This window comes from Cyclobacterium plantarum, assembly GCF_011290685.1.
Taxonomy (GTDB): Bacteria; Bacteroidota; Bacteroidia; order Cytophagales; family Cyclobacteriaceae; genus Cyclobacterium; species Cyclobacterium plantarum.
Genome location: NZ_JAANYN010000005.1, coordinates 1 through 57,671, shown reverse-complemented (window position 1 = coordinate 57,671; position 57,671 = coordinate 1). Strand labels below are relative to the sequence as shown.

Annotated in this window: 50 protein-coding genes (1 of these 50 running past the window's edge); 40 read left to right on the top strand and 10 right to left on the bottom strand. The window is 41.2% G+C overall.

What is annotated here, in order from left to right; translation table 11 throughout:
• Positions 1–329, top strand: the 3' portion of a protein-coding gene (locus tag G9Q97_RS12565; RefSeq protein ID WP_166147374.1) for a DUF5320 domain-containing protein. The gene continues 1,063 nt to the left of window position 1, outside the view; the window shows 329 of its 1,392 coding nt (coding positions 1,064–1,392); its start codon lies off the left edge, out of view; its stop codon occupies positions 327–329.
• A 245-nt stretch (positions 330–574) separates the two neighbouring features.
• Positions 575–2,044, top strand: coding sequence for an OmpP1/FadL family transporter (locus G9Q97_RS12560; protein ID WP_166147373.1), 1,470 nt, complete (start codon positions 575–577; stop codon positions 2,042–2,044).
• Here the strand turns inward: G9Q97_RS12560 and G9Q97_RS12555 are convergent.
• Genes G9Q97_RS12555 through G9Q97_RS12545 form a run of 3 tightly spaced genes read right to left on the bottom strand, consistent with a single transcriptional unit; the run spans position 2,027 to position 4,204 of the window.
• Complete coding sequence (locus tag G9Q97_RS12555; protein WP_166147372.1) at positions 2,027–2,563, bottom strand: shikimate kinase; 537 nt, start codon at positions 2,561–2,563, stop codon at positions 2,027–2,029. The genes G9Q97_RS12560 and G9Q97_RS12555 overlap by 18 nt on opposite strands.
• The gene (locus tag G9Q97_RS12550) at positions 2,560–3,666 is read right to left on the bottom strand and encodes a BT_3928 family protein (RefSeq protein WP_166147371.1); all 1,107 of its coding nucleotides are present in this window, start codon (positions 3,664–3,666) and stop codon (positions 2,560–2,562) included. Before G9Q97_RS12550 ends, G9Q97_RS12555 begins: the two co-directional genes overlap by 4 nt.
• A complete protein-coding gene (locus tag G9Q97_RS12545; RefSeq protein WP_166147369.1) occupies positions 3,656–4,204 on the bottom strand; it encodes a DUF1599 domain-containing protein in 549 nt (182 codons plus the stop codon). The genes G9Q97_RS12550 and G9Q97_RS12545 overlap by 11 nt, the downstream gene beginning before the upstream one ends.
• A 14-nt stretch (positions 4,205–4,218) precedes the next feature.
• On the opposite strand from G9Q97_RS12545, the gene folP reads away from it, so the two are divergent.
• Together folP and cdaA are read left to right on the top strand one after the other, a co-directional pair.
• Positions 4,219–5,103 (top strand): dihydropteroate synthase, encoded by an 885-nt coding sequence (gene folP / locus G9Q97_RS12540; RefSeq protein ID WP_166147367.1) that lies wholly within the window; start codon positions 4,219–4,221, stop codon positions 5,101–5,103.
• Positions 5,100–5,966, top strand: coding sequence for a diadenylate cyclase CdaA (gene cdaA, locus G9Q97_RS12535; protein WP_166147366.1), 867 nt, complete (start codon positions 5,100–5,102; stop codon positions 5,964–5,966). Before folP ends, cdaA begins: the two co-directional genes overlap by 4 nt.
• Before the next feature lie 198 nt (positions 5,967–6,164).
• Here the strand turns inward: cdaA and kbl are convergent, their stop codons facing one another.
• Positions 6,165–7,361 (bottom strand): glycine C-acetyltransferase, encoded by a 1,197-nt coding sequence (gene kbl, locus G9Q97_RS12530; protein ID WP_166147364.1) that lies wholly within the window; start codon positions 7,359–7,361, stop codon positions 6,165–6,167.
• A gap of 132 nt (positions 7,362–7,493) precedes the next feature.
• Between kbl and G9Q97_RS12525 the strand changes: the two genes are divergently transcribed.
• From G9Q97_RS12525 to G9Q97_RS12515, 3 genes are all read left to right on the top strand, one after another.
• Positions 7,494–8,447 carry an NAD-dependent epimerase/dehydratase family protein gene (locus G9Q97_RS12525; protein ID WP_166147362.1) on the top strand — a complete coding sequence of 318 codons (954 nt, stop codon included), beginning with the start codon at positions 7,494–7,496 and terminating at the stop codon, positions 8,445–8,447.
• Positions 8,448–8,597: 150 nt separating this feature from the next.
• Positions 8,598–9,080, top strand: a complete 483-nt coding sequence (locus tag G9Q97_RS12520) for a copper resistance protein NlpE N-terminal domain-containing protein (RefSeq protein WP_166147360.1) — start codon at positions 8,598–8,600, stop codon at positions 9,078–9,080.
• Positions 9,081–9,282: 202 nt separating this feature from the next.
• Positions 9,283–10,911, top strand: coding sequence for a fascin domain-containing protein (locus tag G9Q97_RS12515; protein WP_166147359.1), 1,629 nt, complete (start codon positions 9,283–9,285; stop codon positions 10,909–10,911).
• 220 nt (positions 10,912–11,131) lie between these two features.
• Here G9Q97_RS12515 and G9Q97_RS12510 read toward each other — a convergent pair whose 3' ends face one another.
• A complete protein-coding gene (locus G9Q97_RS12510) occupies positions 11,132–12,355 on the bottom strand; it encodes an agmatine deiminase family protein (RefSeq protein ID WP_166147357.1) in 1,224 nt (407 codons plus the stop codon).
• 387 nt (positions 12,356–12,742) lie between these two features.
• On the opposite strand from G9Q97_RS12510, the gene xerA reads away from it, so the two are divergent.
• The 20 genes from xerA to G9Q97_RS12410 all read left to right on the top strand — a co-directional run bounded on the left by xerA (position 12,743) and on the right by G9Q97_RS12410 (position 32,232).
• Complete coding sequence (gene xerA / locus G9Q97_RS12505) at positions 12,743–13,849, top strand: site-specific tyrosine recombinase/integron integrase (RefSeq protein WP_166147355.1); 1,107 nt, start codon at positions 12,743–12,745, stop codon at positions 13,847–13,849.
• A gap of 105 nt (positions 13,850–13,954) precedes the next feature.
• A complete protein-coding gene (locus tag G9Q97_RS12500; protein WP_166147354.1) occupies positions 13,955–14,650 on the top strand; it encodes a hypothetical protein in 696 nt (231 codons plus the stop codon).
• 253 nt (positions 14,651–14,903) lie between these two features.
• A complete protein-coding gene (locus G9Q97_RS12495; protein ID WP_166147352.1) occupies positions 14,904–15,365 on the top strand; it encodes a GbsR/MarR family transcriptional regulator in 462 nt (153 codons plus the stop codon).
• Positions 15,366–15,375: 10 nt separating this feature from the next.
• A complete protein-coding gene (locus G9Q97_RS12490) occupies positions 15,376–15,885 on the top strand; it encodes a DUF6653 family protein (protein WP_166147350.1) in 510 nt (169 codons plus the stop codon).
• 95 nt (positions 15,886–15,980) lie between these two features.
• Positions 15,981–16,775 carry a cation transporter gene (locus G9Q97_RS12485; RefSeq protein ID WP_166147349.1) on the top strand — a complete coding sequence of 265 codons (795 nt, stop codon included), beginning with the start codon at positions 15,981–15,983 and terminating at the stop codon, positions 16,773–16,775.
• A 171-nt stretch (positions 16,776–16,946) separates the two neighbouring features.
• Complete coding sequence (locus G9Q97_RS12480; protein ID WP_166147347.1) at positions 16,947–18,683, top strand: DUF262 domain-containing protein; 1,737 nt, start codon at positions 16,947–16,949, stop codon at positions 18,681–18,683.
• A 186-nt stretch (positions 18,684–18,869) separates the two neighbouring features.
• The gene (locus G9Q97_RS12475; RefSeq protein ID WP_166147345.1) at positions 18,870–19,436 is read left to right on the top strand and encodes a Crp/Fnr family transcriptional regulator; all 567 of its coding nucleotides are present in this window, start codon (positions 18,870–18,872) and stop codon (positions 19,434–19,436) included.
• Between the two features lie 59 nt (positions 19,437–19,495).
• Positions 19,496–19,948 (top strand): DoxX family protein, encoded by a 453-nt coding sequence (locus tag G9Q97_RS12470; RefSeq protein ID WP_166147343.1) that lies wholly within the window; start codon positions 19,496–19,498, stop codon positions 19,946–19,948.
• A 134-nt stretch (positions 19,949–20,082) separates the two neighbouring features.
• The gene (locus G9Q97_RS12465; protein WP_166147342.1) at positions 20,083–20,616 is read left to right on the top strand and encodes a dihydrofolate reductase family protein; all 534 of its coding nucleotides are present in this window, start codon (positions 20,083–20,085) and stop codon (positions 20,614–20,616) included.
• A gap of 280 nt (positions 20,617–20,896) precedes the next feature.
• Complete coding sequence (locus G9Q97_RS12460) at positions 20,897–21,469, top strand: Crp/Fnr family transcriptional regulator (protein ID WP_166147340.1); 573 nt, start codon at positions 20,897–20,899, stop codon at positions 21,467–21,469.
• A 78-nt stretch (positions 21,470–21,547) separates the two neighbouring features.
• Positions 21,548–22,231 (top strand): DUF4386 domain-containing protein, encoded by a 684-nt coding sequence (locus G9Q97_RS12455; protein WP_166147338.1) that lies wholly within the window; start codon positions 21,548–21,550, stop codon positions 22,229–22,231.
• Positions 22,232–22,680: 449 nt separating this feature from the next.
• Positions 22,681–23,802 (top strand): sensor histidine kinase, encoded by a 1,122-nt coding sequence (locus tag G9Q97_RS12450; RefSeq protein WP_166147336.1) that lies wholly within the window; start codon positions 22,681–22,683, stop codon positions 23,800–23,802.
• Positions 23,803–23,910: 108 nt separating this feature from the next.
• A complete protein-coding gene (locus G9Q97_RS12445; RefSeq protein ID WP_166147335.1) occupies positions 23,911–24,519 on the top strand; it encodes an outer membrane beta-barrel protein in 609 nt (202 codons plus the stop codon).
• Positions 24,520–24,629: 110 nt separating this feature from the next.
• On the top strand, positions 24,630–25,274 hold the full coding sequence (locus G9Q97_RS12440) for a hypothetical protein (RefSeq protein WP_166147333.1): 645 nt from the start codon (positions 24,630–24,632) through the stop codon (positions 25,272–25,274).
• A 179-nt stretch (positions 25,275–25,453) separates the two neighbouring features.
• On the top strand, positions 25,454–26,092 hold the full coding sequence (locus G9Q97_RS12435) for a SatD family protein (RefSeq protein WP_166147331.1): 639 nt from the start codon (positions 25,454–25,456) through the stop codon (positions 26,090–26,092).
• On the top strand, positions 26,067–26,771 hold the full coding sequence (locus tag G9Q97_RS12430; protein WP_166147329.1) for a hypothetical protein: 705 nt from the start codon (positions 26,067–26,069) through the stop codon (positions 26,769–26,771). The genes G9Q97_RS12435 and G9Q97_RS12430 overlap by 26 nt, the downstream gene beginning before the upstream one ends.
• Positions 26,772–27,294: 523 nt before the next feature.
• Positions 27,295–27,699 carry a hypothetical protein gene (locus G9Q97_RS12425; protein WP_166147328.1) on the top strand — a complete coding sequence of 135 codons (405 nt, stop codon included), beginning with the start codon at positions 27,295–27,297 and terminating at the stop codon, positions 27,697–27,699.
• A gap of 216 nt (positions 27,700–27,915) precedes the next feature.
• A complete protein-coding gene (locus G9Q97_RS12420; RefSeq protein ID WP_166147326.1) occupies positions 27,916–29,301 on the top strand; it encodes an SGNH/GDSL hydrolase family protein in 1,386 nt (461 codons plus the stop codon).
• Between the two features lie 89 nt (positions 29,302–29,390).
• Positions 29,391–30,656 (top strand): alpha/beta hydrolase, encoded by a 1,266-nt coding sequence (locus G9Q97_RS12415; RefSeq protein ID WP_166147324.1) that lies wholly within the window; start codon positions 29,391–29,393, stop codon positions 30,654–30,656.
• Positions 30,657–30,675: 19 nt separating this feature from the next.
• Positions 30,676–32,232, top strand: a complete 1,557-nt coding sequence (locus tag G9Q97_RS12410) for a sulfatase (protein WP_166147322.1) — start codon at positions 30,676–30,678, stop codon at positions 32,230–32,232.
• A 95-nt stretch (positions 32,233–32,327) separates the two neighbouring features.
• Here G9Q97_RS12410 and G9Q97_RS12405 read toward each other — a convergent pair whose 3' ends face one another.
• From G9Q97_RS12405 to G9Q97_RS12395, 3 genes are read right to left on the bottom strand one after another with little or no spacing between them, the layout of a single operon-like run.
• Entirely contained in the window at positions 32,328–32,882 is a 555-nt protein-coding gene (locus tag G9Q97_RS12405) for a hypothetical protein (protein ID WP_187357724.1), read from the bottom strand.
• 11 nt (positions 32,883–32,893) lie between these two features.
• A complete protein-coding gene (locus tag G9Q97_RS12400; RefSeq protein ID WP_166147321.1) occupies positions 32,894–33,712 on the bottom strand; it encodes a universal stress protein in 819 nt (272 codons plus the stop codon).
• Between the two features lie 4 nt (positions 33,713–33,716).
• Complete coding sequence (locus G9Q97_RS12395; RefSeq protein WP_166147319.1) at positions 33,717–35,198, bottom strand: potassium/proton antiporter; 1,482 nt, start codon at positions 35,196–35,198, stop codon at positions 33,717–33,719.
• Between the two features lie 669 nt (positions 35,199–35,867).
• Here G9Q97_RS12395 and G9Q97_RS25225 point away from each other — a divergent pair.
• Complete coding sequence (locus G9Q97_RS25225; RefSeq protein ID WP_262889475.1) at positions 35,868–35,990, top strand: hypothetical protein; 123 nt, start codon at positions 35,868–35,870, stop codon at positions 35,988–35,990.
• 410 nt (positions 35,991–36,400) lie between these two features.
• On the opposite strand, the gene G9Q97_RS12390 is transcribed toward G9Q97_RS25225, so the two are convergent.
• Together G9Q97_RS12390 and G9Q97_RS12385 are read right to left on the bottom strand one after the other, a co-directional pair.
• Positions 36,401–37,015, bottom strand: a complete 615-nt coding sequence (locus G9Q97_RS12390; protein ID WP_166147317.1) for a DUF2911 domain-containing protein — start codon at positions 37,013–37,015, stop codon at positions 36,401–36,403.
• A 286-nt stretch (positions 37,016–37,301) separates the two neighbouring features.
• The gene (locus G9Q97_RS12385; protein WP_166147316.1) at positions 37,302–37,544 is read right to left on the bottom strand and encodes an RNA recognition motif domain-containing protein; all 243 of its coding nucleotides are present in this window, start codon (positions 37,542–37,544) and stop codon (positions 37,302–37,304) included.
• Between the two features lie 220 nt (positions 37,545–37,764).
• Between G9Q97_RS12385 and G9Q97_RS12380 the strand changes: the two genes are divergently transcribed.
• The 12 genes from G9Q97_RS12380 to G9Q97_RS12325 all read left to right on the top strand — a co-directional run bounded on the left by G9Q97_RS12380 (position 37,765) and on the right by G9Q97_RS12325 (position 57,304).
• Complete coding sequence (locus G9Q97_RS12380; protein ID WP_166147314.1) at positions 37,765–38,766, top strand: 3-keto-disaccharide hydrolase; 1,002 nt, start codon at positions 37,765–37,767, stop codon at positions 38,764–38,766.
• An 85-nt stretch (positions 38,767–38,851) separates the two neighbouring features.
• Positions 38,852–39,952, top strand: coding sequence for a PepSY-associated TM helix domain-containing protein (locus G9Q97_RS12375; RefSeq protein ID WP_166147312.1), 1,101 nt, complete (start codon positions 38,852–38,854; stop codon positions 39,950–39,952).
• Positions 39,953–40,129: 177 nt separating this feature from the next.
• The gene (locus G9Q97_RS12370; protein ID WP_166147311.1) at positions 40,130–40,570 is read left to right on the top strand and encodes a DUF5362 family protein; all 441 of its coding nucleotides are present in this window, start codon (positions 40,130–40,132) and stop codon (positions 40,568–40,570) included.
• Positions 40,571–40,632: 62 nt separating this feature from the next.
• Positions 40,633–45,111, top strand: a complete 4,479-nt coding sequence (locus G9Q97_RS12365) for a PAS domain S-box protein (protein ID WP_166147309.1) — start codon at positions 40,633–40,635, stop codon at positions 45,109–45,111.
• Between the two features lie 118 nt (positions 45,112–45,229).
• On the top strand, positions 45,230–49,243 hold the full coding sequence (locus G9Q97_RS12360; RefSeq protein ID WP_166147307.1) for a CheR family methyltransferase: 4,014 nt from the start codon (positions 45,230–45,232) through the stop codon (positions 49,241–49,243).
• A gap of 754 nt (positions 49,244–49,997) precedes the next feature.
• Positions 49,998–50,516, top strand: a complete 519-nt coding sequence (locus G9Q97_RS12355) for a nuclear transport factor 2-like protein (protein WP_166147305.1) — start codon at positions 49,998–50,000, stop codon at positions 50,514–50,516.
• Positions 50,517–50,666: 150 nt separating this feature from the next.
• Positions 50,667–53,084, top strand: coding sequence for a TonB-dependent receptor domain-containing protein (locus tag G9Q97_RS12350; protein ID WP_166147303.1), 2,418 nt, complete (start codon positions 50,667–50,669; stop codon positions 53,082–53,084).
• Between the two features lie 357 nt (positions 53,085–53,441).
• The gene (locus G9Q97_RS12345) at positions 53,442–53,870 is read left to right on the top strand and encodes a nuclear transport factor 2 family protein (protein ID WP_166147301.1); all 429 of its coding nucleotides are present in this window, start codon (positions 53,442–53,444) and stop codon (positions 53,868–53,870) included.
• An 85-nt stretch (positions 53,871–53,955) separates the two neighbouring features.
• On the top strand, positions 53,956–54,960 hold the full coding sequence (ahr, locus tag G9Q97_RS12340) for an NADPH-dependent aldehyde reductase Ahr (RefSeq protein WP_166147300.1): 1,005 nt from the start codon (positions 53,956–53,958) through the stop codon (positions 54,958–54,960).
• A 94-nt stretch (positions 54,961–55,054) separates the two neighbouring features.
• On the top strand, positions 55,055–55,690 hold the full coding sequence (locus tag G9Q97_RS12335; RefSeq protein WP_166147298.1) for a sulfotransferase family protein: 636 nt from the start codon (positions 55,055–55,057) through the stop codon (positions 55,688–55,690).
• 348 nt (positions 55,691–56,038) lie between these two features.
• Positions 56,039–56,977: an NAD-dependent epimerase/dehydratase family protein gene (locus G9Q97_RS12330; protein ID WP_166147296.1), complete on the top strand. Its 939-nt coding sequence runs from the start codon at positions 56,039–56,041 to the stop codon at positions 56,975–56,977.
• 165 nt (positions 56,978–57,142) lie between these two features.
• The gene (locus tag G9Q97_RS12325) at positions 57,143–57,304 is read left to right on the top strand and encodes a hypothetical protein (RefSeq protein ID WP_166147294.1); all 162 of its coding nucleotides are present in this window, start codon (positions 57,143–57,145) and stop codon (positions 57,302–57,304) included.
• The last annotated feature ends 367 nt before the right edge of the window (positions 57,305–57,671 follow it).

Genomic DNA, 57,671 nt, shown 5'->3' with positions numbered 1-57,671 from the left:
ATGCGCCAAGCAGGACCAGTTCATATAGTAGAACACAAGCTCCCGCGAGCAGTAATTCCAGGTACAATACCAACCGAAGCAGTAACAGGTCATCTTATACTGCTCCAAGGTCAAATAGTAGAAGTTCTTCTCCTTCCTATAACAGAAGCAGAACCAACAGGACTTCTACCCCAAGTTATCAGCAACGATCTACCACACCAAGCAGAAGTAGTTATTCTGCTCCCTCAAGGTCTTCATCCTCTTACAGTGCGCCAAGCAGAGGCAGCTACAGTGGAGGAGGAGCTTCCCGAGGAGGAGGTAGCGTAGGAGGAAGTAGAAGAGGGAATTAATTCCCTCTTTTTTTACCTCATTATCAAGTTATTTTATTTTTTAACCTTCCCTTTAATTATCCAATCAGCCATTACCAAAACCTAAGTATTTGAACGCTATTTTTACTTCAACTTAAGTTTCTTGTTTTCGTTCAAAATTAAGCGATCAAATCTTGTCGGCTTTAAGGTTGCCTTTTTAAAGCAAATTCGGCAATTATTCAAGCCGCTTGGAATTCAAAACCAACTCAGTATTTAATTCAGATGATATGAAAGGATTAAAATTGATTTTGTCTTTAGCAGTGTTGTCCATCATTCATGTGCAGCATTCAACAGCTCAAAGTGGCTATGTAGAAGATGCCCTCAGATTCAGCCAGTTTGGATCTACAGGTTCAGCAAGAATATCCGCTTTGGGTGGTACCCAAAATGCATTGGGAGGAGATATCAGCAATGTTCATGGCAATCCTGCCGGACTTGGCTTTTTCCAGCAATCCGAGTTCAGTCTTACGGCTGCCTACAGTGACTGGAATGCAGAAACGTTTCTCCTAAACCAATCAAGGGGGTACAATGCCACGAATTTCTCCATTCCAAATCTGGGAGCGGTTATCAGCAGGGCCAAAGCCCCATTGGAAGTTGGAGATTGGAGGGGAGGATCTTTCGGGATCAGCATTAACAGACAGGCCAGCTACAACAATAATTTCGGTTATTTCTCCAATCAGCTGGATCAGGGATCCATTTTGGATTACTATGTTGACCTATACAATGAGCAAGGGGTGCCCAACGGTACAGATGGACTGTATTTTGAAGCCTTTTTGATCAATCCCGAAGATGGCGGATACAATTATGTACCCAATGCCACACTGGCCCTGGAAAAATCAGAAATGATAGAAAACGAGGGCAGCATGAGCCAGATTGGTTTCTCATATGGAGGGAACTATAAAAACAAACTCTTTATCGGAGCCTCTCTTGGCATTAATTCGGTTAATTTCCGCTCTACCAAAACCTACAACGAAGAATTTTTGGACGACAACGACGCAAGTACCTTGTTCAGTTCCTTGCAGGAAAACCTGTTTCTGGAAGGTTCCGGAATAAATCTGGGACTGGGAATCATCTACAAACCTGTAGACCGGCTCAATCTGGGGCTCAATTTCAAGTCCCCTACCTGGAACCGGTTTAATGAGGAGTATGATGCGGATATATTTGCAAACTTTACACCTCCTTACGAGGACCCGGAATTTGGAACCATTTCGGAGTCTGATGCAGAAACGGATATTTTTCTCAGCAGTTACAACCTGAGAACACCAATGAAAGTGGGGGCTGGCTTCACTTATTTCTTCGGAAAGAACGGATTTATTTCCGCTGATGCGGACTTCCTGGATTACAGTACAGCCAACCTGAGATCGAACGTATTCAACACAGGAGAGGATAATGTGGCCATCAGTGATATTTACGGACAAGCCATCAACTACAGTGTAGGCGGCGAATACAGGGTAAAAATGATCCGCATCCGGGCAGGCTACGCTTTTTACGGTGATCCATTCGCAGAGCCAGGCAATCTGGACAGAAGCAACACACAGCTCTCAGGTGGTATTGGGGTGAAATTACCTGGTTTCAGTGTGGATTTTGGCCTGGTCAACAGTATGTTTAATAGTTATTACAATTCTTATCCAGGTTCAAATCTGGCCACCACAGAAAACAACATCCTTTCCGGAATGCTGACTTTAGGGTTTAGTTTTTAAAAAAGGCATCCATTCGGCAATCAATAACTCAGGGGAGATGTCTTCTCCACTGAGTTTTATTTTGGCTTTTTCGTAATACCTGTTGCGCTCTACATACATGTTTTTTAACTTAAGTATGATTTCAGCAGTCTCCAAACCAGAAAATAAAGGTCTGACCTCAATTTGGGTCTGATTAAGTCTGTCCAGAATATGGTTGAGCGGTACGTCCAAATAAACGGAAACAGCATGGGAATTGACCAAGTTCATGTTATCATTATAGCAGGGAGCACCACCCCCGGTAGCCAAAATAAAGGCCTGCTCAAGCAGAAGGGTTTCTCCCAGAACTGAAGTTTCCAGATTCCGGAAATAACCCTCTCCTTTTTCGGAAAAGATTTCGGCAATACTTTTTCCTTCCTTTTCTTCTATCAGGTCGTCAAGGTCATAGAAAGGGCTATTAAGCTTTGCTGCCAATTCCTTACCCAGGGTGGACTTGCCACTTCCCGGCATACCGACCAACACGATTTTTCTGGGATCTGTCATTGTCCAAACAAGCTTTGAGCCGTCTCCGGATCTGGAGTGTTTCTAAAATGAAATTTCCCCAGCACTGTTCCCTCCTCCAAAAATACAAGGCCCGGATTGGAACGGACGATGGTTTTTACCACTGTGGCATCCGCCATGTAATACCCGATCTGTATGCCGTTGTCTTTTAAAAATTGCTCCATCTCAGCCTCTGAGGATGCGGCTACCAGGGCTACCTGCACATCCGATCCCTGAAAAGCATTGATCAGGCCGCTGATTTTCTCCATCTGCTCCAGGGAAAGATCCATCTTTTGAATGCTGTGGGAAAAAATCAATAGCTTTTTGCCGCTTAGCATTTGTTGGGTATGATCACCATTATCGTTCCAAATGGCAAAGTCAGATATTTTAGGGAGTGCTTCCGGGTTCTTTAAATTCATCTCCACAAATTCATAGCTTTCATCCGAAGGATACTGGTCAAATTCCACCGTTTTGCCATCCTTTCGCATCAGGTAGCTGTATTCCAAATTGGCAGAAGGTTCCATAGCACGGGGAATGTTCACTCCCTCCTTAAAAGCCCGGAAATCAATGAAAGGAAGGTTTCTTATGGCATATACCGCAAGCACCAGGGAAAGGACAAAAGAGCCAACAGTCAGCCATTTTCCAATAGCCGTTTTGCCTTCGGGCAGTTGTTTTCTGAATACAACCATAAAGACAATCAGCACCAGAAGCACGATGTCTTTGTAAAAGGATTCCCAGGGTGTTAGTTTGATTGCGTCTCCGAAACAACCACAGTCGGTCACTTTGTTATAATAGGCGGAATAAAAGGTGAGAAAGGTAAAAAACAGGATCATCAATAGCAATAGATAAATCCCGGTCCTCACTTTCCAGCCTACCAGGACCATAATCCCCAATGCCACCTCCAGGATTACCAAAATCACTGCAATGGGAAGTGCTATGGCTTTCAGTGGCTCAAATATGGGGGATATATCCGTGGAAAATACATCAAAATACTCCTGCATCTTGATGGATGTTCCTACCGGATCATTCACTTTGATCAGCCCGGAAAAAACAAACAGTCCCCCGACAAGGAGCCTGGCAATGAACAATATGGTTTTAATGATCATTTTCATTTAATTTAATCATACAAAAAACGGCATAGTTAAGCATGTCCTGATAATTGGCAACCACCCCCTCGGATACCAGGGTTTTTCCCCTGTTGTCCTCAATTTGTTTCACCCTGTACAGCTTCATCAAAATGATATCCGTCATGGATGGGATCCGCATACTCCTCCAGGCTTCTCCGTAATCATGGTTTTTATTGGCCAGCAATTCTCTGGTAGCGTTTACCCATTTGTCATACAGTGGCTCCAGTTCTTCAAAACTAATTTCCTTTCTATTGTCGTCTTTCAAATCCAGCTGAAGCAAAGCGATGATACAATAATTGATAATGCCGATAAATTCATCCCTGATGCTGTCTGTGACCTTTTGCTGTCCTTTTTCCTGAATGGAACGGATGCGCTGGGCCTTGATAAAAATCTGGTCTGTAAGGGAAGGCAGCCTTAAAATCCTCCAAGAGGTACCATAATCCTGAGTCTTCTTCTTGAAAAGTTCTTTACAAAGGCCAATAACTTCATTATATTCGCTTGCGGTTTGTGTTTCCAAAGCAATGGAATTTTATGTTTGACGATTTACGTTCGGTTTCTAATGCCGAAGATACTTTATTTCCCCCAAAAATAACACTTCAGATCAAAGGAAAGCTATTCGCTTTGGACCAGCCCTGGATCATGGGCATCATCAACAGTACACCGGATTCCTTTTATGGAGGCAGCAGAATCGCCGGAGAAAAAAAAGCCGCATTGGAAAAAGCGGAAACCATGATATCCCAGGGAGCCCATATTTTAGATATCGGGGGGTACAGCAGCAGACCCGGTGCGGACTTTGTTCCCGAAGAAACAGAACTAAAAAGGGTAATTTCCGTTATCAGTGGTATAAAGGAAAGGTTTCCCGACATCCTGATTTCTATTGATACTTTTAGACACAGGGTAGCGAAAGAAGCTGTTGCTGCAGGTGCAGACCTGATCAATGACATTTCAGGAGGTAGCCTGGATGCACAAATGCATGCTACTGCAGGTAGTTTGGGCGTACCTTATGTTTGCATGCACATGATAGGGCAGCCCCAAAACATGCAGGCTTTTACAGCTTACGATCATTTGGAAAAAGAAATGTTGTATTTTTTTTCAGAAAAACTAAGAAACTGTTATAAAGCTGGCATAAAAGATGTAATAGTGGACATAGGGTTGGGATTTTCAAAAAAACTGGAACAGAATTACAGGCTTATACGGCATCTGCCCTATTTTAAAACCCTGCAATTGCCCATTTTGGTGGGACTGTCACGTAAATCAATGATTTACAGATTATTGAAAACCAATCCGGAGGAAGCCCTCAATGGAACCACCGCCCTTCATATGGCTGCACTGATGAATGGGGCCAGTATTTTAAGGGTGCACGATGTAAAAGAAGCAAATGAAACTTTAAAATTATATAAACAACTCTACACTTGAAATTACTCTTTAAAATAGGCTTTTTGGACGTTTCCCTTGTCAACCTGATAGACATTGCTCTGGTAAGTATTTTGATCTATCAGGTTTACAAACTCATGCGCGGGAGTGTGGCCATAAAGATATTTTTAGGGTTTCTTTCCATATACCTGATTTACCTGGTAGTGAGTGCCGCCCAGATGGAGCTGCTGACCATCATCCTGGGACAGTTTATGGGAGTAGGTGTATTGGCGGCCATTATCCTTTTTCAGCAGGAAATCAGGAAATTCCTTCTCATTGTGGGGAAATCTTCCATATTTTCCAATGAAAATCTCTGGCAGGAATTGCTATTCTGGAGAAAAAGAGAAAGTCTGGCTTTCAATGTCACCCCAATCATAGAGGCCTCCAAAACGCTGTCAGGTAGTAGCACGGGTGCCCTGATCGTGCTTTCCCGAAACTCTGAATTGAAGTTTTATGCCGAAAGCGGAGACCTGATAGACGCCCTGGTCTCCAAAAGACTTTTGGTTTCTATATTCAACAAATACTCCCCCCTCCACGATGGCGGGGTCATCATTTTTAATGGGCGGGTAAAAGCCGCCAGATGTATCCTTCCGGTCACCGAGCGCGACGTACCTGCCCAATTCGGGCTGAGACACCGGGCAGCGATAGGCATGTCCGAAGCCACCGATTCATTGGTATTGATTGTATCCGAAGAAACCGGACAGGTTTCCCTGGCAAAAAATGGCAAAATCCTGCATAACCTTTCCTTTCAGGAAGTGCGGGAAATCATCAATAACTACCTGACGGGAGAAGAGATTGACGAAAAATTTGAGCCGGTCAGCCGATCAGGAAAACCTCAGGATTTCAAAAAACCTACCGAGGTGTAGTGCTTAAATTTTCCAATTTAACTTTTCCAAGTTTCTAAACTTTGTAGTTACCGGTGATTTTCAGTATTGCGTAAAAAATCCCCCTTTTTCCCCCTTTATAAAGGGGGATTTTGGTTGCGATCGATTTGAAAATCTAGGCTTAACTTTTCCAAAGTTCTAAACTTTGGAAAAGTTTAAAGTTGCCAATTCGAAAACCAATCAACTGATCACACCCAATTCCTTGCCCACTTCGGTAAAGGCATTGATGGCTTTTTGCAGGTGTTCTTTTTCGTGGGCCGCCGAGAGTTGTACCCGGATCCTCGCCTCCCCTTTCGGGACCACCGGATAATAAAAACCAATGACGTAAATGCCTTTTTCCAGTAATTTCTCAGCCATTTGCTGTGCCAGGGGAGCCTCGTACAGCATGATGGGCACAATCGGGTGGGTACCCTCCTTGATATCAAAGCCAGCGTCCCGGATTCCTTCCCTGAAAAAACGCGTGTTTTCTTCCAGCCGATCCCGAAGTTCCGTAGTCTCCGACAGCAAATCAAACACGGCTATGGATGCGCCTGTTATGGCTGGTGCCAGGGTATTGGAAAACAGGTAAGGCCGGGATTTTTGTCGCAGGAGCTCCACAATTTCCTTTCTTCCTGATGTAAAGCCACCAGAGGCTCCTCCCAGGGCCTTTCCAAGTGTACCGGTAATGATGTCCATCTTGCCCATCACGCCCTTCAGTTCGTGTACACCCCTTCCGGTTTTACCCATAAATCCTGTGGAATGGCATTCATCCGACATCACCAGGGCCTGGTATTTTTCGCCCAATTCCACTATTTTATCCAGTTGAGCGATGGTGCCGTCCATGGAAAACACCCCATCCGTCACGATCAGTTTGTGCCGCGCGCCTTTTTCATCTGCAGCCCTGAGCTGTGCTTCCAGGTCTTGCATATCGTTGTGGCGGTACCGGAAACGCATGGCTTTGCAAAGCCTGACCCCGTCAATGATGGAGGCATGGTTTAGCGCATCAGAAATAATGGCATCTTCGGGTCCGAGAATCGGTTCGAACACTCCCCCATTCGCATCAAATGCAGCAGCATACAAAATGGTATCCTCCGTACCTAAAAATGCGGAAATTTTCTCCTCCAGTATTTTGTGTATGTCCTGCGTGCCACAAATAAACCTTACCGAGGAGAGGCCGAAACCGTGGCTGTCGATTGCAGCTTTGGCCGCTTCGATAACTTTGGGATGGCTGGATAGCCCCAGGTAGTTGTTGGCGCAAAAATTCAAAACAGGCCTGCCATCTTTCAACAGGATTTCGGCATCTTGAGGGGAATGGATGATGCGTTCTGTCTTGTAAAGCCCTGCGGCTTTAAGATTTTTGATTTCTTCCTGCAATTGCGCCTGAATGCTGCCAAACATGGATTTTAAAGTTTTGTTTTGAAGATGGAGGTTCTAAGCGATGAATTTACAATTTTTAAAGAAAAATGACACAGGATTGTCATAAAATTCTGAAATTGGACCTCAAAATAGCGCAGATCAAAATAAACCCGCATGGATAAACTATTGGTAACCGGTGCCGCCGGTCAGTTGGGCACAGAATTGACCCAGAAACTTTGTGAAGTGTATGGCCCGGATGCTGTATTGGCAACCGATATCAACCCGGAAGCAGCCGGCAAATTTCCCTACTGCCGCTTTGCGGTACTGGATGTATTGAACAGGGAGCAGGTCAGGCAGTTTCTCAAAAAGGAAAAAACCACCCAGGTATACCATCTGGCTGCCACTCTTTCTGCCACAGCTGAGCAAAAGCCCCTTTTTGCCTGGAAATTGAACATGGACAGTTTGCTGCAACTGTTGGAATTGGGCAGGGAATTTAAGCTGGACAAAATATTCTGGCCTTCTTCCATTGCTGTCTTTGGGCCCCGCAGCCCAAAGAAAAATACTTCTCAGTATGCCGTAAAAGAACCCAACACCGTTTATGGCATTTCTAAGCTGGCGGGAGAACGCTGGTGTGAGTATTACTACAAGCATTTTGGTGTGGATGTGCGGAGCCTGAGGTATCCGGGATTGATCGGATACAAGTCTCCTCCAGGAGGGGGAACCACCGATTATGCAGTGGATATCTTTCACCAGGCACTGGCAGGCAAATCTTTTTGTTCCTACCTGGAAAAGGATACCCGCCTGCCCATGATGTACATGCCGGATGCCATCAAAGCCACAATGGCCCTGATGCAAGCGCCGAAGGAAAAGCTGGGTGTCAGGTCCAGTTACAATCTTGCTGCACTGAGTTTTACCCCTGAAGAATTATACCAGGGTATCCTGCAGCATGTACCCGGTTTCAGCATCAGTTATGCACCGGATTACCGACAGGAAATAGCGGCAGGATGGCCCCAAAGCATCAATGACCGGCAGGCAAGAGAGGATTGGCATTGGGAGCCGGATTACGACTTACCGGCCATGATTGAAAATATGCTGGAGGAATTGCCTAAATTACTGGAAAATAAATAAACCGATTATGAAATCGAGCCTGCCTGAGGCAGACAGGCATGACGATAACATCACACAGTGGGATGATTATAAACCATGCCATGCGAGATTCCCCGTCCGACTGGCGTCATACGGGCGGACATGTGGCCACTTAAAAACAATTAAAAGCATATGAAATACTGGATACCCATTATCCTATTGGTCTTTTCCTGCGATGCCCCTACAGAGGAGAGCCGGTACAGCGGAGAAGACATGGAAGAGGCAGACAGCAGGGAAGAAATTGTATTGGAAAGCAGTGCTTCTACCTGGATGTATTACGAAGGCCTGCTCCCTTGTGCGGACTGTGAAGGAATTCGCACGCAACTCAAACTGGAAAACAGCCCGGAAAAAAGGGAAAGGTCCTATGAACTGACCGAAACTTATCTGGGCACTGAAGAAGGCGACCGGGAATTTGTAAGTTCGGGACTATACGAAGTGGTATATGGCCTGGAAGGTGAACCAGGCGCTATGGCCATCCGCCTGCTGGATGACAGCAGCAAGGCAATAAAAAGTTTCCGGCAGGACAAGGAAGGCAAACTGCATTTGCTGGATAGGGAAGAAAAAGCTATTGCTTCGGAATTGAATTATACCCTGGAGGTGGTGGAGCCTAAGTAATAGGCCAAATCCCTGGAAAGGGTTGGGCTGAAAAGAAAAGGGCTGAATGCCAAAACAAGAAATTGGAGGCAGGGGATTTGAATTTTTCGAAAAATTCAATTTGGTTTTTTTCCTCCTATTCAAAATATTTTTTTAATTCAGGTGAATTGGTTAGATTAGAATATGTTTTTTCCCCTACAATCTAACTTGAAAACCAATTGTCATGAATTCACCACAAAATGCGGATGCCAGACTCATTTTTAACAAAAGATTTCAATGGAAACTCGCTGCCGCGGATGCTGGAACTGCTCAGCAACAAGCCTTTCCGCTTCAACTTGAAGGAAGCGCCGGGCCTGAGGAAAACCAGAAATTTAAATTGGAAATTGTGGACCAGACCGGATCCTTTGCGCTGAAAACGGCAGGCAACTTTTATGTGGGAGTAAGCAGCAATTCCCGGCCCGGAGAGATCGGTCGTGTAGGCAAGCTGACAGAAGAGGTGACTTTAGTTGAAGACCCGGGTGAAACCCATATCAGTATTCATTTTTTAGAAAGAAATGTAATTTGCTTAAGGAGTAAGGACGGCAGGTACATTTCGGTTACAAATAGCGGGGGGATGCCAGCTCCGGCAGGAGCAGAGAAATGGACTTTTACCACAGATGCCAGAGAAATTGGTGAAAACAATATTTTCAGATTTCTGATCCCTGTACATGAACGGCGCAGACGATCTTACATGCTCAATACGGATGGGGTAAAGCAAACACACGATTTGTTGCAGCCATTACTTTCCTCCCCTATCGTCCGTGAATTGGGCGCAGCAATGGCCGGAAAGAATTTTATAAATGCTAAAAATGCCCAATTACTTACAGAAATCGTAAACAGACCCGAGATAAAAGCGCTCAAGGACGAAAGGAACCCGGTATATCCAAGACCGGTTCCTGCGCAGGGAAGTAACAGGCGCACCCGTTCTGAAGAAATACCTCCTCCGACCTCTATTTCACTAAATTTTGGTGGAGGTGGCGGATTGATCCTTGCAGGTAGTTTTGTCCAAAGCATAACTTTTGACCTGAACGAAAACAAGCCAAACGCCGGAGTAGCCATATACACTGGATCTTCAAGTTTGGGAGCATCTGTAGGCATGGACCTGGGCGGATCTTCAGGTGCTTCAGTGTCCATAAACTGGTTCGAAGCCAAGGATGCCGGAGGCTGGTTCTGGGGAGGAGAATTAGATGTAGTCGGAATAGTTGGGATAAATGTGTCCTTCGTATTTACATTTTCAGGCCCCTCCTTTACGGTTGGTGTAGCGGGCGGCTACGATCTTGGATTATCGATCTCAGGTGGATACACATTTCTGGAGGGTTCTGGCCTCTATTCATTGAGTGGCGTACCCACCATAAGTGCGCCTGTTGATCGAAGGAAAGCCGTACGCATACTCAACAATAGCCAGAAGGCAACTTATCTAAGCCATCAGGAGGAAACGATTTTTCAAATCGGTGTCCCCTACCCGACGGGACTTTGGGGATCGTTTTATGTCTTCAAATTTGCGGAAACAGGTACCGTACCCGTCTACGAATACATTATGGACACCCGGGATATCCACGGACAGACCGTACCCATTTATTACTATTCGACCAGCAAAACGACTCCTCAAAATTTCAAAACACCTGACAAACCAAAATTCTACGTATTCCCAAATGAAATTCCGGGAAAGACCCGACCGATCCATTTGTTTACGAAAAGACTGGGCAACGGGCTTCTCCTGTACTGGTACACTCCCATAAGTTTTCCCAACAGGGATGGTGACATGCCTCCCGGTTTTGAATATAATCATGTTGCCTTTCACGCTTACATTTAAAGCTTTACAATTGCCTTCTAAACCATTAACACGGAAAAATGCTTGTGCATGCTTTGATCGGTGCTCAGGTGGACGTCGCCCATAAAGGAAGAATCAAACATACCCTTGCTTTTTAGGAAGGACGATGTACAAGCAAGTCACAAAAGAAACAATTTGGATGATGCTGCGTAATTCAAAATACCGGTTTAACCCAAAAATCTTTTGAGACCATTATAAATCTTTAGCCTGAATTTGGTTTTTTTTTGACTTTGGGTTGATGCATGGTGATACAGTGCAGCCCACCTCCACTGTAGTTCAGTTCGGTGGCTTGCATCATCACCACTCTTCTGCTTTTAAAAACTTCCTGAAAAGCCTTTCTGGCCTGTTCATCTTTTTGCCGGATTAAATCAGGATCTCCCGCATTGTAATAGGCGGGAATCACCACTAAATTATTGGTTAATACAAAATTCAAATAGCTGGTAACGGGGGTATAATAAATCGGCTGGCCCTTGTATTGTCCCTGATCAAAAATGATAGGTGCCTGGGGTATCCTGATGATCTTAAAAGGCTTTCCATCCTGATCCCTGGCATCCTTGAGGATTTGATAGCTTTCTTCCAACCTTTCATGCACCACCCGGTAGAAAGGATCCAACGAAAGATCTGCCGGGTCTACCTGCGCCAGCAGGATGGTTTGAGCATCGGCAAACCGGCAGAATTCATCCACATGCCAATGAACGCCATTGCCATAAATATTGTCGATCACGGGTCCATGATCAAACAAATCGTCCTGCGGAATACCCCTTTTGAGCCAGATGACATTTTTTTGGTTCAGCCGTTGCTTGTATTCTTTCTCAATCTCTTCCAGGCTAAGACCCGGGTTGATGTATTTTTCATGCCCTTCGATCAAAATGATGGTTCCCCGCCCATTGATCTCCCGACCTCCACCGGCGCTGAACAAGCTACTTTTCAAAAAAGGGATCTGCATTTTTGTAGCATACTGTTCGCTGAAAAGATTGTATTCCAGGTTTTCTTCATGGGGATAATGAAACGTCACCATTTCCTGCTGTCCCTGCTCATCCTGCAGGAGTATGGGTCCATAATCCCTGATCCAGATATTGTCGTTCTCCAAGTCAAAGGAGGTAAAAGTAAGGTTGTCTGTATTGATTTGCCGCTGTTGAAATAAATCTTGCAGTGATTCTACATCGTGATTGCGCTGATTGTAGAATAAAGTGACATGATCGTTCCTGGATATTTCCTCAATAAGTCTGAGGGAAATTTCCTGGAATTGTGGGCTCCAGCAGATGTAGGTACTCTCCTGCGGGTCAAATTCCGCAGCAGGACCAGCCGAGCGAGTTTTTTCAGCATCCTGCTGGCAAGCATTGACAAATAAAAAGATGCAGGACAAGCCTACAAACAGACAGGTGCGCAAACCTTGCGTCGCTGTCAATCCGGCCGTGATTTTCATTTTCAGGCCAGGGATAGAAATTTAATCATACACATATCCAAAACCGATCTATTAAAGCACTAGTAAGTTACAATAAGATTCTGATAAAAATCTGAATTTTATGAAAGCCCCGGAGAAAAAACCTATGTTCCGGATAAAAAATGATCAGATAATGCTCTTTGTAGGCAGGCAGCCTTTCTCCTAAGGGACATGATTTGGCAAGGTCATGTTTCGAATAGTGCCTGGGCAGGAGGCTGTGTCAGGTTAGCGTGGCCCCGCTTGTACAACCATCGAGGGAATTGTTGCCAGTGGACGTATGCTTCCAGGTACTGCTTGCCTGCATTTCAACTGATTTTTATTTTATAGTTTAATATATTCCACTATCTTGTTTTTAAATTTTTTAAACAAATGAAAACCATAGTGTTAAAAAACGCTGTTTTTGAGGGATTGCCGGTCATCTGCCTGGAATTTCCCTATGATTTTGCTTTAAAGGAGCTGGTAAAGACCTACCCGGAATGCCAGTGGTCCAGAAAGCACAAGGCCTGGTGGGTGCCTTACAGGGATGAGCAATTGGACGAGCTGGTTCAATTTTTCCGGGGTAAGGTCTGGCTGGATTATTCCCAACTTAAAAAAATCGACATTGCGAGGGAATTTCCTAATACCATCAAACTGGATGTTAAAACAGAAACAGAAATACAAATTTTTATAGAATGGATGAGGAATAAGCGCTATGCAGAAAGCACCATCAAAACCTATTCAGGAGCATTGATATTATTTTTTAGTTTTTTAGACAACAAAGAGATAAGCGAAATAGAGAATGAAGATCTCGCCTATTTCACCACCCACTACATTATCCGGAAGGGTTTTTCTGCGAGTTATCAAAGTCAGTTCATCAATGCTGTCAAGCTGTATTTCAGCATCAGGCAACATAAGAAACTAAATCTTGAGATTATAGACAGGCCTAAGAAACCTAAATTGTTGCCAAATGTATTGGCTAAGGAAGAAATAAAAAGGATTTTGCGTGCTCACAAAAACCTGAAGCACCGAACCATGCTGTCGCTGATTTATGCCTGTGGACTAAGGAGAAGTGAATTATTGAATTTAAAAATCACTGATGTGGATTCCAACAGAGGCTTACTCATCGTTCGACAGTCCAAGGGTAAAAAGGACCGGGTGGTACCTTTATCGGCAAAAACCGTAGATTTGTTGAGAGAGTATTACAAATTTGAGCAACCAATGGTTTATTTATTTGAAGGAAAAAAGTCAGGCTCCAGGTACAGTGAGGGAAGCTTGCAAAAAGTATTAAAGTCTGCAATAGCAAAAATTGGGATTAAAAAACCGGTTACCTTACATTGGCTTAGACATAGTTATGCTACTCACTTGCTGGAAAACGGCACCGATCTTCGGTATATCCAAGAGATTCTCGGCCACAGGAGTAGCAGGACGACCGAAATCTATACACACGTAACCGACAACAGTATCAGGAGAATCAAATCCCCCTTCGATGACCTATAATAAAAGTAAATAAAGGTATACAGATCTAACAAGGGATTGTTAGATATATACACCTTTGGTAAACAGATATACAAGTTAGGTGCAAGCTAAAATGAAAACCCATCTATGAAGCACATTCTTTTCCTGATGATAACATTATGCGCGATAATGGTCTGTTCATGTCAGACCAAGAGCAATCAGAGTAGACAAGAATGTACCGTTTACGATTTTGGAGAAAAGAAGTACTTATGTTGCGATTCCTTCGACAAATCAGGAAATCTGATTTCAACCGGTTCGTTTACTACAAAAGAGTTTGAGTTTGACAAAGACTCACTTGTTAAAGACACCTTACCAATTCACCAACATAACTTTTACGATAGCACAGGAAGGTTAAAGGAAATCTTGAAATATGGGTTTGTACGCAAAAAGAGTGATGGTAAAATTGGCAGTTGGGACACCGAACCTCAACAAAGAATTATCTTTACAGAAACTGGTGACACAAACTACACTTCCAGCTTCTATTATCGATATACAATAGACACCGTGGGAGATTCAATTAACCATTCCATTTACGTTCACGCCAAGGAAAACAACGCTTATTTTCTTGACTACTACTTCACTGAAGCGCAGGACAGCTTAATCACCCTCCTAGACACAACAAAGGGTCTGTTTACGATCACGCGTGGTATCAACGAACAACAACCGTTTATAGGCAGATTAAGCACTAGCAAGATTGTAAATGGAAAACTTCAACATAAGTATGACCTCTCGATGTTCATTCTTGGGTCTGAAAGAACAAAAAAGAAAAAAGCCTGCACCTAACATAGCCTAAGAAAACATGCTCCGTGAACGGTAAACATTCACATATTATCTTTCAAACCAAATTCATCTTGGCGATGAAGTTTACGGTTTGAAAGCCGCACGTTTCTTAGCCAGAACCGTTGTGTGTCATAACCATACTACAAACATTCTACGATTAGTCTCACGCATCATTTCAATATACTTTGAAAAATATATTCATTTAGTTCACTAATTACTGAACTTTATATACTTTTGTCATATTAATAATAGTTAAATGACAGAGAAAGAGAATTATATTGAACAAGTAGGATTGTTTTACGAACAATATGGACTTCCTAAAATGGCTGGACGTATTTTAGGCTATCTAATTTCATCAGACTCCGACAATAATTCATTTGAAGACATACAAAAGTCATTAAAGGCCAGTAAAGGGTCGATCAGCGGAAACATAAACCTATTACTTAAACAAGGAATGATTGTGAAACATATGATATCCGGAGATAGAAAATCCTATTACAAGATGTCATTAAATAGTCTTGAAAGTATTTTAGACTCAAAAGTGAACTCGGTGACTCAATTCAAAATGATCCTTGAAACAGGACTTTCATTCGACTTGAATGATAACAGTCTAAAGAAAAAAAACCTAACTAAGATTTTGAATTATTATGAATTTTTAGAAAATGAAATTCCATTGTTGAGAAATAAATGGGAAGAAAAAGCAAACAATCAAATGTAACAATAAGATTATGACATTAGAAAGAAAAGTGGCTAAGGCCTTTAATTTGACACATGAAAACTGGATGAAACATTCAAATCCTTGGAGCGTATGGACTAGATACTCCGTTTTGCCACTAATAGTTTTCGCATTTTGGAGCAGAATTTGGATTGGATGGTGGTGTTTAATTCCAGGTTTGTTATCGCTTCTTTGGATGTTTTTCAATCCTGTATTTTTCAATCCTCCAAGATCTACGAAAAATTGGGCGTCAAAGTCTGTTATGGGGGAAAGGGTCTTCTTAAATAGAGATAATATCCCTATTCCTGAAATTCATGACAAGCCTATCCACAAAATATTAAATCTTGTCTCTTCATCAGGGATGGCATTATCTATTTGGGCAACAGTTGAATATTCAATATGGGGAGCGTGCTTTGGAATCGCATTGGCTTATTTAGGAAAAAGCTGGTATTTAGACAGAATGGTTTGGCTCTATGAAGATATGAAAAACAAAAATGAAGAATATAAAAGTTGGAACTATTGATAAAAACGACACACAACAAAAGCTATAGTGCATGCCCTGCGGGACACGCACCATAGCCAAACCGTTGTAGCCAATGCAAAAAAACGAAAACGTGAATGGAAAAAACAACATTTGAAATTACCAAGATGGACTGTCCTTCGGAAGAAAACCTAATCCGAATGAAATTGGATGGAATTTCAAGTATCAAAAATTTAGACTTTGACATTTCCAACAGAAGACTAACCATTTTCCACAGCGGACAAATTGACCAAATCGAAAAATCAATTCTCGAACTGAATTTAGGCGGACAAAAACTAACAACTGAGAAAACTGACCAAACAGAGTTTAAAGAGAATTCAAATCAGAAAAAACTTCTTTGGACAGTTCTTGTCATCAACTTTGCTTTTTTCGTAATCGAAATGACGACTGGACTTATTTCCAAATCAATGGGACTGGTTGCCGACAGCTTGGATATGCTTGCCGACTCGTTCGTTTATGGAATTAGTCTTTTTGCAGTTGGAGGAACCCTAGTAAGAAAAAAACGGATTGCAAAAATTGCAGGATATTTTCAGATTACTCTTGCGGTTATTGGATTTGCAGAAGTATTAAGACGATTTTTCGGAGCGGAAAGACTTCCCGATTTTACAACAATGATTTTCGTTTCAATTTTAGCATTAATTGCAAACGGAATTTGCTTGTATTTACTTCAAAAATCAAAAAGCAAAGAAGAGGCTCATATGAAAGCAAGTATGATTTTCACCTCAAATGACGTAATTATCAATTTAGGGGTTATTACAGCTGGACTTTTGGTCAATTGGCTAAATTCAAATAAACCTGACCTGATTATTGGAACAATAGTTTTCGTTTTGGTAATTCAAGGAGCAGTACGAATATTAAAACTTGGAAAATAAAGAAAGCACTGGCTACAACATCGGCTAAGAAAACATACGGGCTGACGAGTTAAAATGAAAAGCAATGCATAAAATAAACTTGGTTCTCGGTTGACAGATACGTGTTCCAAAACCCGCACGTTTCTTAGCCATAACCGTTGGCATTCATTATAAAAACGACACGAATAAAATATGGACTTTTACAGGAAAACAACTTTAGGACTTTTTGATAGCTCACAAAAATCATTTGAAATACCAGTATATCAAAGAGCTTACTCTTGGGAGAAAGACCAGTGGCAAACTTTTCTTAACGACTTGTTGGAACAAATTGAAGGAGAGAATAACTACTTCTATGGAAATATCCTTTTAGAAACTGTCAAGAAAGATGTTAAGTATGAAATTATTGACGGACAACAGAGATTAACCACTTTGACCATTTTCATACGCTCAATTCTGAACGTATTGAAAAAGCGAGAAAAAGAGCTCGAAGATTTCGACTTTCAAACTAAAGAAAACATATTCCTTAAAAACGGTGGGAATATAAAATTGCGCCCAGTCGAATATGATAGGGCTTGCTTTGATTCATTAATTATTGACAATCAAAAGAAATTTGAAACAAATACTCCTTCGCAAGTAAGAATAAAAGAGGCAAAAACCTTTTTTGTCACGGAATTGGAAAGGTTGAACACAGATATTTTGCTACGAGTTCTTACAAAAATTGAAACGACTGACCTAACAATTATCGAACTAGAGGGAAAAAAGGATTCTGCGTTAATGTTTGAATTGGAGAATAACAGAGGTAAAGATTTGACAAATATGGAAAAAATCAAATCTTACTTTATGTATCAAATGTACGTTTACAGCGACCCTGAACAAACAGAATCAAATATTGAAAATGTATCAAATATTTTCAAGCTGATTTATTTAATAATCAATGATTTTAAAAAACTTAACGAAGATAGTGTACTAATCTATCACAATAACGCTTATATCAAAGGCTATAATTACAGGACATTAGAAGATGTTAAAGAAGTTTTTAAGAAATCAGAAGACAAGATAGATTGGATTAAAAAATACATTTCTGAGCTTCATACTTCCTTCTCAAATATGAAAAAGTTTGAAAACTCAGATAATTTTTATGCAAAAAAACTTTCTAAAATAAATGCCCCTGCCTTTATCTCCCCTTTTGTAATTAGAGGATATAAATACTTTGGAGATGATAGCACGAAACTGAATACACTGTTTAACATACTTGAAGTTTTAACCTTTCGTGCAAGATTGATAAATAGCAGAGCCAATATTCAAGAGCGTTTAAATTCAATTCTTCTCAATTTTAAAGGGGATTTAATAAACCTAAAACAAGAGATTAAAAGCAAATTGAATGAATCTTGGTATTGGAGCGACACAAACACAAAAAACTATCTGAATGGTGGAATGTATGGAAACAAGGTTTTGAACTATTTGCTTTGGGAGTATGAAAATTCAATTCAGAATAAAGGGTATAGTATTAAAAACTTTAGCCTAGAGAATGAACAAATAGAGCATATTTCACCGCAAACACCAACAGATGGAGAGCCAATAGCAACAGGATACGACCTGAACGAAGACCGTGAGTATTCTGAAGATTTCGTATCAAAGTACTTAAACAGCTTGGGGAATTTAATGTTAATATCAGGCTCACATAATGCTTCAATTGGAAATAAGGCATTTAAAGATAAACTTGACTCATACAAAGCAAATCCTCTTTTAAATCAACAAGCGGAGGTTAAAGATTTTGCAACTTCTGAAAATGAAGCAGTTTTTTGGAAAACAGAGTCAATCGAAAAACGACATAAGAGAATAGTAGATTTTGCAATCCAAAAATGGAGTTTTGATAAAGTCGAAACAACATATTTAGAAACGGAATTAATTGAGGGCGAAAAAAAATAACGAAATGCCAACAATGTATATAAAAAATAGGCGAAACAGTAATGAAACCAAGGGGTTGGGTTTGCATTTGCATCAAACTTGGTACTTAACCGAAAGTTCTGTGCTTCGAAATCGCCTACTTTTCATATACAAACCGTTGGCGATCATTATTCTGAATCTTTGGTTTTAATGGCATCTACATGTTAAATGGAACAAATCAGAAAACATTTTGATAAAATAGTTAGGCAAACCGATAAAGACTGGGAGGTATTCTCTTCCAGACTTACCCGAAGGGCGTTTCCCAAGAAAACCACATTGTTGAAAGTGGGCGAAAAGGAAAACCACCTCTCGTTCATTCAAGAAGGAGCAATTCGATTTTGCATTCCAAAAGAATTTGACGACCTGACTTTCGGTTTTGTTTTTGCTGATAATTTTGTGAGCGCATATGATTCTTTTTTGACGCAAACCCCATCAACTTACCAATTAGAAACCCTAACCGATACGATACTTTGGAGTTTGACGTATCAGGATTTACAAAAAATTTATGATGAAACTGAGGTGGGAGATAAAATTGGGCGGTTTGCAAGTGAAAACCTCTATCTGAAAAAGGCAAAACGTGAATTGTCATTGCTAAATGAAACAGCCGAACAGCGTTACCTCAAATTATTTACGGAACAACCCCATTTGATACAACAAATTCCACTCAAATATATTGCTTCCTATATTGGCATTACACCTCAAGCGCTAAGTAGAATTCGGAAGCGGATTTCTTAACCCAGGTTCATTGCATGACACTCGTATTTGCCTGAGTTTTGTAAAAAAACAAAAAGGCTATGAAACCATTATTTATCCTACTGATCGTTTTTACGATTACTGTTTTCGTTATAAAGTTCTTGACACATCATTACAATCTACCATTAGCTGGCCGAATTGCCATGTGTGTAATGCTCATTTTTACAGCTATTGGACATTTTGCATTTACTAAAGGCATGGAAATGATGATCCCTGATTTTATCCCATTCAAAACTGAAGTGGTATACCTAACCGGCCTTATGGAAATTATTTTAGGAATTGGATTACTCTTTCCCAGTACAAGAGTCTACTCAGCATGGATTTTGATAATTTTCTTTATGCTCATACTTCCGGCTAACATAAAGGCTGCCATTGAGAATATTGACATTCAAAAAGCAAGTTTTGATGGCCCTGGTCTAAGTTATCTTTGGTTTAGAATTCCTATGCAAATACTCTTAATTATCTGGGTCTATATTTCAACCATCCGAATTTGAAAATGGCTGATCTAAAATATTTTTTAAAGTACAATTAATTACTGTCTAAAATGAAAAATGATTCTTAAGAACCTATTGTAAAAAGGCAATTTAACCAATTTTTTAACCTTGTAGAAACATTAAAATTAAAACAAATGCGAAAAATATCACTCTTCATTGCATCAAGTTTGGACGGCTACATTGCAAAGCCTAATAACGACCTCAATTTCTTGAAACTTGTAGAAAAGGAAGGTGAAGACTATGGTTATGCAAAATTTACAGACACAATAGACACCTTGATTATTGGTAGAAAAACCTATGACTACGTGCTTAAAGAAATCGGTTCATCTCATTACGACAATGGACAAAGGGACGTTTATGTCGTTACTAGAACTCAAAGACCGCAAGTTGGCAGGACAACCTTTTATACTGGAAGCTTAAACGATTTGGTTAAACAATTAAAATCAGAAAACGGAAAAAATATTTATTGTGACGGTGGTGCGGAAATAATAAACGAACTTTTAAAAAATGACTTGGTTGATGAGTTTATTATTTCTATCGTTCCTATATTATTAGGTAATGGAACAAGTCTATTTAAAGATGGACGACCTGAACTACTACTTGAATTTGTGACTGCAAAAACATTTGATACAGGATTAATACAGTTGCATTACAAACGAAAAAAATAAACAACGAATCGCCAACATTGTATAAACGTAAATGCGGGCAAAAATGCTTAATTCAAACAAATCTTATTAATTAACATATTGGCAAACTGAAAGCAAAGTGATTCTAATCCCGCACTACGCTTATACTTGACCGTTCCAACACAAATGGCTCATAAAATATCCGTTCAGGACAGGGAGCGTACGGCTCCCTAAGTCCCCGCCGGATCCAAGCTGAATCCAGTTACCAAACCTTGTCGGAAGATAAGAAAAGAGCTACCTAAAAGACAGAAAAATGCAAATCATGAAAGACAAAATTTTACAATACCTTTCAAAATATACTGTGATTACCAAAGAATTGGAGAAGGCTATTGCTGAAAGCACCTTTATCCAATGTTTCACAAAAGGGGACATTCTGCTCAAGGAAGGAAGTACTTCCAATGAGTGCTACTTTATCATTAAAGGATGCATAAGAAGTTACTACCTTAAAGATGGTGACGAAAAAACCATTGAGTTCTACACAGAAGATGAGGCTGTTATTCCTTTAAACTATGATACGATTATCCCATCAGGTCATTATCTGGAATGTGTAGAAGAAACAATCGTAAGTGTTGGCAACCCTGAGCTGGAAAGTGAAACATTTCAAAAATTCCCGGAATTAGGGATGCTATCCAGGATTATTGGTCAGAAAATAATGGCTCAGCAACAAGAATCATTTGCTGATTATAAAATGTCCACTCCGGAAGAACGATATTTAAACCTGGTAAAACGAAGGCCAGATTTAATCCAAAGAGTTCCACAACACCAAATAGCCAGTTACTTAAGTGTTAAACCAGAGTCACTTAGCCGAATTAAAAGAAGGCTTATGAACAAATAATTTATTTCTTAACTAAAGTCAATGCGTTGAAAATTAGACCATTCTATTTTTGTGATATATATAATAAACAAAAACGGCATGGATCTAATCAGAAAAAAATCAATTATTGTTGGTGTATTATTAATGCTTAACATAGCTGCAGGCATCCTTAGTATAGATCCGGTAATTGATGATCCAGGTAATCTTGGAAATATTTCTATCAATGCAAAACCAATATTAATAAGAGCTTTCCTGCAGTTTATATTAGCGCTCATTTATGCAGGTATCCCTATTATTTTATACTCATTATTTAAAAAATTCAACAATGGTCTGACGATTGGCTTTCTGCTTTTTAGAATAATTTCTGTCGTATTCATTTTTATTGGCTGGTTGAGCATACTTTTGCTATTGGAATTAGGTCAGGAATTTGTAAAAGCAGGTAGCCCCGACATATCGCATTTTCAAACTTTAGATAATTTAATACGATCAGGCCGTGATTTAATAAACCATGTGGCCATGCCCTTAATTCTGAGCGTTGGCAACATAATGTTTTATTCTATTTTGTATCAATCAAAACTTGTCCCCAGGTGGTTGTCTATATGGGGACTTTTCGCCACTGTGTTGAGCGGTATTTTTGCAAGCATTCTGCTTATGTTTGGTATCATAGACATTATTACTCCTACCTATATTGCATTAGCCTTCCCCACGGCCTTATTGGAAATAGTATTAGCAATTTGGCTATTGGTAAAAGGATTTAAGCCAAATCAAATATCCATAAAATGATGCCCTTTCCATAATAAGAAACAAAGCAGAAAAAACCCGGCAAAGCAAAGACGATTCTCGCATTCATTTTAACGATCATTATTGGCTATGCTCTTTTCATTATTCCAGATGTATTCTTTGGAGTTACTAAAATTGATGGTGGAAAGATTGAAATTAACTTATTATTCATTGCTTTAATTCAATTTTTTTCAAATATCGCCTTGATATGTGCTTTTTTAAAAATATTAAAGAAAGACTTTGGCTATATCGGTCTTCGGTTGGTGAATGTGAAAAAGGACATTTTAACAGGCCTCCTATTCGGTGCCTCATGGACTATTTTTCAATTTGCATTCCTCATACCAGGCCCCGGAGGAATAAACCGTTCAGATATCAACGCCACTGCCGGAATTCTGATATGGCTTGCATTTTATTGATAATTAATTATTTTACATTAAAAGAAGTAATGTAATATGACTATATCGGAAGCAATTCGGAGGCACAAGGATCTAATTCTAAAGCGCTGGAAAGAACGGCTATATGAGGAAATACCGGAGGTAAAACGTCACGACAAGGCGGCTATTGAGAACAGTGTTCCTGACTGGCTTGAGGCCTTGATAGACTTGCTGGAAAGTACCGATAACAAAGAAATTGTTTTCAATAGTCAGGAACACGCCCTTGACCGATCCCGCTTTCAAATCTATTCCCTCAAACACATCATCAGGGAATATAATCTTTTAAAACACGAAATCTTTAATGTAACCGATGGATACGATGGGGTCCATCCCCGCGATCGTAACCTGATCATGTATGCAATAGACCTGTCCATTGAAGAAGCAGCAGAAGCATTTTATCGAATCAAGCAGGGGGTGCAGGTCAATGCCCGTTCTGTGGCAGAACAAAAAGCCGATGCCATGCAGTTGCAGGACGATAACCGGGAGCAATTCATCCGCTCGATCACCCATGATTTAAATAATCCGCTGATCAATATCAAGGGCTGCATTTCACTGTTGGAAGAAGGTCCGGATGTAAATGAAACGGCAAAAATTTTAAAAATGCTGAAGACCTGTACTGAACAGGCGGAGTCACTTATTAAAAACTTTCTGGATGTAAGTGAAGTAAACCCTACAGAAAAACTCCCTGTACGCAAAGAACTGGTGAAGATCATGGAAGAGATAGAGAACGAAGTAGCTGTATACAAACTGGCTTACCGGAATCGAATTGATATTCAATGCGCAAATTCAGACCTGGAAGCGGCCTTGGATATTGGTTTGTTTCGCCGGGCGTTCAATAACCTGATGAACAATGCCATCAAACACGGTGCAAATGCACCCATAGAGGTGCATTGTTCTGCAAAAAACGATGAGTTGGCGATTTCGGTAATCAACCAGGGCAGAACCATACCAGCAGCTGAAATGGAGCATATTTTTAATCGCTATTACAAAATTGAAGATGGCAGCCGGGGCTGGGGTATCGGATTGGCTTTTGTAAAAGAAGTAGCCCATGCCCACGGCGGGGAGGTCAAAGTAAAAAGCAACGAGGAAGAAGGAACCAGGTTTATATTTCGGATCCCCATAAACTATTTAAATAACTAATAATGAGTGTTTTAAATCATGTAACTAAATGACCAAGGTCAGTTATTATTATTAATATATTACGTTTCTTTGCCATGCTTTGAACTGTCAAACAGAGCATGACAAACCATGAAAACATTAACAAATTTCTCAGCGGCTCACAACCTCTTTGTTGGAGCGTTGGCAATAACGCTGTTGCTATCCTCAATGGTAGTACAAGCTCAGGATCGTTGGAGTTTAGAATTTCGTCCCGGAGTAAATTTGCCAACCCAAAAATTGGGTGATGCAGATTTAAAAACAGGCTATGGCTTTGAAGGGTCTTTAGCTTATAGCTTTTTGCCTCACCTTAGCGTTTATGGAGGGTGGAGCTGGAACCGATTCGGCGCTGATCAATCTTTTGCAGGCGCCAATACCGATTTTGAAGAAACGGGATATACCTACGGTCTTCAGTTTATCCACCCCATCTCCACCTCTAACCTGAGCCTGCTGCTTCGAGCAGGTGGATTAGCAAATCATATCGAACTTGAAAACAGTGATGGGGATATCATTGCCGATTCAGGACACGGGTTTGGTTGGCAGGTCGAAGCAGGGGTATCCATTCCGATCAGCGAAAAATGGCGTGCACAACCTGGCCTTAGGTATCGCGCCCTTTCACGGGATGTCAGGCTCAATGGATCGACATTTGGCACAGATCTCAACTATATCTCTCTTGGCATAGGAATCGTGAAGGTATTCTAAAGTACTGTGGTTAAAAAAACCAACCAGCATCCTATCGAGAACCCATCTCCGATGTATAAGGGGGATTGGCTCTCTGCCCATTTAGACTGCGCTTACACTCAATTATAGTTATGGACCAGACAGTAAATAAAATAGGTTTTTGGGCAGGAATTATTGCCTTTGGTTCCAGTGTTGCCTTTGTATTGGTACAGACCTTACAGCTCTTAAGGCTCCTTTCTTATCCTTATGATGAGATTTTGATCTATGGATTTTCCCTTGCCATCGTTATCCCTTTTTTGTTTGAAATGCTTGCCCTGTACCATGCAACGCCAATAGCTAAAAAAATATGGAGTCATGCTGCCCTTATCTTCACGGTTATCTATGTCGTCTTTGTTACGGCCAACTATGTCGTTCAACTGGCTACAGTTATTCCCATGACACTTGAAGGAGCAGAAGATGAAATAAAAATTCTTAGTCAAACGCCCCATTCCATGTTTTGGAATTATGACGCCATTGGTTACATCTGTATGGGCTTGGCTACATTGTTTGCTGTCCCTGTTTTTGGTAAAACAGGTATCCAAAAATGGGTTCGGATTTCCTTCTTAGCCCATGCACTGGTGACACCATTAATTGCCTTCGTGTACTTCTATCCTACCTTTTCCGAAAAACTACTGCTACTCGTTTTGCCCTGGGGAATCACGGCCCCACTGGCAATGTTGCTGCTTGCCATCATGTTTAAAAAAGGAATAAGCCCCAATACGGAATTTACCAGGTGAATTTTACGGTACTGGCCAACGTATCAAATCAAACATAGGAGCATATATGAAATCGGAGCAATTGGTACTTAAAATCGCATTGAGCAGACCCTATACTGCAGGCCCATACTACTACAATAGAAGTATATTTATTTTACAACCTATTTGGAAGTATTTAATTTTACAACTATATTTGTTGTATGAAACGTACAGAAATAGTCCTTATCGGGGATGTGATTAAATCACGAAAGCGCTTTAACCCTGAAGAATGGAAGTATTTTCACCAATTGATTAAAAAAATTAACAATGAATTCCATTCATCGATAAAAATTCCCATCACAATATATTCCGGAGATAGCTTTGGAGGTATTTGCAATAGTGTAGAATCTGCAATTGACATTCTATTAGCAATTCAAGAACACCATAAATACCATAAATCGCGAGTAGTATTGATTGAAGATGAAATTTCTTTTGGATTGGAAACAAAAAATTTTCTAAATTTAGAAGGGCCTGCGCTTTGGAAAAGTCAAGGTCTGTTGGACAATTTAAAAAAAAGCGCTTCTTTTTTCTTGTCTGATCTACAAAATGAATTAAAGACCCTTACTGTTAACACTATCCTTAATCTAATCTTATCCATTCGCAATGACTGGAGCGAAATAGAATGGGCAGTTTATAAGCATCAGGGCTTACCTATTACGCAAAAGGATCTTGCCGAAAAGTTGGAGGTTTCACAGCAGTACATTTCGAAGATTTTAAACGCATCCAAAATCAAATTGGTCCGGGAAGCTGAAAATAACCTGACACAAATACTACATGGAATCGATACTACCATTCATTAGGGCAAACAGCACCTTGACTCAAGGAGTAGTAATAGTTATCGGATATTTCATAACGTTTATTGCTACGAACTTGTTGATAAAAAGAATAATTCTAAAAGGAAAAGAAAAGATTGATGTAGATAATGATGGAAATGTAGATCAAAAGGATGAGAGGATTATTAGAGATGGTTATATAATTGGTAAATGTGAGAACATAATAATAATAACATTTGTATTGGCCGGCGAGGTGACAGGGCTTGCGTTAATTTTCGTAGCAAAAAATTTAGCAAGACAAAAAGACATAAATGATAATGCTGGTTTTTTTCTTGCCGGAACCATGATAAATTTTACAGCTACATTACTGTTTGCCTTTGTTATTAAGTATGTTCTGACGTTGATTCCAGCAGGAAACATGAATCACAAAGTCGCTGATCCAATAGGTAGTAGTCATTTTCGACACTATATCGAAAACTTCAATCAGATGGACAATGAGCTTTATATTCAGCATGTCCCCAATGATTCGGCCTTTTTATTCCTGGCAGAGCATATCCCACTTATCGAAGTTCCGGATAAAGATATTGAAGAAACGTATTCCTTCCGGTGGTGGACCTATCGGAAACACATAAAACATACGGAGGATGGTTTTGTGATAACCGAATTCTTACCCAAGGCTCCCTGGTCGGGAAAAACAATACGATAAATTGTCCGGCCGCGCATCATAATATACGAATGAGGGACCCGCGGTACGTATCGGATTATATTGGTTTCTGCTTAAACAATTTGGGATAGGAACAGCACAACATATAACCTGGGAAAAGGTTTGTTACTTTTTGTGGATGGGGCATTGAAAGCAAAACTTCTCAAATCGAACGTTTGATCTATAAAATGTAAATCCCCAAGCGAAGTAGGGTTGCTCTGGCAGATGGTTTCCGGTAAGGGGTTCTGAAGCGAATAGCAATTTATCCCCCTTGCAAAAAAAATCTTTCAAAAATATAAAAGAAATACTAGATTGAAGGAGTGTTACATGGTAAATAAAGTGCAAGTTGCAATTTGGCCTTACTGTTCCACTTCCCTGAAATAAAATTTGGAAATGCTTCAAATGATTCGGTAACAAGTTTAATGCTATATCAATTATGAATATAAAAACCTACCTACTTGCCCTTCTTTTTCTTTGTTCTCTTAAAGGGTATTAGCAAAATAATGACAGCAGGGATAATGATCGATTGGCCGAACTAAACGAGTTCTGGAAAGAAGTTTCACGCACGATTGAAGAAGGAGATTTTGAAGGTTACGCAGGTACTTTTCATGAGAAAGCAACCCTGGTTTCAGGTATTAGCAACAAAGCCTATCCCATTGCCACGGCCCTTGCAGGATGGAAAAAAGATTTTGTTGATACCAGGTCGGGACAAAGGAAATCTTCAGTAGCATTCAAATTCAACAAACGGCTGGGTGATCCCAGCACTGCATTTGAAAGCGGTATCTTTTACTATTCCTATGAATTGGACGGAGAAAAGAATGGCTATTACATCCATTTTGATGGGCTATTGGTAAAAGAAGGTACCTGGAAAATGATGATGGAATATCAAAAAAGTGCGGCAACAAAAGAAGAATGGGACGCATTGAAATAGGTTTGTAAAAATAGAATTAGCCCGTCAAGAGCTTCGGGAGAATCTGGCAGAGATAATCATCCCCCTTTGTGACTTTCTCGTCATGCTTGATTTCATGTGATTCCCCGCTAGTTTGAACAGAAAGAGGCATATTTTTAGCCAATTCTGTCCCTCCATTTTGCGAATTGCCTGCACCAATTAATGTAATAGCGTTAGTTACCAATGAAAATAAAGATAATGAATAAACACTTAGGGGTAATCCTGTTATTACTATTGAGCTTTGCACTACAAGACGGGTTTGCGCAAAGTGAGGGAGATTCGGTAGCTGAAAATACCTTGCCCTTAATTACAAAATACATTGATCTGGGTGGTAATGTTCATGTGGTTACCTGTACCCGGGGAGAACAAGCACTAGAAGGACATCATTTCACCATTGAAACTCCGAAAACCGTGGCCGATTTTTTAACCTGCCACGCACTTGAGCACCTTCCGCTAGATGCTGCCAATTACCACACCAAGCGGGACGGCCTTAAAAATGCTCAAATCAAGTTTGAACGGGATAAAAAGGGGAAAGTAGCATTTTTGGGTGGCTCGATCACCCATAATCCAGGATGGCGGGACAGTGTTTCTCTCTACCTCCAAAAGCGTTTTCCGGAAACTGAATTCGAATTTATCGAGGCGGGAATTCCTTCCATGGGTACCACCCCGGCCGCCTTCAGGCTTGTGCGGGATGTACTATCAAAAGGAAAAATAGATTTACTTTTCGAAGAAGGGGCCGTCAATGACGCATCAAATGGAAGAACCTCCCTGGAGCAAATCCGGGCCATGGAAGGAATTGTACGGCATACCTTAATGGCCAACCCGGATGCAGCGATTGTAATCATGCATTTTGCAGACCCTGATAAAATAGAAAGCTATTCCAAAGGAATAGAGCCAGAAGTGATTGCAAATCACACAAAAGTAGCTGAGCATTATCACATCCCAACGATCAACCTGGCAAAAGAAGTTGCCGATAGGATAGCAAATGGGGAATTTACCTGGGAAGACGATTTCAGGGACCTTCACCCATCCCCTTTCGGTCAGGGTATTTATGCCAACTCCATCAACCACTTTCTTTCCAATGCGTTTTCAAGTCCCCTTGATGCCGATAATAAGGTATCCTCCCGCATACTCCCCGAGAAAATCGACACCTATTCATACGACAGGGGGAGTTTAGTAGATGTTGAGGCTGCCAAATTCGACAAGGGATGGCACATCGATCCATCATGGAATCCTGAAGACGGCTCCGGTACCCGGCCCAACTACGTAAATGTACCCATGTTGCGGAGCGATATACCCGGCAGCACAATGAAATTTAAGTTTAATGGATCTGCAGTGGGTATTGCCGTTGCGGCCGGCAAAGACGCAGGAGATATCGAATACCGAATCGACAAAAAAGAATGGAAAACACTACGGCTTTTCACCAGGTGGAGTGCGGGACTACACCTGCCCTGGTATTATACCCTGGCCTCTGAATTACCCGAAAAAAAGCATTTATTGGAAATCCGAATTGCAAGCACCAAAGACGAAAAAAGTACTGGCAAGGCCTGCACCATCCGCTACTTTTACGTTAACAAGAATTGACAAAAAACGACAGGGAAACTTTGAATAATTGGGTCTTTTGGCCTACTTTTAATTTTACTTATTACTCAACCACTAATCAAAACTTTTGAATGAAGCTTATCCCTATCCTTACAATAGTTATTGCATCTACACTATTCGGTTGCAGTGGGAGTGAAGCAACTTCTGATGAAATTCGTAAAGGCCTGGAAAATTGGTTGGCTAAACCAGTTTCCGAAAGGGAGCCCTTGGGAAATCTTGAATTCTCAAAAAGGCCTTTGACAAAGAATGAAGCAGAAAATTTCACAACCATTCTTTTTGAGGACAAGCAGCGCCAACTCATTAAGGACTATGGGCAACAGTGGGCGTCTCGTGAAATAAGTTACAAGGGAATGAAAATGCCTTTCTTTTACCAGAAATTTGGCGAGGAGCCAACAGCCGGTAGAAGTTTGTTTATATCACTGCACGGTGGAGGCAATACCCGGCCTGAAAACAACGACCAACAGTACGAAAATCAAAAGCACCTGTACGATCAGGCCATGAGTAGCCTGGAGGGCATCTACCTGGCACCCAGAGCCCCTACCAATACCTGGAATTTATGGCATGAAAATCACATTGATGATTTTTTCACCCTCCTAATCCGGCTTTCTGTGGCATTGGAAAATGTTAACCCCAATAAAGTTTATTTACTGGGGTATTCTGCAGGCGGTGATGGTGTCTTTCAACTGGCACCCCGAATGGCAGACAGATGGGCGGCAGCATCCATGATGGCCGGACACCCCAATGAAACCTCACCCCTGAGCCTGAAAAACACACCTTTTGCGCTACACATGGGTGCATTGGATGCTGCTTATGACAGAAATCTTAAAGCTAAGGAATGGAAAACCATGCTGGACAGCCTGGAAAACAATGCCCCTGGTACCTATGTCCACCAGGTAGTACTTCATGAAGGAAAGGGCCATTGGATGGAATTGGAAGATGCAGCCGCATTATCCTGGATGTCAACCCACAAACGCAATCCCATTCCAGAAAAAATTGTCTGGAAACAAGATGACAGACATCACCCGGATTTTTATTGGCTGGGTGTTCCGGAAGATTTAATTGAAACTGGCGGGGAAGTTATTGCAACATACAGCAGGTCGCGGAATGAGATAAACGTCCTTTCCAATTACAGCAGCATACTGAAAATTTACATCAACGATGACATGTTGGATTTGGACGCCCCCATCACCGTGAAATACCAGGGTGAAATCATTGCCGAAAAGACATTTAAAAGATCCCTTTCGGCAATTTACAATACGCTTTCACCAAAGGGAGATGCAGAACTGTCCTTCCCTTGCGTACTGACACTTATCGATAATGATACATTGGGTGAATGAGCAAACGAAGAAAACAACCATGAGAAAGCTCTATCGAAACTGCTTACCCTTTTTGGCAGCCACATCGCTGCTGCTATTCAATAACTGCAAGGCTCCACAAAAAAATACAGAAGGGAAACCAAATATTTTATTCATAGCTGTGGATGACATGAATGACTGGGCCGGATTTTTATCGGGACATGCCGGGATGAAAATCCATACACCCAATATCGATCGTCTGGCTGCATCATCCATGGTATTCACCAATGCCCATACTCCGGCCCCTGCCTGTGCACCAACAAGGGCAGCGATACTTACAGGTATACATCATGCCCGTTCCGGAACGCAAAACGTGTACTGGGGAGATGGGCCAAAATGGAGGGAATTTGATGCATTAAAAGAGGTACCAACCCTGGAGCAATTTTTCAAAAAAAACGGCTATAAAACACTGGGCGCAGGCAAAATTTATCACAGCCAGGCACCACCCTGGGCTCCTACCAGCCAGGTAGAACCGGCTAACTGGGATTTTTACTATCCCAGTCCGTATATTTCCCATCCCTTCCAAATCCGTGCCCCCAAAGACGTCATTTATCCCGAGGAGGTGGACAACGAAAACAGACCCGGCGGCGGTGCCGATGGATGGTGGACATGGGGAGCCATTCCTGTTCCGGACGAAAAAATGGCCGATTACCATGTGGCAGATTGGGTAAGTTACCAACTTGGTCAGGATCACGAGAAACCCTTTTTCCTGGCTGCAGGCATGTGGAAACCACATGACCCCTGGGAAGTTCCTCAAAAATATTTTGACATGTATCCCCTGGAAAACATTGTTTTGCCGGAACGTAAAAAGGATGACCTTGAGGATGCTTTTGACCATGGTCGTCGTTGGATCATGGAATGGGTGCTGGACAACAAGCAATGGGAAAAAATCATCCAATCCTACGCCGCCTCCATCACCTTCTCCGATGCCATGGTGGGAAGATTGCTGGATGCACTGGAAAAATCCGAACATGCTGATAACACGATAGTTGTTTTATGGTCCGACCATGGCATGCACATGGGAGAGAAGGATAATATTGAAAAATTCACGCTTTGGGAACGGTCCACACGGGTACCCTTGCTCATAGCTGTCCCTGGAATGGAGCTGGGAGGGGCACATTGCGATCAACCGGTGAGTTTGATGGACCTGTATCCCACTCTGGTCGACCTCAGTGGATTTGACCTTCTCCCACATCTGGATGGCAATAGCCTGCTCCCTCAACTCAAGGATCCTGGAGCTGAGACATCGCCGGTTATTACCAGTTACAAATTTGGCAATGCCCAAAAGCCCGGGGTCAGCGGTCATGCAGTAAGAAGCATGAGGTACCGGTATATCTACTATCCGGAAATCAACCTTGAAGAACTTTACGATCACGAAAATGACCCGGATGAATGGGAAAACATTGCTTATAGAAAAGCCCATACCCAGGTCATTGAAGAACACCGAAACGTATTGCGCAACATGTTACCTCAGTTGACCTGGGAAGGGGGGCCCCCTGACGGCTATTCAATCGATGACGAGGGCTTTGTATCAAAAAACAATTTTGAACCCCTTTAACTCCTCCATAGTATACGGGCATAGTGCTGGTTCACGATCGGATCTGGAATGAGGCCGTATCTGCAATTCCATAATTGATCTTTTCATTCCCTGGATCAATATTGTTCATGCCGTGATTTGGTACCAAACATGCTAATATAAGCGAAGGCCCCAAATGCTATGAGTAGTAAACCGATGATGTTTGTAATGGTTGTAAAAAAGCCTATAAACAGAACCAACATTCCTGAAAGCAACATTCTCTCTGAGTAATGCAATAGTTCCATCGCTGATAAACTTTCTATGTCGCGCGAAAACTTGTAAAGTTCCTTGTCAATATTAATTTGCGCAATGAAAATCCAAACAATTGCCAGCAGCATGATCAGTAAGCCCATAAGGTTTATTGATGGATGATGAAACTTATCAAGGGGTAGGAATACAAAATATAAATCAGGAACAACGGAGTATATAATCGTCATTATCCCAAAAATTGAAAAAATAATCCAAAAAATCAAACTCACACGCTTCATTCGATTGTACTGAAAAATTCTTTCTTTTGTCCCTGCTATCACGGTAAAGGGCTTAAATTTTCGGAACTGATTCCAAAAAATAATCAAACAGGTAGCCACAACCATAAAAGAGGGCAAATACAACTGTAAAGTCGGGTCGGTCATAATTTCAGATTTCAGGGTAAAACAATTAACGGCGTTTGTCCTTCATAAACCAACTCATTGATTAGAAACCTTCTAAAAAGTTGGTCAGTCAATAGACGGGAGCCTTTTTGAACGATCAGCATTTCATCAATTCTATTGTTTATCACTTGCTTAATATCTTCAAAAGGATTACTTCCTTCATAAATTTCGAAATTTGTAACAAACTTGTCGGCAAATAATTCTTCTAACCCTCTTAGCTTTTTTTCCATATCCTTCGTTTTTTCGTTGGGTTTAGCCAAATAGAAAAAGGTAAGGTTTGTGTTTTCCTTGTCAATAAAATTCAAAAGCCTGTTTAATTCCTGAATATTCAAGGGGTATTTTTCAGTGACTGCCACAAAAATTTTTGTGTGTGAAAAAGTAGAAATTTCCTGAGGAATGGCTACAATAATGTTTTTTGTTTTATCAATAATTTCAAGAGCTACGCTACCAAGAAATATTCTTTTTAGCATTCCTGTTCCTTTGATCCCTGAAAAAATCAAATTATCAAAGGGTTCCTCTATAAGGTTGTTTAAGGTAAGTAGTAAATTTTTCTCCGAAACTGAATAGGATACTTTAATCGAGGGGGAAATCAATTCCTTCGCTAAGGATTTCAATTTCCGAAGAGATTCATTGTTAGTGTGTTGAGCAATTTGATTTCGGCTTTCCTTGTCCGAAAGAGAAGGTGCTAAAACAATGGTTTGATGTACCAGGAGCAGTTCAGCGTCTACTTGTTTACCCCATTCACAAGCATACCGGATCAGGTTATTCGAATAAATTGAAAAGTCAATAAGTATAATAAATCGCTTTTTCATTGGTTTAGGGTTTTGTTTCTCTATCGTGATTGAATAAACAATCTTGCACTTTAGTGAAATCACTTTGGTTGTCAGCAAGTACCATCAATATATCATTTGCTTCTAATTCCGTTGAGCCACCTGGCCGTATATATTCTTCTGATCTTTTAATCATCACAATAAATGCCGATTTTGGAAAATTTAAATCAACAATTCTTTTATTTACTGCATAATAATCAGGCTTAATTTCAAATTCCTGCAAGGATGATTTTGGGAGGTCTAAGATCAGTTGATCTACTTCAGTAATCTTTTTGGCCTTTTCTGGGAGAGCCACTTTAAGCCATTTAGCAAACAATGATAACGTTGTTCCCTGGATAAGTACTGATGTTACGGAAATAAAAAAAACAATGTTGAAAATCATATTCGCATTTTCAATCCCTGCCAGAAGAGGATAGGTGGCAAAAACGATCGGAACAGCCCCCCTCAATCCAACCCACGAAATGTAAAATCTTCGTCTCAATTTCATTTTGAAGAAAATCAAACTCAGAAATACGCTAACGGGTCGGGCAACGAGAATAAGGAAAAATGAAATTAGCATTCCTATGCCGAAATAAGGAATAATTTGAGAAGGAAAAACAAGTAAGCCTAATGTAAGGAAAAGTACGATTTGCATTAACCAAGCTAACCCATCATACATTCTGAAAATCGTTTTCTTGTGGATGAGGTCTTGATTACCCAGGTAAACCGCACAAATGTAAATAGCTAAAAACCCATTCCCTCCTACAAAATCTGTAGCAGAAAACGTAATAAACATCAATGCTATCACCAAAACAGGATAAAGACCTTCAAAGTCCAAGTCAATTTTATTAATAATGAATTTGCTAATTCTTCCAAAAGCAAACCCCGCAATGCCTCCTACAATCATTTGTTGAAAAAACATGGGAATGATGGAAACAATGCTTAGGTCCTGGTTGATCACCAAGGTTAAAAATGCAATCGTCATTACATATGCCATGGGGTCGTTACTTCCACTTTCCAATTCTAAGGTGGGGCGCAGATTAGTTTTCAGTGCCAGGCTTTTTGATCGTAAAATTGAAAATACGGCTGCTGCATCTGTAGATGAAACTATAGATCCCAATAACAAACTTTCATAAATCGTAAAGTCTGTTACAAACCAAACGAATGTGCCAAGGGATACGGCTGTAAGAAATACACCCAATGTGGACAAAACTATTCCTTCTCTTAAAATCGGCCTAACGGAAGTCCAACTGGTGTCCAGCCCCCCAGAAAATAATATAAAATTTAGTGAGACAACGCCTATAAATTGAGCCGCTTTTGGGTCATCAAAACGGATACCACCAATTCCGTCAGAACCTGCTAACATCCCAATCGCTAAAAACAACAATAATGTCGGGACACCAAATTTATAGGACGTTTTGCCTACTACTATACTAATAAAAAGTAATATTGAGCCAACTAACAGTATGTTTTCTATAGTTAAATTCATTTTCTATTCCGCAAATTGATACCTGGGCAAAAGTAAATACGCTCCCAGGGTAAGACCCTGGAAATTTTAAGGATGTATTTTAGGAAACCTCCGTTGAAAGACCGCAGCAGTTGAATTCCCAATATAAGCATTATTTGAACAATTTTCTCCCTGAATTTTGACTGTAAAATACCTGAAAAAATAAGGGCGGTACCACTCCCCCCATGTATCTCTCCCTTTAAGATGGTTTTCCCTAAAAAAACATTTTTTGTTTTCAAAAACAGTGCCGTCATAAATCCAATCCAGCCTCATGAGATTCCTTCCCGGAAAAATTTCGAAGGTGACGGTAAATAAAAAATGTATCATTAAAACCCGAAAACCTGTCGGGCTTTTGTTGAAATTCAGTCAACAAAAATCGTTGGGGAGATGAAGCCTGACAGGTTTGATCCTATCTTTATCAATTGGGTCTACGCCGAATAAAATTATAAACAGATAAAAGGTCGGCCCGTTTCTGGTTATTTTACGCTTTGGACCGCCCACCGGTTGGATATCCCCCGTTAAAAAGATGCGCATTGGTGTAAAAATAGTTTTACTTATGGGCGGATTGCAATTGAATACACTGTTTTCACGCTTGGTTAGCGATCTTTCAGCCAGCCTGATTTATTTCTTAGTAGTAATACATGTAACCCTATGCCAGAAACAACTACAATTCAAGATGTGCTCAAGGAACTCGATCGGATCATAGAAAAGAGCATCGAAAACAACAGCAGGGTAGGCTTGTTTGCTTACATCTACAGACGCACTACTTTTTGAGATCGCATCCGAGATTGCCCTGAATCATTTTGAGGACAATAAGGCTTTTTCTCAAAATAATACAAGCGTTTGAAAAAAGTGAAGTGGGTGTTGTCATATCAAAATTAAAAGCAGTTTAAAATTTGCTTGTCATGTTTTGTAGCAAGCCGTAAATGCGCAACTTTTCCACTTCCCAATTCAATCGATTTAAAAAATCCGCTATAAAACTTCAACTCTCCTGCTCTATTTTTCTGAACAAGGAAAGGTAAAGCCAGATTCTTAAACCAAATAGAGACTTTGCAGACAGCTGAAACCCAGAATCCTTTTGGGCCTCCCTGAAACTAAAGAAACCTCCACAGGGAGGTTTCTTTCATACATCTTCCGGTAATTCTGGAATCCCGTTGTCTCAACGAATATAATGAAACCCCAGGTTAATTGAATGCGGCTTTGAAACCCTCCATTTTTTGGTCCACTTGCGTATCTACCATGAATGATAGTTTTGTCTTTTCCCATGAAAATATTACCCTGGCCACCTTATTGTCTGCTGCTGATATGGTGTAAGAAAGTCTTTCGTGTGCATCTTCCATCATTTCAGGGCTTACTTTGATAGCAACAGCATCATCCTTCGCCAATGCAGCAGCATCTACATTTTCACCCTGCATGTATGCATAGATGGCATTACCTTTACTGTTGAGGTGAATGGTCCAGTCACCAGACTGCGCAGGTGTAATGAAAACGGAGTATTTCCCAGCGTTGAGCGTCTTTCCTCCAATGCTTACTGCAGTGCTGAATTCAATGGTTGTAGGAGCATTGGCACCAGCCCTCCATGGCACACCAAAAGGAACAAGTTCTCCAAATACTGTCCTCCCCTTTACCCCTGGGGAAGAATAGTCTATGCTGATTTTTGTAAAACCCACTTGCTGAGATACAAAACTGGCTGGACTTGGAGCCGGGGCCTGAATCTGGGCTCGGGATTGGTAAAATGCCGAAAAAATCAGCAAAATGGTTAATGTAGCTGTCAGATACGAATTTCTTGAATTTTTCATTGAATTGGTTTTTTTGAGCTTTTGAAGCGGAAATATACGAAAGGCTATTGTAATTCCAGCTTATTCATTCGGGGAATTTAACCCTTGATAAAAGATATCCAGCACCAACATCCCAAATAGGACAAGTCAACCGGGTCGGGTATAGTAGCCAAACAAAAAATAGGAAAACGGTAAAAAAAGCAAGCAGGCCTGTTGGAAGCCAGTCAGAAGAAATGAAAGGAAAAATAAAAAAGATCAAGCCTGCATATTCCAATCAGCAAGGAAAACATTGGGCAAAGGGAAAGTACTACTGCTTTTCTGATTCTTTTACCACTATTGTACGTCCATCAACATCAGCTCCATCCAGTTGGGCTATCGCCGCTTTTGCCATTCCTTCGTCTGGCATGTCTACAAAGCCGAAGCCCCTGCTTCTGCCGGTGGCTTTGTCAACTATCACTTTTGCGGAGCTTACTTCTCCAAAGGGTTCAAAAAAACCCTTCAACTCGGAATCATCAATTTCAAAAGGAAGACTGGCAACAAATATTTTCATACTCATTCTATTTTATAGGTGTTTTTCAGGCGTAATTTGATAAAGCTACAGCTAATTTTGACAATATAAAATCTATTTGATTCAATTAATGCCAAAAGAAGACTACTAACAAACATGCGATAGCTAGGAAAAATGAGGCATTAATTTAAAATTATTAGTACATTCGGTTTTCATCCCTGGCTTGGGAGCAAAACAAAAGAAACTACTCATTTATAAGACAATGAAACATCCTATCTGCCCTATCTTATCGCTGTTTATCCTAATTTGCAGCTTTGGAAACGCCTTTTCTAACAACCACCAGCTGGATAACCCCTTTATTGGCATGTGGGGTCTTGAAATCGAAGGCGGAGGTGTTGGTTGGTTGCATGTCAACGAAGATAAGGGGTATCTCGATGCCGAACTTTTGTGGATTGGAGGGAGTGTTTTGCCTGTGGCGAATGTTTACCTGGCTGACGATAATACACTGGTAGTCACAAGAACCAGCTTCTCACGTAAAAGTGAGGAAAGAAGCCATACCCTTACCCATACGCTCCGAATTAAGAAAACCGGAGAGTCCCTGAAAGGAACGATGACAGGACCGGGAAGGAATGGTGAATACCAATCGAATTTTACCGGTAGCAGGATGCCTCCCATGCCTGAAAAACCAGAGCTGTCTAAAGTCACTTACGGACAACCCATTGCTTTATTTAACGGTAAGGACATGAGTGGTTGGGTATTAATGAATCCCAACCAGAAAAATGGTTTTGCAGTGAAAAACGGCACAATGGTAAATGATCCCGTACAACCAGAAAATGGGGCACACATTTCCTATGGGAATATTCGTACCCAGCAAGAATTCAAAGACTTCAATCTGACCCTGGAGGTAAACGTACCAGAAGGAAATAACAGCGGGGTCTACTTAAGAGGTATTTATGAAATCCAGGTGGTTGATTCCTATGGCAAACCGCTTGATTCGCACAATATGGGGGCGCTGTACAGTCGCATTACACCCAGCATGGCTGCAGAAAAACCTGCAGGAGAATGGCAATCCATGGACATCACCCTGGTAGATCGTCACGTAACGGTGGTGTTAAATGGTAAAAAAATTATCGATAATGAGCCCGCCTGGGGACCCACCGGTGGAGCCATGAGTGCCGATGTGCTCGCAGCGGGGCCCATATATTTACAGGGAGATCATGGAAAGGTCAGCTACCGGAATATCGTATTGACGCCCATTGATTGATCGCACCGGCTGCCGATAATTTGAAGTGGAATTAGGGCTATCCGTTCACCCTTGATTTGCCATTAAACGAATACCATTTAAGTACATGTCCTTCCGAAAGTTCCTGACCAAAATCCACCTGTTCCTTGGGCTAAGTATCGGGCTGTTGTTTACTATCATCTCCTTATCCGGAGCATTATACAGTTGGGAACCAGAGCTGAGCCGTATTGCCTACAAGCAAGACGTGGATGCAAAGGACAGTCCCTTTGTTTCTATTTCTCAAGTAAGAAATACCCTGCAAAAAAACTTTCCCGAAGGAGATTTTCGAACAGCCCTATACCGGGACCCGGAAAGCAGTATTGAAGTATTATTGTATGCTCCCGGCACCTATTACCTGGCACAACTCAATCCCTATACCGCAGAACTTATTCATTTGCAAGACATGAATAAGGGCTGGCTCAATAGTATAAAAAAACTTCACAGGAATTTGCTATTGGGTAATGTAGGAAGAGAAATCGTGCATTGGGTGACTTTATTGGCGCTACCCCTGCTCATTTCCGGCCTGGTGATCTGGTGGCCAATCAGGGGTTGGCCCGGTAAAAGTAATTTCCGCATCAACTGGTACGGTTCCCCCAAAAGAAAGAATCGTGACCTGCATACTGTCCTTGGATTTTATGCCACCTGGATACTGATTTTTGCGATTATAACCGGTATTTATTGGGGTTTCAGTACCGTAAGAGAAACGATAAAGCAGCTAAGTGGCGAAAATAAAATGAACTGGGAAAGCCCGCATTCAGAACTTCCGGATACCGGGCAATTAGCTGTAAACGATGACGTTTTGAATCGACTGATAGCCGAGTACCATAAAACCTTTTCCGAATCTGAGGTGAGGATCAGTATACCTCATGAAAAAGACGACCCCATCCACCTCTCCGTAATTGAGCCAAAAAAAGGGATAAATGCGATCGACCATTATTACCATGACCAGTACACCGGAGAACAAATCGAGGGTCATTTTTTAAACGGTTTATCCAGTGAGAGGAGTTCCTTCCAAAAAATTAACGGCATGGTTTATGACATCCATTTTGGAAGTATTCTGGGGCTTCCTGGTAGGATGCTGGTTTTTTTTGCGGCTTTGGTTGCGGCCTCTCTTCCAATCACCGGCTTTATCATTTGGTCAGGTAAAAAATACTCCCTTGCCAAATAGAAATCAGAAATTTCAACCTAGGGATTACATTTAAGGATATAATCCATTGGAGCAGTCAACATTTTGACTTATATTCATTATGGTATTAGACGTTTTGTATCCCAAATCAATTGGTGGATGTACTAAAACTTATGATATCATCTTATGACAAAAAACTTCAACCAAAAATCAAATACCATGGAAGATAATGAACCGGCCAATTCGTCCCCCATTCCTTTTGAGATAAAAAATTACCTTTTAGAAACCAGTAAATGGGGCAAATTCCTGGCAATAGTAGGTTATGTGGGCATTGGGCTAATCATCCTTATGGCAGTGGTGGTCTTGATAGGATTTTCCTTTTTTAATCCGGTAATGGACAATAACCTTAACCTGAGAGGTGTAGGGTTAATTTATTTAGTGATCGCAGTTGTCTATTATTTTCCCATCAATTATTTGCACAGGTTTTCCAGGCAAATTAAACTGGGGATTACGGGAAATGACGAACAATCCCTTACTTCAGGATTTGAAAATCTAAAATCGCTATTTAAGTTTATGGGTATATTTACCATCATTACCTTATCCATTTATGCCCTGTTTCTATTTATACTTTTACCTGTATCCGTGCTTTTTATGAAATAGAATGCCCTTTTTGATCAAAACCATTAATGACAGCTTTTGGACTTTCCGGAAATCAATGAAAAATGAACAAGCCCAAACCCGACTACAGCACTTTTTTTTACTTCAACCCAATACCTTCATGGGTTTATGATTTGGAAACATTTCAAATCCTGGATGTAAATCAGGCCGCAATACATCATTATGCCTATACAGAGAAGGAATTTCTACAACTTACATTAAAAGAGCTTCGCCCCAGTCAGGATATTCCAAAATTGATTTCCGCTCATTCAGGTATAGAAAAGCAGGAGGGCAATGTTTATTTCGGGATTTTCACCCACAAAAAAAAGAACGGTGAACTCATCCGTATGGATATCAATGGCCACAAAGTGGATTATTTGGGCACAGCAAGCATGATGGTAGTATGCAGGGATGTGACTGAGGAGGAAAAGCAGTTTAAACAGCTAAAGGAAGCTGAACAGAAATTGAAAGCGGTTTCAAGCATCGCCAAGTTGGGATACTGGCACTCAGAAGTGGGTGCGAACACACTGATTTGGTCGGATGAAGTATATAAAATATGGGGACGAAAAAAAGAGGACTTTAAACCGGATGTCGATAAGTTTTTCCAAACCATCCATCCAGACGATCGGGAAAAATTCAAAGAGGAGCAACGCTCCGCATTCAATGGTGAAAAAGAATATGATTTTATCCATCGTATTCTTTTGCCCGATGGAACTATCCGTTGGGTACATGAACTCGGCCGGTTGGAGCAGGGTGAAAACGGAAAACGCAAAGCATTTGAAGGCACGGTACAGGATATCACCAATCAAAAAGAATTGGAGCTCCGGCTGATCGAGACCAGTAAAAAGCTGAGCGAAAGCGAGAAACGCTTTAGAATCACTCAGGAAATCTCTCCCGATGGATTTACAATATTGCATCCTTTACGCAATAATAATGGGGAGGTGGTTGACTTTACCTGGATTTTTGAAAATCAGGCAATTGCAAATATTAACGGAACGAACCCGAATGATGTGGTAGGCAGGAAGCTATTAGACCTATTACCATCACATAGGAACACAGCATTATTGGAATCATTTATCCATGTAGCCAATACAGGGGATTCCACGATTTTGGAAGAAGTCTATGTGGGGGAGATTATTGCTAAACCTACATGGCTGCGGCTCGTGATTGTACCTATGGGTGAGGACATAGCCATTCTTACCCAAAACATAACCGAACGTAAATTAGCCGAGGAGGCAGTCCGGGAAAGTGAGGGCAGATTCAGGACCATCTTTGAAATTGCCTCGTTGGGAATTGCACAAGTTGATCCTTCAAATGGCAAAATAGTTCTGGTCAACTCCTATTATGAGTCCGTTACGGGTTATCAAACTGATGAGCTCCTCCAGATGAGTTTTTTAGAGCTGACCCACCCCGATGACAGAGAAAAAGATTGGGAAGTATTCAGCAGGGCAGCCCGGGGAGAAGAGGAATACAGAAATGAAAAGCGTTATATTAAAAAGGACGGTACAGTTATTTGGGTCCGCATTCACGTGGCATTCATCAGGGACGAATTGGGCAAACCCATCAGTACTGTGGCCATATGCGAGGATATAACCGAACGAAATAAACTCCAGGAGTTGAACCGGCACACTTCAAAACTGGCCAGAATCGGAAGTTGGGAAATCGATTTTACAGAAAATAAACTGTACTGGTCAGATATGGTACACGAGCTTCACGAAACGGATCCTGAAACATTTGTTCCAGATCTGTACAAAGCTATCAACTTTTACCGGGAGGATTATCTCGGGATTGTAAATGAAAAAGTAGAGCAATGCATATCCGAAGGTATTCCTTTTGATTTTGAAGCCATTTTGGTGACAGCCAAACAGCAGGAAAGATGGGTAAGGGTGATAGGGAATGCAGAGATGATCAATGATAAATGCCATCGGATTTATGGGAGCTTTCAGGATATTCACGGACGAAAAGAAACTGAAGTACGCCTGCAATCACTTGCTGATAATTTACCCGGTGTGGTATTCCAATACCGCCTGTATCCCGATGGAACAGATGCCTTAAAATATGTTTCCAAAGGATCCCTGCAGCTTTGGGGTTTTAGTCCGGAGGCAGTCATACAAAACAACGCATTGGTATGGAATCAAATCAAAGCCGGAGGTAATTTCGAGGAGGTGCAGGAAAGCATCATGGACGCTGTAAAAACAAAAACCAAATGGACGGCTAAGTGGAGATACGTTATGCCTGAAGGAGAAGTTAAATCTCATTTAGGTTTTGGCTCACCTTATTTTTTACCTGATGGATCCGTCACTTTTAACTCCCTGATACTTGATATTAGCCAGGAGGCAAAAAACGAAGAACTTCTGGAACAGGCTACCGAAATGGCCCGGATAGGCAGTTGGGAATTGGACCTGATCAACCAGGAAGGAGACGCGATGTATTGGTCACCAATGACCAGGCAAATCCTGGAGGTGGACGAAAATTACAACCCATCCCTAACCGGTGGGTTTGAATTCTATACCGAAAAAAGCAAACTGCGCATACAACAAGCAGTGGATCTCCTGATAAAGGAAGGTAAGGACTTTGACGAGGAACTGCTCATCATCACCGCTTCAGGAAAAGAAAAATGGGTACGATGCATAGGTAAGTGCGAATTTGTTCAGGGGAAATGTGTCAAAATATATGGCAGTTATCAGGATATCCATTCCTCCAAATCGCTGGAATTTCAAATTCAAGAGATTTTGGGAAGTATTTCGGATGCCTTTTATGCAGTAGATGGTGACTGGAAATTCACCTATTTCAACCGGGAAGCGGAAAATCTGCTGCAAAAACAAGCCTTGGATGTAGTCGGGAAAAATATTTGGCAGGTTTTCCCTGCAGCCATAAACACTCCCCTGGATGAAATTTACCACCGGGTAGTGGCCACAGGAAAACCGGAATCCTTTGAATACCATTTCCCCGGAGACAGCAAATGGTATGAAGTGAATGCCTACCCCTCCGGGGATGGACTTTCCGCCTATTTCAAGAATATAGATGAGCGTAAACAGGCGGCAGTAAAACTTGAAAAAGCCTACCAGGAAAAAAACAACATCCTTGAGAGCATTGGCGATGCATTTTTCAGCGTAAACAAAGATTGGATGGTGACTTATTGGAATAAGGAAGCTGAAAATTTCCTTGGACGCAAAAGAAAGGATATCCTCGGAAAAAATTTGTGGGAGGCCTATGCGGATGCCATAGATTCCGACTTTTACCGGCAATATCAGCAGGCAATGGAAACAGGGGAAACCGTCAACTTTGAAGAATACTATCCTACATTGCAGAAATGGTTTGAGATAGCTGCCTATCCCTCAAAAGAGGGATTGTCCATTTATTTCAAAGATGTAACCTTGAGGAAAGAAGCTGATATCCGACTGCAGGAAGCCAATGAACGCTTTGAAAAAGTAACAGAAGCCACCAATGATGCGATTTGGGACTGGAATATTCAAGCCCGTACGTTGTATTGGGGCAGTGGCTTCGAAAAGTTATTCGGATACCGAATTTACAATTCCACTGCTTCACTCGATTCCTGGTCAAAGCACATTCATCCGCATGACAAGGAAGGTGTCATGAAAAGTAAAGAGGAGATACTCGACAGACCTAATCAATACAACTGGTCCTCAGAGTACCGTTTTGAAAAAAGTGATGGAACCTTTTCAGATGTCATCGACAGGGGGATAGTGATCAGAAACGAACAGGGAAAAGCCATTCGAATGGTGGGTGCCATGACCGACATTTCGGAACGCAAGCATTTTGAACAACAACTTGTTGAACTCAACAAATCCCTGAAAGAATATGCGCACCAACTTGAACTCACCAATGAACAACTGGAACAATTTGCCTTCATCGCATCCCACGATTTGCAAGAGCCTTTACGAATGATTTCCAGTTTCATGGATCAATTGAAACGAAAATATGGTGATCGACTTGATGAAAAGGGGCATCAATACATTCACTTCGCCACTGATGGAGCCAGCCGGATGAGACAGATTATATTGGATCTTTTGGAATATTCCAGGGCTGGAAAATTGATGGATACTTTAGAAAAAGTAGACCTGAACAAAATAATAACCGACTACGGACTTTTAAGAAAAAGGATCATTACTGAGAAATCCGTCAAATTAAACGCAAGAAGGCTTCCTGTAGTACATTCCTATAAAGTGCCACTTACACAGACATTTCATTGTTTATTGGACAATGCCATCAAATATTCATTTGAAGATCGCAATCCTCAAATTGAACTTTCCGCAGAAGAATTGCATGATTTTTGGAAAATAGGAATCAAAGACAATGGAATAGGCATAGACCCTAAATTTTTTGAAAAGATATTCATTATCTTCCAGCGATTGCACAACAGGGAAAAATATTCAGGCACCGGCATTGGCCTGTCCATTGCCAAAAAACATATAGAATCCTGGGGAGGAGAAATTTGGCTGGACTCCTTCCCCGGGGAGGGATCCACTTTTTATTTCTCCATACCAAAAAATAAAAATCCAAACGGGAGATCAAAAGCTTAAATCCAAAACGGGGAAGGAAGGAAAAGCACAATCCTGGAGATGTCAACTTTTATTGTGTAACTTTAAAAAATTCGCCCGGCTACTGTATTATTCTATTATCTAAAAATTCCACCTGAAAATGAAAGTTGATTTCCCTATTGTCGCCATCGGAGCTTCAGCAGGAGGTTTAGAGCCTTTGGAAATTTTTTTTGAAAATGCCAAAACCGATTCATCCTTTGCCTATGTTTTGATACAGCACCTGGCCCCAAACCACAAGAGCTTAATGGATGAATTGCTCGCAAGGCATACGGATCTACCCATCAAAATCATCCAACACCAAATGCCGGTAGAAAAAGGGACAATCTACCTTAATCCACCCAAAAAATTTATAGAGCTGTTGGATGGGAAATTTTCCTTAAGCGAAAAGGAAGACCGAAGGCTGAGCTTTCCAATCAGTAGTTTTTTTTATTCTCTGGCAGTGCACCAACATGAAAATTCCTGTGCCATTGTGCTTTCCGGTACAGGAAGTGATGGATCGGAGGGAATCAAGCATGTCAAGGAAAAGGGAGGGCTTGTGTTGACACAGCTGCCCGAAACAGCGAGATTTGACGGAATGCCCAAAAATGCCATCAACACAGGCGCCGTAGATAAAGTCTGCACCGTGGAGCAAATGCACCAGGAATTGGAAGCTTATTTTTTAAACAGGATTGAGTTGAGCGGCAAGAAACTGGAATCCAGCAATAGCAAGAATGTGATTTCAGAAATTTTGAAAAGTGTTTTGGATCAAATCCATGTGGATTTTACAGGATACAAATATACAACCGTGTCCAGAAGAATTGGCCGGAGAATGAGCCTTTTAGGTTTTTCAGCTATGGAAGACTACCTTGATTATTTGGAAAATAATTCTACTGAGGCTCATTTATTGTCTAAGGAGCTATTGATTGGAGTGACGCGGTTTTTTAGAGATGATGAGGCTTTTGAAGCACTCAAAAACAAGGTTGTTCCCCAGTTGGTTGAAGCCAATAAAGACAACAAATTCATCCGGATTTGGGTGACTGCCTGCTCCACAGGAGAGGAAGCCTACTCCATAGCCATTCTGATAAAAGATTACCTCCGCATGCACCGCCTGCAGTACGATGTCAGTATATTTGCTACTGATTTGGATAAAGAAGCCATTAAATTGGCTGCCAATCGAATTTTCCCTGAAAATATCGGTGCAGAAATACCCCCTGAGTACCTCAGTACCTATTTCATCCCCCATAGGTCCGGTTACACTATTTCAAAAGAAATCCGGGAGATGATCGTTTTTTCAGCTCACAATGTTATTCAAGACCCCCCATTCAATAAAATTGACCTGATCTGTTGCAGGAATTTCCTGATTTACCTCAACGATACGATACAGCAACAACTTTTTTCCATCTTCCAATATGCCCTGAAAAACCAGGGATTTTTGTTTTTGGGATCCAGTGAATCATTGGGCAAATCCGCTGAAGAATTCATCGAATTTGATAAAAAGAACAAAATTTTCATTAACCGGGAAAACAAGAAATTTATCCAGCAAATCCGCTCTCCCAAAGCAAAGACAGCCGCTACCTATGGCCAGGACCAACAGGGGAGCACTTCTGGGAATGGCCCAGCTCCGGGGAGGAATAAATTGATGAATGAAATCCAAAATGCCCTTATTCAGGCCTACGTACCGGATTCCATTGTGACGGATGAATATTTTAATCTGCTCCACACCACTGGAAATGCCAACCGATGGTTGCGGCTGCCTGCGGGTGAAATCAGCTCCAACGTAATGAAAATGCTTCCTGAATCACTTGCAGTACCATTGGAGGTGGTAGCCAATAAAGTAATTCATTCCGGCAAACCCATTACCCTGAATAATGTAGCCGTAACCAAGGACCTTAGTGAATACTTCAAAGATCAGGAATCAATCAAAGTCACCGTCCATAAAACGGACCTTATTGATAACACTGTCCATCTTTTTATAACTTTCGAACCCGAAAACACCGCCACAGCCCAATCCGAAACCGTAAAAATAGACATGGGCACGGCATCTATGGAGAAAATCACTATTCTGGAACGGGAACTCCGGGTCAATAGGGAAACGCTTCAAACCACAATAGAGGAACTGGAATCCAGCAATGAGGAATTGCAGGCGGCAAATGAAGAACTTCAAAGCTCCAATGAAGAATTGGAATCTGTCAATGAGGAACTTTATACGGTAAATGCAGAATACCAGCAAAAAAACCTGGAACTCTCAGAAGCCAACAATGACCTCAACAACCTGATTCAAAACACAGAGATTGCCCTACTTTTTCTGGACTCCCATCTAAATATCCGCAAATTCACCCCGGAAATCAAAAAGATCATGAACCTGATGCCCCATGATATTGGCCGGAACATCAGCCATTTTAGGGGAAAAGTACAATTGGATGATTTCCTGGACCGGATCGAAGAGGTCTTTACCAGCCTGGTCCCCTTTCAGGTACAGGTGAAAGACATTAATGAAAAAGAATATTTGCTCAAAATATCACCATTCAAAACTCCTAAAAAGGAAATACAGGGGGTTGTGTTGGTGTTTGTGGACATCTCCCAGAGCAGCCGTATGGAAAGGGCGCTGGAAATTTCCGATCAAAGTCTGCTGGCGCTAAAACAAAAACACCACAGCCAAAATGAAATTTTCGAACTCATCACCAACAACCTTAGGGATCTGGTAACCATTATTTCACCTGAGGGAAAGGTAGAATATTGCTCTCCATCAGGCTTTGACATCACCGGATTCAGCCTTGAGAAAATGTATGAACTGAATTTTCTCGATCAGGTGTCCGATGCCATTCATCAGGCTCGCTGGAAAAAAGCCATTGCTGACCTCAGCAAGCACAAAGATCCCGGTTTGATTCATTTTAAATTCAAAACTGCAAAGGGAAATTTCAGGTGGATGGAATCTAACTTTAAACAACTGCATCAGGCCAATCCCGAAAAATCAAGAATCCTGGTCACCACCCGTGACATTCACCAAAGGATGCTTGATGATATTGAAAAATACAAATTGGCCCTTATTGCCGAGCAGACAAGCAATGCCGTCCTGATCACCGATCCAGCTGGCCGGATTACCTTTGCCAACCAGGCCTTCGAAAACATGACAGGCTATGAGGCCGCCGAAACAATTGGAATGATCCCGGGGCGGTTACTTCAGGGCGAGGAAAGTGATTCCGATATCATCAGAATCATGTCCGATGCCATCAAAAAAACACAGCCATTTGATGTGGAATTGATCAATTATTCAAAATTTGGAAACAAATATGTAGTTCGGATTCAGGCCGAACCCATGTACGATTACGAAAAACAATTTATCGGATTTTTTTCCATTCAGACAGATGTCACCCACCAAAAGGACCAATTTGAGGAGATCCATAAGCTGAACCTAAAAATAAAAGAGCAAAACAATAAATTGGAAGAAGTCAACACGGCATTAGAGGAATTTGCTTATGTGGCTTCTCATGACCTGAAGACTCCTGTTCGAAACATCCGGGGCCTCCTGGATCTGATCAGGAAAAAGGGAGAAACATTAGATTTAAAGAAAAGAGACCATTATTTTGATATCATTTTCTCCTCTGCAGGAGAATTAAACAGAATGATTGATAACCTGCTGGAATATTCCAGAACCGGCAGGTCCCAGGAGGAATTAGAATTTGTCAATCTGCCCAGCTTGATGAAAGAAATTACCAGGCAGTTTGACAGCGATTTGGAAGAATTGGCTGGTAGCATCCAGGTGAATCTACAGGTAGACGAGATCCAGGTGTATCCAATTCTTTTCAAGCGATTGGTCACTAACCTGATCAGCAATGCCATTAAATACAGGGGCGGCTCCCCTCCGGAAATATTGATTTCCTGTCAGAATAGCGATCCGCAGACAGTTAGTTTCCAGGTCAGAGACAATGGTATGGGAATTCCAGAGGACCAGTATGAGCAAATTTTTAAAATATTTAAATCCTTGAACCCCAGCAAAGACAGCAATGGAATAGGGCTTTCAGTCAGCAAGAAAATTGTGGAACTGCACGGAGGAACGATCTGGGTGGATTCCAAAGTCGGTGAGGGAACTACTTTTTTCTTTACCATTAAAAATAATCATCGGGAAAAAAATTAAGGTAATTAATACAGTTTCAAATTCCATTCGTCCAAAATTGGATTTTTTAAAAAAAATAGATGGCACATTGTTTAGTAAACAGAATATAAAATTATTTATTTTATGTTTATAAAATTTTACTCAAAATAGAATATTAAATCTATAAGTTTTTTGATGCAGCCAATGGTTGGACGTTAATAAGGATAGGGATGGGGGCAAATGCGCATTTTGCCGATTCCGAAAATCCAAGGCTGGAATTGAAGATCCGAAGATTTTCCAAACTCGACTGTCTGATGGCACAAACATCTGCAGCAAAAATGCTTTTCGCGAGGGAATACTATTGGATGCTGCAAAATAGGTAAAGTTCTCCTTGATATTTGACGGGCGAAGCGGCCATACTTTCCCCCGCTTTTTGGTGTGTGGATGTTTATTTTTCCAAATGGGGCTTAGGGCCCATGCTTCAAATCCTGCTCGGAAAAGAACTCCATGGACTCCGGACAGTAAACCCATCCTTTCGTCCTGACCTACTTTCCGATCACTGGTAATCTATTTACTTTTAACGTCTACCAGTGTCATATCAAGCCTAGACCTACAAGTTAATCCAGTGCGTCTTTTGAGCCATCTCAGCGTTACAAAAAGCCGCAAATAGTTATGGCTATGCCCGTTTTTTGTGCCTTGACCTGACTCAAAACCTACTACCGCCTTAACCATCATTCACGCGTTGACATGACACCCGATAAAACTTTCCTTTTCTAAATAATCAAACCCAATCCTAATGAAAAATTTCAAAACAATTTTGGCAGCTCTATTCCTGCTGTTGCTGACAACACTTGTTTCAATGGCACAGGAAGCTACGCTCGAATTTCAGAATGCAGCAAAAGCGATGGAAGTAGTCCAGACCTACACGAAAGCACTTCAGGAAGGTGATGTGGCCACAATGAACGCCCAATTCGAAGCAGGAGCCATGATTTATGGTTTGGGCGGAGGCTTGGACTCCCTTACTGTAACTCAGCACAAAGAATATTACACTGCAAGCACCAATACCTACAGGCACAGCCTTTCGCAAGAGCTTTATCTGCCGATCAAGGTTACCAATAACTGGAATGAGGGCGAATGGATCCTGTCATGGGGGATAAACACGCTTACAAACAAGGCAAATGGGAAAACAATAGCAGTGCCATATCATACAGCCGCCACAGTGGTAAAGGGTAAAATAACTCACATTCGGTATTGGTATGACATGCTCAATATTCTAGAAACGCAGGGTTTTAAGGTAACTCCTCCTGCTAATTGAGTAAATCACCCACTTCGTAATGTCATATTTCTTTTGGTGATCTAAGATCGCCAAGGAGATTTATTTCCCCGATCAAGAGGCATTTTTTGGCTTGTCTTGAAGAGTTGAAGCTGAAAAAAAGTAACCCACTAAAAATTTTATTATAACCTAATGAAGGCCCCATTAATTGCCGTACTGCTTTGTTTATTGGCTTCTGGCGTTTTTTCTCAAGGAACGATCCAGGGAAAAGTGTTTGATTCCCAGTCAAAAGGGATATCCTATGCCAGTGTATTGCTCAGGAACGAACCGGACTCCTCCCTGATCAAAGGGGCTATTTCCGATGCATCCGGCAACTATATTTTTTCGGATATTCCAAAGGGGCAATACTTTATAGAAGTGACGATCATGGGATATGCTAAAAGCTATTCCCCTCTGTTCCCTTTCTTGGGAACTGAAAAAAATGAGTTGGCGGCTATCTTATTGAAAGAAGAGGACCATAACCTGGATGAAGTGACAGTAACGGCCACCCGGCCACTATTTGAGTTGGAACAGGGGAAAATGGTGGTCAATGTGGCGAACAGCGTTTCTGCTGCGGGTTTGTCTGTCATCGATGTGCTGGACAGGTCTCCCGGGGTAATGGTGAACAGACAGGGTAATTCGCTTTCCGTTTTAGGGAAAAACGGCGTGGTTATACTGATGAACGGCCAACGGTTCCGAATGCCCCTGGAGGCGGCTTTTCAGATGCTGGCCGGTCTCAACTCCAGTGATGTAGAAAAGATCGAAATCATCACCGTCCCCCCAGCCAACTATGATGCGGACGGAGATGCGGGGTTTATCAATATTGTGATGAAAAAAGACAATGATATGATCGGCACCAACGGTTCCCTTACACTCGGCCAAGGCTATGGATCTGGCTACAACGGCAATATGAGCGTCAACCTCAACCATCAAGGGCCAAAATTCAGTTGGTTTGGTCTTTTGTCCACGACTTATGTAGATCAGGTTCAGGAATGGGAACAATTTAGGGGCAACAACAACGGATTTGAAGACATTAGTATTGATACAAACACCGACCGGTTTTCCACCAGAAAGTCCATCAATTACCAGGCAGGTTTTGACTACAAATTAAGTACAAACACCATCTTCAGTGGCTTGGTCAGTGGCTATACTAACCGTTGGGATATGACCGCACCCAATGTCACAAAATCCAATTATTCCATCTCCCCGGATACCCTTTTTAGAATGACAACGGTAGAAGTTAATAAATGGAGTCATATCATGGGCAATATCAATCTTCAGCATACCTTTCAAAACGGGCAGGTCATCAGCACAAATGTGGATTATCTCACTTATAGGAATTCAAATCCATCCTGGTATACCATTATGAATTATGATGAATCCAATGATTTGATCGGTTCAGAAGAATTCAGAATAACCAAAGATACACCCATTGAGCTTTGGGTGACAGATCTTAACCACTCCATGAAAATAGGGGAATCAGTAGCCGTAGAATCAGGTGTCCGGGGCACTTTTTCAGAATTTACCAATACTGTTCTCTTCGAAGAGAAACTTGGATCAGATTGGCTGATTGATCCAAACTTCACCAATGATGGCTTTCTCGAAGAAGATATATTGGCAGCTTTTTCCACAGCAAAAATTGAATTTGATGAAAAAACGACCTTAAATGCCGGGTTAAGGTACGAGAACACCAAAACCAACCTGACGACCGTTTCAGGAGAAAAAATCGTTGACAGACACTACGGGGATTTCTTTCCAACGGCATATTTATCCAGAAAAATCAATACTGACAACCTGGTACAGCTGTCTTATGGACGCAGAATTACCCGTCCCACCTTCAATGAAATGGCACCTTTTGTGTTTTTTTCTGACCCTTTTACCTTCTTCGCCGGCAATGAAAACATCCTCCCTACCTATACCAATACCCTCAAAACAGATTATTCCTACAAAAGTTGGATTTTCTCGGTGCAGCATAGTATGGATAAAGATGTAATTGCACAATTTCAACCTACCCTAAATGAAGAGACCAACACCGTATTCCTTAAAACAGAAAATATCGACCAAAGGCAGACGGTATCCATGATTGTCGCTTTCCCCTTGAAAATAACTTCCTGGTGGGAAACCCAAAACAACTTCACGGCAAATTATCAGAAAGTCAATTCAGAACTGAATGGAGAGGCTTATGATGTAGATCAGAAAGGTATTCAGGTAGTGCTGACCAATACCTTTACACTTCCCAAAAAATATACCATTGAGTTGATGGGGTATTATATGTCTCCCAGTATCATGGGATATTACAAGGTACTTTCGCGGGGCTTTCTCAATCTGGGAATCCAAAAGGACTTCCAAAAAGCAGGGGTGTTAAGGTTATCCTGCAACGACATACTCGAAACCAGTCAACTCAGGTGGAGATCATTTGATGGTGCTGATTTAGAATTTTCGGGCAGGCTCAAGTTTGAAAAAAGAGTGTTCATGGCTACCTACACCTACAAGTTTGGAAACAGTAAGATCAAAGGAACCAGGGACAGAAAAGTAGGCTCCCAAGAGGAACAGAAAAGAGTGACCAATTGATCAAAAGAAAATAAATCGATACAATGGGACAAAAAAGGGGTGGCCTCGTCCTTGATGGCTTTCATTTCAAAAATTAAAAGGGTAAGTTTTAATGTGCTTTATTACTGATAGCCAGACCTTAGTCCATCATTGATTTTCCCAAAATCAAAAAATATACGATTCAAATAAACGATTCCTATGAAATCAGAAAACCAGAATACTTCTGATTGAGACCCATAGCCTACGGATATTTCCATGCCGGAATTCTTAATTGAAATCGAAATGGAAGTACATAAACCATAATAACTTACTTTTCCAAAGTTTTGAACTTTGGAAATGTTATAAAGTAACTTAACAAATTAAAACAGAAAGAATTTTATGAAAACACATAAAGATGATTTAAAAAATGTCACCAAAAATAGGGCTGTAATAGAAGGACTTTACAAAGCTTTTGCCGTAGGCGATATCCCGACAGTTTTGGAAATGATGGATTCCAATATCATTTGGAATGAGGCTGAAGGCAATGCCTATGCAGATGGCAATCCATACAAAGGACCGGAAGCGGTATTGAATGGTGTTTTTGCCCGCATTGGTGAGGAACATGAATATTTTAACTTGAAGGATATCGAGCTGCACGAGATGTTCAATGATAAAGTGTTGGCCACCTTACGCTATGATGCCAAACGCAATAATGGCAACAGTTATGATGCGCAAGTGGCGCATTTCTGGACACTTAAGGATGGGAAAGTGGTTGGTTTTCAACAATATGTGGATACGAAAAAATTAAATGATGCCTTAACTAAGTAAAAAGAAAAGCATCATAAAGGTTAAAATCCAAAAATTTAATTTACACCCATTCGATATTACCCCCACTTTAAACCAAATCAAAACTATGAACGTATCCGCTTATGCCGCCAATGGCCCCCATGAAAAATTAACGCCTTTTTCCTACGAATTAGAAGAACCAGGTGCTGAACAAGTCGATATCCGGGTAATCAACTGTGGCATTTGCCACTCAGATCTTAGTATGATGAATAATGACTGGGGCATGACTGCCTATCCCATTGTCCCCGGGCATGAAATCATTGGTGAAGTAATCGCGGCAGGTAAAGCTGTCAAGAATGTAAAAGTCGGGGACAAGGTCGGTGTGGGTTGGTTTTCTGGTTCCTGCATGTCCTGTCATGAGTGTATGAATGGCTCCCATCACCTATGCAGTACAGCCGAGTTCACTATTGGTGGCCGACATGGTGGTTTTGCAGACCATGTGCGAAGTCATTGGTCCTGGGCTATTCCCTTGCCTGAGGGTATCGACTTGGACAAAGCCGGACCCTTGCTTTGTGGTGGCATTACCGTGTTTAACCCTATCATTATAGCCGGAGTCAAAGCAACGGATAAAGTTGGCGTCATTGGCATTGGAGGCCTGGGCCATATGGCACTCAAATTCCTGAACAAATGGGGTTGTGAAGTAATTGCTTTTAGCTCCAACCCTGATAAAAAGAAGTCCATCCTGGAAATGGGGGCCACGCAGGTTGTGGATTCCACAAATCCAGAGGAACTGGCCAAAATTGCGGGAAGTTTGAGTTTCATTCTTAACACGACCAATGTCACCTTAGATTGGAATGCCTATTTGACCGCTTTAGCCCCAAAAGGAAAATTTCACAATGTAGGAGCGGTTTTGGAACCGATGGCCATACCTGCATTTTCCCTGATTATGGGAGAAAAATCTGTCGCAGGTAGCCCTCTTGGAAGCCCGGCCCTGACACGAACCATGTTGGAATTCTGTGTTAGACATGGCATTTATCCGATTACAGAAGAATTCCCCATGTCAAAGGTAAATGAAGCTTTGGAACATCTGGAATCAGGAAAGGCACGTTTCCGAATTGTATTGAAAAACTAGTGGATTCAACTATCCTATCATTGGAACAATTTTCAAAAAAGGGTACGCCGAAAAACGATTTATTGTAGGCAGTTAGTAAACAAAAAGATTATTTATGGAATTAAAAGTTATTGGATTAGGTCTGGGAAGAACCGGCACCTATTCATTGAAAACAGCACTTGAGGCACTGCAACTGGGTCCTTGCCACCACATGGAGCGGGTGGCGCAAAACATGCCCGTCCAACTACCCCTTTGGAATGAAGCATTGAATCACCCGACTAATTTTGCCGCTGTTTATGAAGGTATGCAAAGCGCCGTTGATTGGCCTACGGCTGCCTTTTACAAAGAGCTGTTTGCAAGGTATCCGAATGCTAAGTTTATTTTAACACACCGCAGCAAAGAATCGTGGGCAGAAAGCTTTGGTTCTACGATCTACAAATTGCTTACCGACCGGAAAAACACACCCGCTCCCGTTCAGGAATGGCTCAATATGGTGGTGAAGGTGATTGAAAAATCAGGTTTTCCAATGGGTCTTGATTTTGAGGGCCTGGCAGAAAGATACGGAGCACATAATAAAGCAGTGAAGGCTTTGATCCCACCCGAACAACTACTGGTATATCAGGTACAGGAAGGATGGGAACCTTTGTGCGCATTTTTAAACGTAGAGGCCCCCACAACAGCATTTCCCCGCACCAACAACCGGGAAGAATTCTGGGATTTGGTAAATGCTGCTACAAAGCCAACATCTTGAGGCTTGCTTTATTCCATTGATCATGTATTCTACCAAAGCAATGGATTAGTATTGCTTGAGTCCATGATAGCTAATACGGTTTTTTTACTTACAAGAATTCTAGTTCTTCTCTGAATTCTAGATGAAAAATATACAACAGCCACCGAGAATTAAAACCAACTGAACTGACAGTAACATAATCAGAAAAGTCGAAAATAGAACAGACGTAAAACCTAATTAAACAATTATGAAATCGACACGATTAAAATCATCATTAAACACGCAGGGCAATGATTATTTTAATCGTCAAAGATTCCATAGCCTGCCCCGACTAATCGGGGGGACCTTTAAAAAACAAAACATAAACCCATGAAAAAAGTAGGCATCATCGGGGGTTCAGGCTTTATAGGAAGCTATAACACCCAAAAGTTTTTGAATGAAGGATACCAGGTAAAAGTATCTACAACAGACCTTTCCAAAAAAGAAAAGTACCAACATTTGCTCAGTCTCGAAAAGGCTGGAAATTTGGAAATTGCACAACTTGATGTTGAAAACAAATCAGAGTTGCTTGATTTTTTGAAAGACTGTGAAATCGTAATTCACGGAGGAACACCCTTTCAATTGGATGTGAAAGACCTTCAGAAAGAATTGTTTGATCCGACCATCAAAGGAACGGAAAACTTTCTTGAAGCAGTTCTAAAAACTCCCGGAATTGAAAAAGTCGTATTTATTGCATCCGTGGCAGCCTACAATACAAACTTTCCATTTTTACCTACGGGAAAAACTGAAAGTGATCAAATCACTGAATTTGATACACCATTTATGAGCGACGAAGGTATTCCTTATGCCCAGGCAAAGTTCATTGCTAATCAAACCGTTGATAAATTCATTTCTGACCACCCCAAGCTAAATTTTGAAATCACTTCTGTTTCGCCTGTGGGTGTCATGGGAAAATCATTGTCAAACAGGGAGGATTCCACTTCAACGGGTATTCAATTTTTGTTTAAGAATAAAATCGCCCCAAACCCATTCATCCAAATGATCTATGACATGGATGTATTGTGGGCATTGGTAGATGTAGAAGATGTTGCTGATGCCATTTACAAAGCGGCTTCAACCGAAAACATCCATGGGAAAAACTACCTTTTGTCAAGCGAAAGTTATAGGGTTTCAGATATTAGTTTAATGCTGAATAATCAAGCTCCTTTAGGCAAGCCTCAAATCGTTTACAGTTCCGATTTGGCACTAAAAGACTTGGGGATAAACTTTAAACCGGCAAGTATTCCTTTGAATAACTATTCCTCTTAACAACTGCAATTGGTTCTAGGTCTGCGAAGATGAGTCCAACCAAAACGGACAATTCACAATGGTCAAATCAATTACATCAAAAGTAGGCTACTGTGCTAAATGGATTCCTGTGTCTATGAGGAGAAAGAATAGTGTAAAACTAACCGTCATGAATAAACTGGGTGAATGAAAAGAATTGAAGAAATTGAGGGTGTTACTGCCTTCCTCATGAGCAGCGCTGCAGGCTGGGATATTCCGCAAAAGGACACAGTATCCATTTCCAAGCCTGAGAAATATATCTTAAACCCGAATAGCAAATCACCCCAAATTACCTTAAGACAAGGGTAGATCGTGGATAGACAGCTAGACAACATGTGAAATGGAATCAGAGATAAACGCTTTGGTAGTTCATTTTTTAGAGACAGCGTAAAAAATTATACTAATGGCCTGAGTTTAATTTAAATGCTTAACAAATTCCCAATAGTATATCATCTAGAAAATGATGCCCTTTTTCATTAAAGTATTGTAACTCGATTTGTGATGAAATGCTTCATTCCTTTTTCAAACAATGCGGTTGATAAAAGGTTACCTACCTTTAAGAAAAACCACAAAAACATGAACCAGACGCATAATTTACCAACCTGAGTTCGATTTTAATATATGGCAATTTGATTAGTTTGAGCAGTTTCATATTTGATTCCGGGCTTTTTTGGGA

Coding starts and splice junctions, on each gene's coding strand:
- G9Q97_RS12560 (WP_166147373.1), top strand. CDS start 575: ATGAAAGGATTAAAATTGATTTTGTCTTTAGCAGTGTTGTCCATCATT.
- G9Q97_RS12555 (WP_166147372.1), bottom strand. CDS start 2,563: ATGACAGATCCCAGAAAAATCGTGTTGGTCGGTATGCCGGGAAGTGGC.
- G9Q97_RS12550 (WP_166147371.1), bottom strand. CDS start 3,666: ATGATCATTAAAACCATATTGTTCATTGCCAGGCTCCTTGTCGGGGGA.
- folP (WP_166147367.1), top strand. CDS start 4,219: ATGTTTGACGATTTACGTTCGGTTTCTAATGCCGAAGATACTTTATTT.
- kbl (WP_166147364.1), bottom strand. CDS start 7,361: ATGTTTGGCAGCATTCAGGCGCAATTGCAGGAAGAAATCAAAAATCTT.
- G9Q97_RS12525 (WP_166147362.1), top strand. CDS start 7,494: ATGGATAAACTATTGGTAACCGGTGCCGCCGGTCAGTTGGGCACAGAA.
- G9Q97_RS12520 (WP_166147360.1), top strand. CDS start 8,598: ATGAAATACTGGATACCCATTATCCTATTGGTCTTTTCCTGCGATGCC.
- G9Q97_RS12515 (WP_166147359.1), top strand. CDS start 9,283: ATGAATTCACCACAAAATGCGGATGCCAGACTCATTTTTAACAAAAGA.
- G9Q97_RS12510 (WP_166147357.1), bottom strand. CDS start 12,355: ATGAAAATCACGGCCGGATTGACAGCGACGCAAGGTTTGCGCACCTGT.
- xerA (WP_166147355.1), top strand. CDS start 12,743: ATGAAAACCATAGTGTTAAAAAACGCTGTTTTTGAGGGATTGCCGGTC.
- G9Q97_RS12500 (WP_166147354.1), top strand. CDS start 13,955: ATGAAGCACATTCTTTTCCTGATGATAACATTATGCGCGATAATGGTC.
- G9Q97_RS12495 (WP_166147352.1), top strand. CDS start 14,904: ATGACAGAGAAAGAGAATTATATTGAACAAGTAGGATTGTTTTACGAA.
- G9Q97_RS12490 (WP_166147350.1), top strand. CDS start 15,376: ATGACATTAGAAAGAAAAGTGGCTAAGGCCTTTAATTTGACACATGAA.
- G9Q97_RS12485 (WP_166147349.1), top strand. CDS start 15,981: ATGGAAAAAACAACATTTGAAATTACCAAGATGGACTGTCCTTCGGAA.
- G9Q97_RS12480 (WP_166147347.1), top strand. CDS start 16,947: ATGGACTTTTACAGGAAAACAACTTTAGGACTTTTTGATAGCTCACAA.
- G9Q97_RS12475 (WP_166147345.1), top strand. CDS start 18,870: ATGGAACAAATCAGAAAACATTTTGATAAAATAGTTAGGCAAACCGAT.
- G9Q97_RS12470 (WP_166147343.1), top strand. CDS start 19,496: ATGAAACCATTATTTATCCTACTGATCGTTTTTACGATTACTGTTTTC.
- G9Q97_RS12465 (WP_166147342.1), top strand. CDS start 20,083: ATGCGAAAAATATCACTCTTCATTGCATCAAGTTTGGACGGCTACATT.
- G9Q97_RS12460 (WP_166147340.1), top strand. CDS start 20,897: ATGAAAGACAAAATTTTACAATACCTTTCAAAATATACTGTGATTACC.
- G9Q97_RS12455 (WP_166147338.1), top strand. CDS start 21,548: ATGGATCTAATCAGAAAAAAATCAATTATTGTTGGTGTATTATTAATG.
- G9Q97_RS12450 (WP_166147336.1), top strand. CDS start 22,681: ATGACTATATCGGAAGCAATTCGGAGGCACAAGGATCTAATTCTAAAG.
- G9Q97_RS12445 (WP_166147335.1), top strand. CDS start 23,911: ATGAAAACATTAACAAATTTCTCAGCGGCTCACAACCTCTTTGTTGGA.
- G9Q97_RS12440 (WP_166147333.1), top strand. CDS start 24,630: ATGGACCAGACAGTAAATAAAATAGGTTTTTGGGCAGGAATTATTGCC.
- G9Q97_RS12435 (WP_166147331.1), top strand. CDS start 25,454: ATGAAACGTACAGAAATAGTCCTTATCGGGGATGTGATTAAATCACGA.
- G9Q97_RS12430 (WP_166147329.1), top strand. CDS start 26,067: ATGGAATCGATACTACCATTCATTAGGGCAAACAGCACCTTGACTCAA.
- G9Q97_RS12420 (WP_166147326.1), top strand. CDS start 27,916: ATGAATAAACACTTAGGGGTAATCCTGTTATTACTATTGAGCTTTGCA.
- G9Q97_RS12415 (WP_166147324.1), top strand. CDS start 29,391: ATGAAGCTTATCCCTATCCTTACAATAGTTATTGCATCTACACTATTC.
- G9Q97_RS12410 (WP_166147322.1), top strand. CDS start 30,676: ATGAGAAAGCTCTATCGAAACTGCTTACCCTTTTTGGCAGCCACATCG.
- G9Q97_RS12405 (WP_187357724.1), bottom strand. CDS start 32,882: ATGACCGACCCGACTTTACAGTTGTATTTGCCCTCTTTTATGGTTGTG.
- G9Q97_RS12400 (WP_166147321.1), bottom strand. CDS start 33,712: ATGAAAAAGCGATTTATTATACTTATTGACTTTTCAATTTATTCGAAT.
- G9Q97_RS12395 (WP_166147319.1), bottom strand. CDS start 35,198: ATGAATTTAACTATAGAAAACATACTGTTAGTTGGCTCAATATTACTT.
- G9Q97_RS25225 (WP_262889475.1), top strand. CDS start 35,868: ATGCCAGAAACAACTACAATTCAAGATGTGCTCAAGGAACTCGATCGG.
- G9Q97_RS12390 (WP_166147317.1), bottom strand. CDS start 37,015: ATGAAAAATTCAAGAAATTCGTATCTGACAGCTACATTAACCATTTTG.
- G9Q97_RS12385 (WP_166147316.1), bottom strand. CDS start 37,544: ATGAAAATATTTGTTGCCAGTCTTCCTTTTGAAATTGATGATTCCGAG.
- G9Q97_RS12380 (WP_166147314.1), top strand. CDS start 37,765: ATGAAACATCCTATCTGCCCTATCTTATCGCTGTTTATCCTAATTTGC.
- G9Q97_RS12375 (WP_166147312.1), top strand. CDS start 38,852: ATGTCCTTCCGAAAGTTCCTGACCAAAATCCACCTGTTCCTTGGGCTA.
- G9Q97_RS12370 (WP_166147311.1), top strand. CDS start 40,130: ATGGAAGATAATGAACCGGCCAATTCGTCCCCCATTCCTTTTGAGATA.
- G9Q97_RS12365 (WP_166147309.1), top strand. CDS start 40,633: ATGAACAAGCCCAAACCCGACTACAGCACTTTTTTTTACTTCAACCCA.
- G9Q97_RS12360 (WP_166147307.1), top strand. CDS start 45,230: ATGAAAGTTGATTTCCCTATTGTCGCCATCGGAGCTTCAGCAGGAGGT.
- G9Q97_RS12355 (WP_166147305.1), top strand. CDS start 49,998: ATGAAAAATTTCAAAACAATTTTGGCAGCTCTATTCCTGCTGTTGCTG.
- G9Q97_RS12350 (WP_166147303.1), top strand. CDS start 50,667: ATGAAGGCCCCATTAATTGCCGTACTGCTTTGTTTATTGGCTTCTGGC.
- G9Q97_RS12345 (WP_166147301.1), top strand. CDS start 53,442: ATGAAAACACATAAAGATGATTTAAAAAATGTCACCAAAAATAGGGCT.
- ahr (WP_166147300.1), top strand. CDS start 53,956: ATGAACGTATCCGCTTATGCCGCCAATGGCCCCCATGAAAAATTAACG.
- G9Q97_RS12335 (WP_166147298.1), top strand. CDS start 55,055: ATGGAATTAAAAGTTATTGGATTAGGTCTGGGAAGAACCGGCACCTAT.
- G9Q97_RS12330 (WP_166147296.1), top strand. CDS start 56,039: ATGAAAAAAGTAGGCATCATCGGGGGTTCAGGCTTTATAGGAAGCTAT.
- G9Q97_RS12325 (WP_166147294.1), top strand. CDS start 57,143: ATGAAAAGAATTGAAGAAATTGAGGGTGTTACTGCCTTCCTCATGAGC.